Source organism: Cupriavidus sp. DF5525 (genome assembly GCF_040149425.2).
GTDB classification, from domain to species: domain Bacteria; phylum Pseudomonadota; class Gammaproteobacteria; order Burkholderiales; family Burkholderiaceae; genus Cupriavidus; species Cupriavidus pickettii_A.
This window is the reverse complement of sequence record NZ_CP168266.1, coordinates 170,651-226,663: the sequence shown is the minus strand read 5'-3', so window position 1 is coordinate 226,663 and position 56,013 is coordinate 170,651. Positions and strand designations below refer to the sequence as shown.

54 protein-coding genes (2 of these 54 only partly in view) are annotated in these 56,013 nt (G+C 66.5%); 22 read left to right on the top strand and 32 right to left on the bottom strand.

Translation table 11 applies throughout. From position 1 onward, the window contains the following. From fliL to ABNX08_RS22240, 8 genes are all read left to right on the top strand, one after another. Positions 1–4: the 3' portion of a flagellar basal body-associated protein FliL gene (fliL, locus tag ABNX08_RS22275; protein WP_022537865.1), read on the top strand. 491 nt of this gene lie to the left of the window's left edge; 4 of the gene's 495 nt are visible here — the last part of the coding sequence; its start codon lies beyond the left edge, outside the window; it ends in the stop codon at positions 2–4. Between the two features lie 59 nt (positions 5–63). Then, a complete protein-coding gene (gene fliM, locus ABNX08_RS22270) occupies positions 64–1,083 on the top strand; it encodes a flagellar motor switch protein FliM (RefSeq protein WP_022537864.1) in 1,020 nt (339 codons plus the stop codon). After that, entirely contained in the window at positions 1,076–1,525 is a 450-nt protein-coding gene (gene fliN / locus ABNX08_RS22265; RefSeq protein ID WP_022537863.1) for a flagellar motor switch protein FliN, read from the top strand. Before fliM ends, fliN begins: the two co-directional genes overlap by 8 nt. Next, a complete protein-coding gene (gene fliO, locus ABNX08_RS22260; protein WP_022537862.1) occupies positions 1,522–2,031 on the top strand; it encodes a flagellar biosynthetic protein FliO in 510 nt (169 codons plus the stop codon). The genes fliN and fliO overlap by 4 nt, the downstream gene beginning before the upstream one ends. Next, a complete protein-coding gene (gene fliP / locus ABNX08_RS22255) occupies positions 2,028–2,849 on the top strand; it encodes a flagellar type III secretion system pore protein FliP (RefSeq protein WP_022537861.1) in 822 nt (273 codons plus the stop codon). The genes fliO and fliP overlap by 4 nt, the downstream gene beginning before the upstream one ends. 35 nt (positions 2,850–2,884) lie before the next feature. Further along, positions 2,885–3,154: a flagellar biosynthesis protein FliQ gene (fliQ, locus tag ABNX08_RS22250; RefSeq protein ID WP_022537860.1), complete on the top strand. Its 270-nt coding sequence runs from the start codon at positions 2,885–2,887 to the stop codon at positions 3,152–3,154. 45 nt (positions 3,155–3,199) lie between these two features. Continuing rightward, the gene (fliR, locus tag ABNX08_RS22245; RefSeq protein ID WP_022537859.1) at positions 3,200–3,985 is read left to right on the top strand and encodes a flagellar biosynthetic protein FliR; all 786 of its coding nucleotides are present in this window, start codon (positions 3,200–3,202) and stop codon (positions 3,983–3,985) included. A gap of 316 nt (positions 3,986–4,301) precedes the next feature. Next, a complete protein-coding gene (locus ABNX08_RS22240) occupies positions 4,302–5,024 on the top strand; it encodes a hypothetical protein (protein ID WP_041681704.1) in 723 nt (240 codons plus the stop codon). A gap of 79 nt (positions 5,025–5,103) precedes the next feature. On the opposite strand, the gene ABNX08_RS22235 is transcribed toward ABNX08_RS22240, so the two are convergent. From ABNX08_RS22235 to ABNX08_RS22225, 3 genes are all read right to left on the bottom strand, one after another. Next, on the bottom strand, positions 5,104–6,333 hold the full coding sequence (locus ABNX08_RS22235) for an RtcB family protein (RefSeq protein ID WP_022537857.1): 1,230 nt from the start codon (positions 6,331–6,333) through the stop codon (positions 5,104–5,106). A 91-nt stretch (positions 6,334–6,424) separates the two neighbouring features. Continuing rightward, positions 6,425–7,390 carry a threo-3-hydroxy-L-aspartate ammonia-lyase gene (locus tag ABNX08_RS22230; protein WP_022537856.1) on the bottom strand — a complete coding sequence of 322 codons (966 nt, stop codon included), beginning with the start codon at positions 7,388–7,390 and terminating at the stop codon, positions 6,425–6,427. Positions 7,391–7,463: 73 nt separating this feature from the next. Then, positions 7,464–9,098 (bottom strand): methyl-accepting chemotaxis protein, encoded by a 1,635-nt coding sequence (locus ABNX08_RS22225; RefSeq protein WP_022537855.1) that lies wholly within the window; start codon positions 9,096–9,098, stop codon positions 7,464–7,466. A 378-nt stretch (positions 9,099–9,476) separates the two neighbouring features. On the opposite strand from ABNX08_RS22225, the gene ABNX08_RS22220 reads away from it, so the two are divergent. Both ABNX08_RS22220 and ABNX08_RS22215 read left to right on the top strand, forming a co-directional pair. Beyond that, positions 9,477–10,391, top strand: a complete 915-nt coding sequence (locus ABNX08_RS22220; protein WP_349608653.1) for a serine hydrolase domain-containing protein — start codon at positions 9,477–9,479, stop codon at positions 10,389–10,391. A 27-nt stretch (positions 10,392–10,418) separates the two neighbouring features. Beyond that, the gene (locus ABNX08_RS22215; RefSeq protein WP_022537852.1) at positions 10,419–11,009 is read left to right on the top strand and encodes a DUF3471 domain-containing protein; all 591 of its coding nucleotides are present in this window, start codon (positions 10,419–10,421) and stop codon (positions 11,007–11,009) included. 56 nt (positions 11,010–11,065) lie between these two features. Here the strand turns inward: ABNX08_RS22215 and ABNX08_RS22210 are convergent, their stop codons facing one another. The 11 genes from ABNX08_RS22210 to ABNX08_RS22160 all read right to left on the bottom strand — a co-directional run bounded on the left by ABNX08_RS22210 (position 11,066) and on the right by ABNX08_RS22160 (position 23,249). Continuing rightward, positions 11,066–11,599, bottom strand: coding sequence for a cytochrome b (locus tag ABNX08_RS22210; protein ID WP_022537851.1), 534 nt, complete (start codon positions 11,597–11,599; stop codon positions 11,066–11,068). Beyond that, positions 11,596–12,669, bottom strand: a complete 1,074-nt coding sequence (locus tag ABNX08_RS22205) for a catalase family peroxidase (protein WP_022537850.1) — start codon at positions 12,667–12,669, stop codon at positions 11,596–11,598. Before ABNX08_RS22205 ends, ABNX08_RS22210 begins: the two co-directional genes overlap by 4 nt. 107 nt (positions 12,670–12,776) lie before the next feature. Then, positions 12,777–14,180 carry a heavy metal sensor histidine kinase gene (locus tag ABNX08_RS22200; protein WP_022537849.1) on the bottom strand — a complete coding sequence of 468 codons (1,404 nt, stop codon included), beginning with the start codon at positions 14,178–14,180 and terminating at the stop codon, positions 12,777–12,779. After that, entirely contained in the window at positions 14,177–14,851 is a 675-nt protein-coding gene (locus ABNX08_RS22195; protein WP_022537848.1) for a heavy metal response regulator transcription factor, read from the bottom strand. Before ABNX08_RS22195 ends, ABNX08_RS22200 begins: the two co-directional genes overlap by 4 nt. A 327-nt stretch (positions 14,852–15,178) precedes the next feature. Beyond that, positions 15,179–16,504, bottom strand: a complete 1,326-nt coding sequence (locus tag ABNX08_RS22190) for an MFS transporter (protein WP_041681703.1) — start codon at positions 16,502–16,504, stop codon at positions 15,179–15,181. 176 nt (positions 16,505–16,680) lie between these two features. Further along, complete coding sequence (locus ABNX08_RS22185) at positions 16,681–18,003, bottom strand: amidase (RefSeq protein WP_349608649.1); 1,323 nt, start codon at positions 18,001–18,003, stop codon at positions 16,681–16,683. Beyond that, positions 18,000–18,677, bottom strand: coding sequence for a DUF2848 domain-containing protein (locus ABNX08_RS22180; RefSeq protein ID WP_022537845.1), 678 nt, complete (start codon positions 18,675–18,677; stop codon positions 18,000–18,002). The genes ABNX08_RS22185 and ABNX08_RS22180 overlap by 4 nt, the downstream gene beginning before the upstream one ends. 51 nt (positions 18,678–18,728) lie before the next feature. Beyond that, the gene (locus ABNX08_RS22175) at positions 18,729–19,427 is read right to left on the bottom strand and encodes an FCD domain-containing protein (protein ID WP_041681702.1); all 699 of its coding nucleotides are present in this window, start codon (positions 19,425–19,427) and stop codon (positions 18,729–18,731) included. A gap of 644 nt (positions 19,428–20,071) precedes the next feature. Further along, positions 20,072–21,574, bottom strand: coding sequence for a tripartite tricarboxylate transporter permease (locus ABNX08_RS22170; protein WP_022537842.1), 1,503 nt, complete (start codon positions 21,572–21,574; stop codon positions 20,072–20,074). A 10-nt stretch (positions 21,575–21,584) separates the two neighbouring features. Further along, positions 21,585–22,046, bottom strand: a complete 462-nt coding sequence (locus ABNX08_RS22165; RefSeq protein WP_022537841.1) for a tripartite tricarboxylate transporter TctB family protein — start codon at positions 22,044–22,046, stop codon at positions 21,585–21,587. Between the two features lie 273 nt (positions 22,047–22,319). Then, on the bottom strand, positions 22,320–23,249 hold the full coding sequence (locus ABNX08_RS22160; RefSeq protein WP_349608646.1) for an MBL fold metallo-hydrolase: 930 nt from the start codon (positions 23,247–23,249) through the stop codon (positions 22,320–22,322). Between the two features lie 349 nt (positions 23,250–23,598). Between ABNX08_RS22160 and ABNX08_RS22155 the strand changes: the two genes are divergently transcribed. Further along, the gene (locus tag ABNX08_RS22155) at positions 23,599–24,573 is read left to right on the top strand and encodes a tripartite tricarboxylate transporter substrate binding protein (RefSeq protein WP_022537839.1); all 975 of its coding nucleotides are present in this window, start codon (positions 23,599–23,601) and stop codon (positions 24,571–24,573) included. 17 nt (positions 24,574–24,590) lie between these two features. Further along, a complete protein-coding gene (locus ABNX08_RS22150) occupies positions 24,591–26,036 on the top strand; it encodes a D-aminoacylase (RefSeq protein WP_041681950.1) in 1,446 nt (481 codons plus the stop codon). A 3-nt stretch (positions 26,037–26,039) separates the two neighbouring features. Here ABNX08_RS22150 and ABNX08_RS22145 read toward each other — a convergent pair whose 3' ends face one another. After that, the gene (locus ABNX08_RS22145) at positions 26,040–26,948 is read right to left on the bottom strand and encodes a LysR substrate-binding domain-containing protein (protein WP_349608644.1); all 909 of its coding nucleotides are present in this window, start codon (positions 26,946–26,948) and stop codon (positions 26,040–26,042) included. A 153-nt stretch (positions 26,949–27,101) separates the two neighbouring features. On the opposite strand from ABNX08_RS22145, the gene ABNX08_RS22140 reads away from it, so the two are divergent. Both ABNX08_RS22140 and ABNX08_RS22135 read left to right on the top strand, forming a co-directional pair. Beyond that, the gene (locus ABNX08_RS22140; RefSeq protein ID WP_022537836.1) at positions 27,102–28,583 is read left to right on the top strand and encodes an amidase family protein; all 1,482 of its coding nucleotides are present in this window, start codon (positions 27,102–27,104) and stop codon (positions 28,581–28,583) included. A 73-nt stretch (positions 28,584–28,656) separates the two neighbouring features. Then, positions 28,657–29,586 carry a LysR family transcriptional regulator gene (locus ABNX08_RS22135; RefSeq protein ID WP_022537835.1) on the top strand — a complete coding sequence of 310 codons (930 nt, stop codon included), beginning with the start codon at positions 28,657–28,659 and terminating at the stop codon, positions 29,584–29,586. Between the two features lie 10 nt (positions 29,587–29,596). Here ABNX08_RS22135 and ABNX08_RS22130 read toward each other — a convergent pair whose 3' ends face one another. Then, on the bottom strand, positions 29,597–30,559 hold the full coding sequence (locus ABNX08_RS22130; protein WP_022537834.1) for an aliphatic sulfonate ABC transporter substrate-binding protein: 963 nt from the start codon (positions 30,557–30,559) through the stop codon (positions 29,597–29,599). Positions 30,560–30,721: 162 nt separating this feature from the next. On the opposite strand from ABNX08_RS22130, the gene ABNX08_RS22125 reads away from it, so the two are divergent. From ABNX08_RS22125 to ABNX08_RS22110, 4 genes are all read left to right on the top strand, one after another. Further along, positions 30,722–31,087 (top strand): glyoxalase superfamily protein, encoded by a 366-nt coding sequence (locus ABNX08_RS22125; protein WP_022537833.1) that lies wholly within the window; start codon positions 30,722–30,724, stop codon positions 31,085–31,087. Between the two features lie 307 nt (positions 31,088–31,394). Continuing rightward, on the top strand, positions 31,395–32,252 hold the full coding sequence (locus ABNX08_RS22120; RefSeq protein ID WP_349608641.1) for an adenylate/guanylate cyclase domain-containing protein: 858 nt from the start codon (positions 31,395–31,397) through the stop codon (positions 32,250–32,252). Between the two features lie 294 nt (positions 32,253–32,546). Continuing rightward, a complete protein-coding gene (locus tag ABNX08_RS22115; protein ID WP_022537831.1) occupies positions 32,547–33,749 on the top strand; it encodes an MFS transporter in 1,203 nt (400 codons plus the stop codon). Between the two features lie 162 nt (positions 33,750–33,911). Then, a complete protein-coding gene (locus ABNX08_RS22110; RefSeq protein ID WP_022537830.1) occupies positions 33,912–35,672 on the top strand; it encodes an FAD-dependent oxidoreductase in 1,761 nt (586 codons plus the stop codon). A 90-nt stretch (positions 35,673–35,762) separates the two neighbouring features. On the opposite strand, the gene ABNX08_RS22105 is transcribed toward ABNX08_RS22110, so the two are convergent. The 3 genes from ABNX08_RS22105 to ABNX08_RS22095 form a co-directional block, all read right to left on the bottom strand. Beyond that, on the bottom strand, positions 35,763–36,098 hold the full coding sequence (locus ABNX08_RS22105) for a hypothetical protein (protein ID WP_022537829.1): 336 nt from the start codon (positions 36,096–36,098) through the stop codon (positions 35,763–35,765). A gap of 263 nt (positions 36,099–36,361) precedes the next feature. Continuing rightward, positions 36,362–37,663, bottom strand: coding sequence for a HAMP domain-containing sensor histidine kinase (locus ABNX08_RS22100; protein WP_022537828.1), 1,302 nt, complete (start codon positions 37,661–37,663; stop codon positions 36,362–36,364). Continuing rightward, a complete protein-coding gene (locus ABNX08_RS22095) occupies positions 37,660–38,403 on the bottom strand; it encodes a response regulator (protein WP_022537827.1) in 744 nt (247 codons plus the stop codon). The genes ABNX08_RS22100 and ABNX08_RS22095 overlap by 4 nt, the downstream gene beginning before the upstream one ends. Before the next feature lie 228 nt (positions 38,404–38,631). Between ABNX08_RS22095 and ABNX08_RS22090 the strand changes: the two genes are divergently transcribed. From ABNX08_RS22090 to ABNX08_RS22080, 3 genes are all read left to right on the top strand, one after another. Continuing rightward, positions 38,632–40,425 carry a cytochrome c biogenesis protein DipZ gene (locus tag ABNX08_RS22090; RefSeq protein WP_022537826.1) on the top strand — a complete coding sequence of 598 codons (1,794 nt, stop codon included), beginning with the start codon at positions 38,632–38,634 and terminating at the stop codon, positions 40,423–40,425. 256 nt (positions 40,426–40,681) lie between these two features. Continuing rightward, a complete protein-coding gene (locus ABNX08_RS22085; protein ID WP_022537825.1) occupies positions 40,682–41,083 on the top strand; it encodes a cupin domain-containing protein in 402 nt (133 codons plus the stop codon). A 53-nt stretch (positions 41,084–41,136) separates the two neighbouring features. Continuing rightward, a complete protein-coding gene (locus ABNX08_RS22080; protein ID WP_041681698.1) occupies positions 41,137–42,465 on the top strand; it encodes an epoxide hydrolase family protein in 1,329 nt (442 codons plus the stop codon). A 9-nt stretch (positions 42,466–42,474) separates the two neighbouring features. Here ABNX08_RS22080 and ABNX08_RS22075 read toward each other — a convergent pair whose 3' ends face one another. Together ABNX08_RS22075 and ABNX08_RS22070 are read right to left on the bottom strand one after the other, a co-directional pair. Further along, positions 42,475–43,614, bottom strand: coding sequence for an acyl-CoA dehydrogenase family protein (locus ABNX08_RS22075; RefSeq protein WP_022537823.1), 1,140 nt, complete (start codon positions 43,612–43,614; stop codon positions 42,475–42,477). Then, complete coding sequence (locus ABNX08_RS22070; RefSeq protein ID WP_022537822.1) at positions 43,607–44,854, bottom strand: CaiB/BaiF CoA-transferase family protein; 1,248 nt, start codon at positions 44,852–44,854, stop codon at positions 43,607–43,609. The genes ABNX08_RS22075 and ABNX08_RS22070 overlap by 8 nt, the downstream gene beginning before the upstream one ends. Positions 44,855–44,997: 143 nt before the next feature. Between ABNX08_RS22070 and ABNX08_RS22065 the strand changes: the two genes are divergently transcribed. Further along, positions 44,998–45,942 (top strand): LysR family transcriptional regulator, encoded by a 945-nt coding sequence (locus tag ABNX08_RS22065; RefSeq protein ID WP_022537821.1) that lies wholly within the window; start codon positions 44,998–45,000, stop codon positions 45,940–45,942. A gap of 40 nt (positions 45,943–45,982) precedes the next feature. Here the strand turns inward: ABNX08_RS22065 and ABNX08_RS22060 are convergent, their stop codons facing one another. The 11 genes from ABNX08_RS22060 to ABNX08_RS22010 all read right to left on the bottom strand — a co-directional run. Continuing rightward, positions 45,983–46,351: a hypothetical protein gene (locus tag ABNX08_RS22060; RefSeq protein WP_349608635.1), complete on the bottom strand. Its 369-nt coding sequence runs from the start codon at positions 46,349–46,351 to the stop codon at positions 45,983–45,985. Between the two features lie 227 nt (positions 46,352–46,578). Then, positions 46,579–47,511, bottom strand: a complete 933-nt coding sequence (locus tag ABNX08_RS22055) for a LysR family transcriptional regulator (protein WP_022537819.1) — start codon at positions 47,509–47,511, stop codon at positions 46,579–46,581. A gap of 88 nt (positions 47,512–47,599) precedes the next feature. After that, entirely contained in the window at positions 47,600–48,583 is a 984-nt protein-coding gene (locus tag ABNX08_RS22050; RefSeq protein ID WP_022537818.1) for a tripartite tricarboxylate transporter substrate binding protein, read from the bottom strand. A gap of 69 nt (positions 48,584–48,652) precedes the next feature. Next, entirely contained in the window at positions 48,653–49,627 is a 975-nt protein-coding gene (gene trxB / locus ABNX08_RS22045) for a thioredoxin-disulfide reductase (protein ID WP_022537817.1), read from the bottom strand. A gap of 45 nt (positions 49,628–49,672) precedes the next feature. Continuing rightward, positions 49,673–50,902: a CaiB/BaiF CoA-transferase family protein gene (locus ABNX08_RS22040; protein WP_022537816.1), complete on the bottom strand. Its 1,230-nt coding sequence runs from the start codon at positions 50,900–50,902 to the stop codon at positions 49,673–49,675. 105 nt (positions 50,903–51,007) lie between these two features. After that, positions 51,008–51,346: a thioredoxin family protein gene (locus ABNX08_RS22035; protein ID WP_041681695.1), complete on the bottom strand. Its 339-nt coding sequence runs from the start codon at positions 51,344–51,346 to the stop codon at positions 51,008–51,010. Between the two features lie 2 nt (positions 51,347–51,348). Next, positions 51,349–51,930, bottom strand: coding sequence for a UGSC family (seleno)protein (locus tag ABNX08_RS22030; RefSeq protein WP_022537814.1), 582 nt, complete (start codon positions 51,928–51,930; stop codon positions 51,349–51,351). A gap of 44 nt (positions 51,931–51,974) precedes the next feature. Continuing rightward, positions 51,975–53,090: a hypothetical protein gene (locus ABNX08_RS22025; protein ID WP_022537813.1), complete on the bottom strand. Its 1,116-nt coding sequence runs from the start codon at positions 53,088–53,090 to the stop codon at positions 51,975–51,977. Positions 53,091–53,444: 354 nt separating this feature from the next. Next, positions 53,445–54,410 carry a tripartite tricarboxylate transporter substrate-binding protein gene (locus tag ABNX08_RS22020; protein WP_022537812.1) on the bottom strand — a complete coding sequence of 322 codons (966 nt, stop codon included), beginning with the start codon at positions 54,408–54,410 and terminating at the stop codon, positions 53,445–53,447. A 60-nt stretch (positions 54,411–54,470) separates the two neighbouring features. Beyond that, positions 54,471–55,898, bottom strand: a complete 1,428-nt coding sequence (gene gorA / locus ABNX08_RS22015) for a glutathione-disulfide reductase (protein WP_022537811.1) — start codon at positions 55,896–55,898, stop codon at positions 54,471–54,473. Positions 55,899–55,915: 17 nt separating this feature from the next. Then, positions 55,916–56,013 carry the 3' end of a CaiB/BaiF CoA-transferase family protein gene (locus tag ABNX08_RS22010; protein ID WP_022537810.1) on the bottom strand. It continues 1,189 nt past the right edge of the window, so only the last 98 of its 1,287 coding nucleotides appear in the window; the start codon falls outside the window, past its right edge — the gene reads right to left on this strand; it ends in the stop codon at positions 55,916–55,918.

The window sequence follows — 56,013 nt, the reverse complement described above, 5'->3', positions numbered from 1 at the left end:
GTAAGCGCAAGCCAGGGCAGCACCGGTTTCATCCATAACGCCGCACAAGGGGCAGGACACTAGATGGCCTACGACAAGTTCCTCTCGCAAGACGAGGTCGACGAGCTGCTCAAGGGCGTATCCGGCGAGGCCGATACACCCAAGGCCAGCGAGCCTGCGCTCGATGACAGCGGGGTGCGCCCCTACAACCTGGCGACGCAGGAACGCATCATCCGCGGCCGCCTGCATACGCTGGAAATCATCAACGAGCGCTTTGCGCGCTCGATGCGCACGGCGCTGTTCAATTTCATCCGCCGCGGCGCGGACATCACCGTGGGCAGCATCAGGATCGAGAAGTTCGGCGACTTCGCGCGCAACCTGCCGATGCCGACCAACCTGAACCTGGTCCACCTGAAGCCGCTGCGCGGCACGGCGCTGTTCGTGTACGACCCGAACCTGGTGTTCCTGGTCGTGGACAACCTGTTCGGCGGCGATGGCCGCTTCCACACCCGCGTGGAAGGCCGCGACTTCACCCAGACCGAGCAGCGCATCATCCAGCGCATGCTGGAGCTGACGCTGACCAGCTACGGCAACGCCTGGCGCACCGTGCACCCGATCGAGACCGAGTACATCCGCTCGGAGATGCATCCCAAGTTTGCCAACGTCGCCACGCACAACGAGGCCGTGGTGACTACCGCCTTCCATATCGAACTGGGCGCCGTCGGCGGGCAGCTTCATGTCTGCCTGCCCTACGCGATGATCGAGCCGCTCAAAGACCTGCTGATGAATCCGCTGCAGGACGAGAAGGAAGTCGACAAGGGCTGGGTCGACCAGCTCTCCACGCAGTTGCGCGCCGCCGAAGTGGAACTGGTGGCCGAGTTCGCCCACCTGCAGAGCACCGTGGCTGAAGTCCTGGCGATGCGCGCCGGCGACGTGCTGCCGATCGAGCTGCCGGAGAAGGTCTTCGGCAAGGTGGATGGCGTGCCCGTGATGCAATGCGGCTTCGGCACCATGAATGGCCAGTACGCGCTGCGGGTAGAACGAATGATCAATCACCAGGACAGCGATTCCCACCTGGACATTAAGGACACCGATTATGAGTGACGGCATCGAGGACAAGCCGGTCGATCCGATGGACGACTGGGCCAGCGCGCTGGCCGAACAGACCAGCGCCACAACTGCCGAGGTGCCCGCAGCAGCCGCACCCGCTGCCGCGCCCGCGGCCACCCCGGCCGCCGCCACCGTCTTCCAGCCCCTGGCTAAGGAAGCGCCGAGCGGCTTCCACAACGATATCGAGATGATCCTCGATATCCCGGTGCAACTGACGGTGGAACTGGGCCGCACCAAGGTGCCCATCAAGAACCTGCTGCAACTGGCGCAGGGTTCGGTGGTGGAACTGGACGGGCTGGCCGGCGAGCCGATGGACGTGCTGGTCAACGGCTACCTGATCGCTCAGGGCGAGGTGGTGGTGGTGAACGACAAGTTCGGCATCCGCCTGACGGACATCATCACGCCGTCCGAACGCATCCGCAAGCTGAACAAATGACCGTCCTGAAGCGCCCCGTGCGCGGCGCCGCCCTGACTGTCCGTCAGCGTGCGGCATGCGCGAGCCTGGCCGTGCCTGCGGCCTTGCCTGCCGCCGCCACGGCCGCCCCGGCCGCGGAAAGCACCCACGCGCCGGCGGTCAGCGGCGCGGCCAGCCTGGCGCAGGCCGGGCTGGGGCTGTTTGCCGTGATCGCGCTGATTCTCGGCATGGCGTGGGTGGCCCGGCGTGCCGGGCTGGTGCGCCAGGCCACCGGCGGCGTGATGAAGGTGGTCGGCAGCACCATGCTCGGCGCGCGCCAGCGGCTGGTGCTGGTGGAGGTGGGCGATACCTGGCTGGTACTGGGCGTGAGCCCGGGCGAAATCCGACCACTGCACAGCATGCCGGCCGGCAGCACCGGCGCCAACACGATCACCGCACCCGGCGCCACGGTAGCGTCGCAACAGCCGACCGGCGGCAGCTTTTCCGAAAGGTTGCTGCGCTCGATGCAAAACCAGTTCAAGTCATGAATTTCCCGCGTGCCGCGCTGCGGCGCCGCTCCCGGCCCGTGCGCGCAGCCGTGGCCGCGCGCTGTCTCCCGATGCTGTCCCTGCTGGCGCTGATGCTGGCCACCGCCGTGCTGGCTTTCGCTCCGCTGCCGGCCTGGGCGCAGTCCCTGCCGGGCGTGATCAGCAAGCCCGCGCCGGGCGGCGGCCAGATCTGGTCGTTGCCGATACAGACGCTGGTGCTGCTGACCTCGCTGTCGTTCCTGCCGGCGGCGATGCTGATGATGACCGGCTTCACCCGCATCATCATCGTGCTGGGCCTGCTGCGCAGCGCGCTGGGCACGGCCACCTCGCCGCCCAACCAGGTGCTGGTGGGCCTGTCGCTGTTCCTGACCTTCTTCGTGATGGCACCAGTGCTGGACCGCGTCTACAACGACGCCTACAAGCCGCTGTCGGAGAACAAGATCAGCCTGGAGGCGGCCGCCGCCAAGGCCGCCGAGCCGCTCAAGGCCTTCATGCTGCGCCAGACCCGCGAGAAGGACCTGGCGATGTTCGCGCAGATGGCCAAGGCGCCCGAGATGCAGGGCCCGGAAGAAGTCCCCCTCAGTATCCTGGTGCCGGCCTTCGTCACCAGCGAACTGAAGACCGCGTTCCAGATCGGCTTCACCATCTTTATCCCGTTCCTGATCATCGACCTGGTGGTTGCCAGCGTGCTGATGGCGATGGGCATGATGATGGTGCCGCCGGCCACCATCTCGCTGCCGTTCAAGCTGATGCTGTTCGTGCTGGTGGATGGCTGGCAGCTGCTGCTGGGATCGCTGGCGCAGAGCTTCATGAACTGAGAGGCGCCCCGCCTCACCTCTCCAGAACCCGAGCCATGACCCCGGAAACCGTAATGACCATCGCCACCCAGGCGATGAAGATGACGCTGCTGCTGGCCGCCCCGCTGCTGCTGGTGGCACTGGCCGCCGGCCTGGTGGTGAGCCTGTTCCAGGCCGCGACCCAGATCAACGAAATGACGCTGACCTTCATCCCCAAGCTGATCGCGCTATTCGTCACCATGGTGCTGGCCGGCCCGTGGATGATCAACACCATGGTCGACTATATGCGCGAGGTGTTCCAGAGCATTCCCGCGCTGGCGCACTGACGCCCGCCGCGCGCCTTTCCATTTCCGGCTCCCCGACTGCCCGCCGTGATCGAAGTCACCTCAGCCCAGCTCTACAGCTGGCTCGCGGCGTTCCTGTGGCCATTCTTCCGCATCCTGGCGCTGGTCGGCACCGCACCGCTGTTCGGTGAATCCACCATCCCGCGGCGCGCCAAGATCGCGCTGTCCGCCATGATCGCGATGGTGGTGTCCCCCACCATCGCGCAGGTGCCGGTGGTGTCGGTGTACTCCTATGGCGGGCTGGTGGTCATCCTCAATGAGGTCGGCATCGGCCTGGCCACGGGCTTTGTCATGCGGCTGGTCTTTGCCACCGTGCAGCAGGCCGGCGAGATCATCGGCCTGCAGATGGGCCTGTCGTTCGCCTCGTTCTTCGATCGCGCCGCCGGCGGCCAGACCATGGTGCTGTCGCGCTTCCTGAACATCATCGCGATGCTGCTGTTCCTGTCGCTGGACGGCCACCTGCTGATGCTGGGCGCGTTGGTCGACAGCTTCAATGGCTTGCCAATCGGCGGCACGCCGCTGTCCGCCGGCGGCGCCATGGCCGTGGCCCGCGCCGGCGGCATGGTGTTCGCCTCCGGGCTGCTGCTGGCGCTGCCGATGATCGCCGCGCTGCTGACGCTGAACCTGGCGATGGGCATCCTGAACCGTGCCTCGCCGCAACTGTCGATCTTCGCGGTGGGCTTCCCGGTGACGCTGTCCGGCGGCCTGCTGGTGCTGATGCTGGTGATGCCGCAGATGGGCACCTATATGCAGCATATGATCGAAGCCGGGCTTGAGGCGGTGACTACGGTGCTTGGGCAGTTTGCGCGCTGAAGGCGGGTGGCTACGGTCATTCGACCGGTTGCCTCTGGCACATGTATCAGGAACGGAACCGAAGGCTCCGTTTCACCGGTATGCCGAACATACGGGTTCGCAAAATCGTAGAGAAAACAAGCCCAATGGCGCCGGTGGCATATTTTTTGCGCATCGGCTCCCGCGACGCCCTCGCGAGCCAGACCTGCCCGACAGGAGGGTAATTTGAAGGGTAGCGGGGATGGGAAGCTTGCGCCTTACGCCAGGATTTCCTCTTTCTCAGAGTCGCATCCAAATACATGTTTCGAATCCGGGGCACTTCCGCCAGGAGCCGGCGATGTCCAAGAGATTCCTATTGTTGCTTGCTTGTGCATTCATCCTTGGTAGCTGCGGCGGCGGTGACGATGACGGCGGCAACGGCGGCCAGGCCAGCGCGCCTGCACAAACGCTGGCCGTGCCCCTCCCCACGGCCATGGCAAGCCTGGCGGCCAATGGCCTGACCGCCGATTTCTCGATTTCCGGCACGGCAGAGAATGTGCCGGTAACAGGCTCCGGCACCCTGCAAGCCACGCCTTTCGTTGCCGCCATGCTGAATGGCGCCACCGTGCTCAAGACCACCGAGACCGTCACCGGCACACTCATGGCGAACGGGAACTCCACGCCGTTCTCGGGCACCAGGACCATCTTCCGCAACGCATCCACCTATGTCCTGGTCGCGATCGATGAGGGAACTGCCTTTGCGGTGTTTGCAGACTACACATTCCCGCTCACCGTCAAGGCGGGCGACTCGGGACCGTTGGCAACGGCCACGATTTTCTCGGACAGCACGCAGGCCACGAAGCTGGGTTCGCTCACCCAGTCATATGCCGTGATTGCCGATACCGGGAGCAGCCTCCTTGTGACCTTCCTCGACAAGGCGTTCGATAACGGCAATGCCAGGGTTGGGGAGGAGGAAACAACGTTCCGCATCGACACAAGCGGAAACATCAGCTTCGTCTCGTCCAAGTCCACTGCATTCAATGCAAGCGGACAAGCGCTGGGCACGCTGATCTTCCAATAGAGCAGCCGGCTTCAACGCCCCTGCGCAGGAAGGTTCCGGGCCGGATGTCCTGCCAGGGGCGCTGACGACAATCCCCCCCTCACCCCTTCACGCACACCACCTGCCTGAGCGTGTGCACGACCTCCACCAGGTCTGACTGCGCCGCCATCACCGCGTCGATGTCCTTGTAGGCCATCGGGATCTCGTCGATCACGGCGGCGTCCTTGCGGCATTCCACGCCTTCGGTCGCATGCACCTGGTCGGCCACGGTAAAGCGGCGCTTGGCCTCGCTGCGGCTCATGGTGCGGCCGGCGCCGTGGCTGCACGAGCAGAACGACTCCGGGTTGCCCTTGCCCCGCACGATAAACGAGCGCGCGCCCATCGACCCCGGGATGATGCCCAGTACGCCCTTGCGCGCACTGACCGCGCCCTTGCGCGTCACCAGCACGTCCTTGCCGAAATGATGTTCCTTCTGCACGTAGTTGTGATGGCAGTTGACCGCCTCCAGCTCCGCCTGGAACGGCTTGCGCAGCACGCGCTGCGCCGCGGCCAGCACGGCCTCCATCATCAGCTCGCGGTTGCGGCGCGCGTACGCCTGGGCCCACGACACCGCGAACACGTAGTCCTCATAGTGCATGGAGCCCTCCACCAGGTAGGCCAGGTCGCGGTCCGGCAGGTTGGCCAGGTGGTGGCGCATATCCTGCTGCGCCAGCGAGATAAAGGTGGTGCCGATGGCATTGCCCACACCGCGCGAGCCGGAATGCAGCATGAACCAGACCGACTGCGCCTCGTCCAGGCAGACCTCGATAAAGTGGTTGCCGGTCCCGAGGGTGCCGAGATGGTTGCGGTGGTTGGTGCGCGCCAGGTGCGGGTATTTGTCGGTAATGCGCCGGAAGCCGCCCGCCATCTCGGCCCATGCCGCGTCGACCTGTGCCGGGATCGACCCCCAGGCGCCCTGGTCGCGCCGCCCGCCCTGCGCGCTGCGGCCGTGCGGCACGGCGTGCTCGATTGCGCTGCGCAGCGGGCCGAGGTTGTCGGGCAGGTCGCCGGCGGTGAGCGACGTCTTCACGGCCATCATGCCGCAGCCGATATCGACGCCCACCGCCGCCGGGATCACCGCGCCCACGGTGGGAATCACCGAGCCGATGGTCGACCCCTTGCCCAGGTGTACATCCGGCATCACCGCGAGGTGGCGGAAGATAAACGGCATCCGCGCGGTATTGACCAGTTGCGCGCGGGCAGCGTCCTCCAGCGGGACGCCCCGCGTCCACAGCTTGACCGGCTTGCCGGCGCCGGTGTCGAGTACGTCGTAGTGGTGCTTGGCCGTCATGGTCGCCCCTGGCCTTGTCGTCGCGGATGCAGGTTAGACGGCCAGGGCCGGCCCGGGATTCCCCGGCCGGATGCCCGGATGCCCGGATGTCTTATGCCAGCAAGAAGCTGGCAAAGGCGCCCAGGTCGACATTGCCCCCGGACACGATGATGCCCACGCGCTTGCCCTTCACATCGAGCTTGCCATGCAGCACCGCGGCGGCAGCCAGGCAGCCAGTGGGCTCGGCCACGATCTTCATGCGGCCGGCGAAGAACTTCATGGTTTCGACCAGCTCCGCATCCGACACCGTGACGATATCCGTCACCAGTTCGCGGATCACCGCAAAGGTGTGCTGGCCCAGGAACGGCGTCTGCGCGCCGTCGGCAATGGTGCGGGGCGTGTCGATGCGGACGATCTCGCCGCTGCGCAGGCTTTGCTGGCCGTCGTTGCCTGCCTCGGGCTCCACCCCGTAGACCGCGCAGCCGGGCGACATGGCCTGTGCGGCCACGGCGCAGCCTGACAGCAGCCCGCCGCCGCCCAGGCACACCACCAGCATGTCCAGCGGCCCGGTTTCCTCCAGTAGCTCCTTGGCCGCCGTGCCCTGCCCGGCCATCACGTGCGGATGGTCGTACGGCGGGATCAGCGTCATGCCGCGCTCGGCGGCGATGCGCCGTCCCAACGCCTCGCGGTCGTCCTGGTAGCGGTCATACAGCACCACCTCGGCGCCGTAGCCGCGCGTGGCTTCGATCTTGATCGCGGGTGCGTCCTGCGGCATCACGATCACCGCCTGTACGCCCAGCAGCCGCGCCGACAGCGCGATCGCCTGTGCATGGTTGCCTGACGAGAACGCCAGCACGCCACCCGCCTTTTGCTGCGGCGTGAACTGCGCGATGGCGTTGTAGGCGCCGCGAAACTTGAAGGCCCCGATGCGCTGGAAGTTCTCGCACTTGAAGAACAGCTGCGCCCCGGTGGCCGCGTCGGCGGTCGAGGAAGTCAGCACCGGGGTGCGGTGGGCCGCTGCGCGGATGCGTTCGTGGGCGGCGGCTACGTCGTCGAAGGAAATAGGCAGGGCGGTCATGGCAGTGGCGTTGGCAGGGAAGCGGGGACAGGCCAGTTTACCTGTCCCGCGCCCGGCGCGCAGCCACCCAACACTAGGCCGCGGCCAGCTTTCCGGCCGTGCGGACCGGTGCACCCCCTGCCACCATTGCAGGGCGGGCTGCGCCGTTCTCGCCTGGCAGGCGGAAGAACGCCACCACTTCACTCAGCTCGCGCCCCTGCTCTTCCAGCGCACGCGACGCCATCGCGGCCTCGTTCACCAGCGAGGCGTTCTGCTGCGTAACCTCGTCGATCTGCACGATGGCCTGGTTGACCTGCTCGATGCCGCGGCTCTGCTCGGCCGACGCCGTGGCGATCTCTTCGACGATGCCGGTCACGCGCGCCACCGCCTGCGTCACCTCGGCCATGGTCTGCCCCGCTTCGCTCGCCAGCGCCGAGCCGTCCTGCACCTGGCGCCCGGAGGCTTCGATCAGCTCCTTGATCTCCTTGGCCGCGCTGGACGAACGTTGCGCCAACCCGCGCACCTCGCTGGCCACCACCGCAAAGCCGCGCCCCTGCTCGCCGGCGCGCGCCGCCTCGACCGCCGCGTTCAGCGCCAGGATATTGGTCTGGAAGGCAATGCCCTCGATGATGCCGGTAATGTCGGCGATCTTGGACGAACTGGCGCTGATGTCCTGCATGGTGCCCACCACGCGCTGCACCGTGGTGCTGCCGCGTTGCGCCACGTCGGCCGCGGTGCGCGCCAGCTCGCTGGCCTGGCGCGCGTTCTCGGTGTTCTGGCGCACGGTCTCGGTCAGTTCTTCCATGCTGGCCGCGGTTTGTTCCAGCGACGCCGCCTGCTCCTCGGTGCGGCTGCTCAGATCAGCATTGCCGCGCGCGATCTCGCTGGTGCTCAGGGCGATGTTGCCGCTGCTGGCGCGCACCTGCGTGACGGTGGCGGTGAGCCGCTCGTTCATCTCACGCAGCGCCCCCAGCAGGCGGCCGGTCTCGTCATGCCGGTCCACTTCGATGCGCGCGCCCAGGTCGCCGCCGGCCACGGTATCGGCCACCTCCACGGCCCGCTGGATCGGCCGCGTGATCGCACGTGTGATCAGCACCCCGCCGGCCGCCGCCACCACCGCGGCCACCAGGGAAACCAGGATCAGCAGGTTGCGCTGTTGCTGGTAGTCCGCCTCCAGCTTCTTCTCCATCTCCTTCTGCCGCGCCTTGGTGAAGTCGGCATAGGCGTCGGTCGCCTTGATCAGCGCGGCCAGCAGCGGGCGGCACTGCTTGTCGATGCGGGACACGGCTTCCTCGAGCTTGCGCTCCACCGCCAGGCCGACGATGCCGGTGGCCACCGGGCCGTATTCCGCCTCAATCTTCGCCACCGCTTCCACCAGCTTGCGTGCCTCTTCGCCGACGCCGGGCTGGCGCACCATTTCATTGAGCCGCGCCAGCCGAGTCTGCACATCCTGGTGCGCGCTCAGGGCCTCGGCCTTCTCGCGCTCGAGTTCGGCCGCATCGGTCACCAGCACCAGGTTGCGCGCCGCGATCGCGCGCCGGTCCACGGCGCTGCGCACCTGCGCGGCCATATCCGCGCGTGCGTTCAGCCCGTTGAGATAGTCGTTGAAACCGTCGGTGGCATCGCCCAGCGCATGCAGCGAATACCCCGACACCACCAGCACCACACCCGCCAGCGTCCCGAACCCGGCCAGCATCCGCGTGCGAATAGACAGATTCTTGAAATCCATGATCCCTCCCCCTTGCCGTCCGGTCGGACGTTTGCGCATGACTGCTTGAAATTACCCGCTGCATGCCGAATCGCGGCCTGCCACACTGCGCGCCCGTTCCCTGCTGGTCGGCTCGGCGTCCGCGCTTCCGGCAGGGGTGCGTTGCCCCGGCGACTTGCGCGTATCCGTGCTCTGTGTTGCGGTGGCTAACGGCCTCGCTGCGGTGAACTGTTCCCCACGAGAGGGGGGACATAGGTAGACAAAGCCGGTGGGGGGGGGGCGAGGATGAGTGCGGTAGCGGTCACAGCCCCATGACCAGTGCGATCGCCATGGCCATCGCACCGGCCACCCCCACAAGGGGGACGACTGCGCCGCCAGGACGTGGCAGCATACGTGCCCGTGACCTGCCAGGGAGGCACCATGCTGAGCGGATTCGATGCGCTGGTCGAGAAGTCGATGGCCGAATGGAAGATCCCCGGACTTGCCCTGGCCGTGATCCGCGACGGCGAACCCATCCTGCTGCGGGGCTACGGCGTGCGCGACAGCGCCGCGCCGGCGCCCGTGACCACCACCACGCAGTTCCTGCTGTGCTCGATCACCAAGTCATTTACCGCCGCCGGACTTGGCCTGCTGGTCGACGAGCGCAAGCTCGACTGGACCACGCAGGTGCGCGACATCATTCCCGGCTTCCGGCTGCATGATGCCGTCGCCACGCAACGCATCACGGTGCGCGACCTGCTCAGCCATCACAGCGGCCTGCCGCGCCATGACTGGATCCACACGCCGGGCGATCTCGACACCAGCCAGATGCTCGAACGGCTGCCGCACCTCGCGCCAAGCCGCGAGCTGCGCGAAAGCTGGCAGTACCAGAACCTTGGCTACGTGATCGCCGGCCACTTGGCCGAGCGCATCAGCGGGCAGCGCTGGGAGGACTTCACCACGCAACGGCTGCTGCAGCCGCTGGGTTTTACGCGCTTCGGCTTTTCGGTCGAAGCGCTGGCGGCCGATCCCGACCATGCACACCCGCACGCGATGGACGGCGACGAGCGCCTGCGCGCCAGTTGGTCGCCGATCCGCGCGACGCCGGCCGGCGGCCTCAACGCATCGGTGGAAGACCTGGCCCGATGGATGCGTTGCCTGCTGGACGAAGGCAAGGTGGACGGACATGCGCTGCTTGCGCCTGGCATCGTGCGCGACATGATGACGCCGCGCGTCCACGTTTTCCGTGCAGAATTCCCGGAGGTCGGCGATGTGCACTACGGACTGGGACTCACGGCCGAGCACTACCGCGGCGAGCGGACGGTCTCGCACTAGGGCAGCTGGCTGGGTTGGGCAACCCTGATGACGATGATGCCGGCACGGCGCCTGGGCATCGCCGTACTGACCAACCGGGCTCCCGGCGCGGTGACCGCCTTGCTGACCTACGCCGCGCTGGACCAGCTCTGCGGGCACTCCCCCATCGACTGGTTCAGCCGCCTGCGCGCCAGGCGGCACGAGATGCTGGCGCAGCTGCAGATCGACAAGGCTGCACGGCTGGCACGGCAGCACGCCGGCACTAATCCCAGCCACGCGCTGCACGATTACTCGGGCACGTACTCGCATCCCGCCTACGGCGACATCACCATCGAAACCGATGGCGATGCGCTGTCGTGGCACTGGCGCGGCATGTGCGGGCGGCTCGAGCACCGCCACTACGACGTCTTTACCACGGCGGAAAAGCCCGCCGAGATCCATCCGGACAACCTCGCCCTCACCTTCCTCTACGACCGCGACGGCACCATCGACCGCATTGCCGCGCCGCTGGAACCGCTTGTCGACGACATCGTCTTCCATCGCATGGCGGCGGACGAGGCAACCAACGCCGCCTTCCGCGCACGTCGCCGGAAAAACCTCGACGGTGCCGACGTATGCCGGACTGATCAAGAGCCTTGAGTTGTGAACACGCGAGGCAGAAGGCAAGGGCTATCTGGCGCACGCCCCCCGCCCGCTCACGGCGCCATACTGGCAAACACCCGATCCCGCCGCACCCACCAGTGGAACAGCGCGGCCGCCACATGCAGCAATACCACTGCCAGAAAAGCATAGGCCAGCCACGTATGCGCGCTGCGCAGGAACGCAAACGCCACGACATCGGGATTCATTAGCGGGGGCAGCGCCCATGCGCCGGACATCGTCACCGGATACCCGCCCGCCGACAGCATCGCCCAGCCGACCAGCGGCTGCAGGCCCATCAGGGCATAGAGCGCCAGGTGGCTGGCGTGCGCGGCGCCGCGCTGCCAGCCGGGCAGGTCGGCCGGCGGCGGCGGCGCGCCGCGCACCAGGCGCGTGACCAGCCGCACCGCCCACAGCGCCAGCAGCAACGCGCCCAGCGGCCGGTGGATCGCGACCAGCGTCAGGTGCAGGTTTGATACGGTGGCCACCATGCCGATGCCGATGAACAGCATGGCGAAGATGCCGGCGGCCATGGTCCAGTGCAGCCATCGCGCCAGGCCGCTGTACCGGTTCGGGGATGTGCTTGTCATTGTCCGGCTCCCGCGTGAAGTTCCTGTTGCGCGTTTTCCATGCTGCGGCGGCGGTATGACTCGGCATAGGCCGATGAACGTGCGGCCAGCAGCGGATCGTCGGAGGGCCTCAGGCCACGCGGCAGGATGGTGGGGTCATAGTTGATATCGCGGCAGCTGCCGTCCTGCTGCGCACTTTTCCGCTCCAGCACCAGCGTGCCGGCATCGATCTGCTGCCGCTCCGCGGGCCACGCCTGCGTGGCATCGGCGGTGGGATCGCCGGGCTGCGCCACGGTCACGACCAGGTGCCATCGCAACGGTCCTTGTGCGAGCCGGCTGGCGAGGTCGCGCGCGAGGAAATCGGCCGATGCGCCGGTAGCGGATGCGGCGCTGGCCGGGGTCTCGGGATCGAGCCGCCATCGGACAGCCCGCTGCAAGCCCGCGCCATCGGTGGCGACGAAGGCGTTGATGCCGTAGTACGCGGTGGTGGCGAAACTGCCGCTCAGCGGATGGTCCTTGACCCATTGCCGGAACGGTTGCGTCTCCGGGTACTTGCCGAAGAACGCTGCCAGCCGCCTCGGATCCGGCTTGCCGGTAGCGGGATCGGGCCGCGCTGCCACCAGTTGCTCATAGAACTGCTGCGGCGTGCGCACGCCGAACACCGGCGTTGAGTTCATGGCGGTGCGCCATTGCTCGCCGTCTGCCAGCCGGAATTCCAGTGCCAGGCTGCGCACCGGGGCGCCGGCATCGGGCGCGGCCGGGTTGCCGCCGGGGATGGCAAGGCGGCCGGTCACCGGCGTGCGCACCGTTCCGAACACCACCGCGCGCGATACCGCCAACGCCTTGCCATTGCCTTCGAAGTACCCTTCGACGCAGACACCCTTGGCATGGTTGCGGCGATATCCGGCGTGGATGCCGGCGTTGGCCTCGAAGGCATCGATGATCCTGAATGCCGACAGGCGCGCCGGCGTCACCCAGCCAGCCGCCCAGGCAAAGCCGGCGCCGATCGTCCCCACTACCGCGGCAATGGCGGCCAGCCTGCATGGCAGGCAGGCTGGACGGCCGGGCGGCGCTGCTTGGTGTCGTGTCATGGGCTTTTTCCATTACTGGTTGCGCGCGCCTCGTCCGGGCGCGCTGAGCCCAATGTAGCCCGCTAGCGGGGCCGCAAACGATGACGGCTTGATTACCGATCCGTAATTCAGGCCGCGCCGCCGCGCAATGGAAAGCTGAGCCGGAAACGCGTCATCGCCGCCGGCACCGACTCCGCCCCCACCGTGCCCTGGTGCAGGTCCATGATGGTCTTGACGATCGCCAGCCCGATGCCGGAAGACGCGCCCGAGTTGGCGCGCGCCGGATCGCAGCGGAAGAAGCGGTCGAACAGCTTGGGCAGGTGCTCGGCGGCGATACCGGGCCCTGGGTTGCTGACCTCGATATGGGTGTAGCCGTCCGCCTGCCGCGCCGTCAGCACGATCTGCTCGCCTGCCGGCGTATAGCGCACCGCATTGGAAACCAGATTGCTGAGCGCGCGCCGCAGCAGGCCGGCATCGGCAAACACCCTGCCCGCGGCCTGCACGCGGATCGATACCTGCTTGGCGTCGGCCAGCAGGCCGAAGTAGTCCGCCACCCGATGCAGTTCCGATTCCAGGTCCAGCTCGGCCACACGCATGGCCACGCGCGCATTGTCGGCACGCGCCAGGAACAGCATGTTCTCGATCATGCGCGACAGGCGCTCATACTCCTCCACGTTCGAGGCCAGCAGCGCCTGGTACTCCTCGGTGCCGCGCTCGGCGGACAGCGCCACCTGGGTCTGCCCCAGCAGGTTGCCCAGCGGCGTGCGGAAGTCATGGGCCAGGTCGGCGGAGAACTGCGACAGCCGGTGATAGCTCTCGTGCAGCCGCTCGATCATCTGCTGCAGCGCATGCGCCAGCTCCTTGAGCTCGACCGGCAGCCGCGCCGGATCGATCGGCAGCGCCACGCTGGAGAACGTGACCGTGCGCGTGCCGGTGGCGATGCGGCGCAGCGGCGACATGCCCGCCCGCACCGCGGCGTAGCCGAGCAAGCCGACCGACAGCGAGCCCAGCAGCGTCGCCCACACCAGCTTCCAGCGGTACTCGCGCATCAGCGCAAAGCGCGAGCGCGCCACCTGCGACACCGTCACCTTCACCGGCGCGCCGTTGTCCTGCGGCCGCGCCAGCAGCACCACGCCGCGGATCTGATAGCCCGCGGGCGTGCGCCAGGCGCGGATCGATTCCGGCCCCAGCGCGGCGCCTTCGGCCAGCGGCGGGCCATCCGGCACAGACTCGCCATGGAAGTTCGCCTCGGTAAGCAGGCTGCCGCTGGCGGACTGCACCCTCAGCGCATACTCCTCATTGCCCGACACCACGCGGCCGATCTCGCGCCAGCGGTCGGCATCGCTGTCAAAGCGCTCGGCGAGCTCGTCGCGCACGCGCGCGGCCTTGCGCAGCAGTTCGGCATCGTCGCGCGCCACCACCTGCATGGTCAGCGCCTTGTAGAGGTAGGTGCCGACGCCGGCAAACGCCACGCCGGCCACCAGCGCAAAGGCCAGCGCCAGCTGGACGGTCAGGGACAGGCGCGATCTCACGGACGCCGGCTCTCGAGCACGTAGCCGATACCGCGCACACTGTGGATCAGCTTGTTGCCGAAGCTGTCGTCCATCTTGGCGCGCAGCCGGCGCACCGCCACGTCGACGACATTGGTATCGCTGTCGAAGTTCATGTCCCACACATGCGAGGCGATCTGTGTGCGGCTGAGCACCTCGCCATTGCGCCGCGCCAGGAAGTGCAACAGCGCAAACTCGCGCGGGGTCAGGTCGATACGCTGCCCGGCGCGCGCGACGCGATGCCGGATCAGGTCGATTTCCAGGTCGTCGACCTCGATGCGCTCGGCCTCGCGCGGCGGACCGCGGCGCAACAGCGTACGCACTCGCGCCAGCAGCTCGACAAAGGCGAACGGCTTGGCGAGGTAGTCATCGGCGCCCAGTTCCAGGCCGCGGACGCGGTCCTCGACCTCGTCGCGGGCGGTCAGGAACAGCACCGGGGTCTGCTTGCGCTCGCGCAACTGGCGCAGCACCTCCCACCCGTCCATGCCGGGCAGCATCACGTCGAGGATGATGAGGTCATACTGATGCTCCGTGGCGCAATGCAGGCCGTCCGCGCCGGTGACGGCCAGGTCCACCACGAACGCGGATTCGGTCAGGCCTTTGCGCAGGTATTCGGCAGTCTTGGGCTCGTCTTCGATTACCAGGATCTTCATTGTCTTTCGGGTTCGGTTCTGTCCGGCCCGCGTCGCGCATGGCCCCGAAAAGCATAACCCCTGACCTCCGGGCCAGGAATGACAAAACCGTAATCGAAACGTCAGCATCCCGACGCAGGACGGCTGCAAGGGACGGCGAAGCCGCATGCAAGGGCCACGGCGTGCCCAAGACTTCACACCGCATCTGGCTGCTTCGCACCCGTCGCCCGCCGGAGGTCTTCCCACCTGTGACTTCATGCCGCGGGATGGCCGCATTGCGCAGTTCGCGATCGAGCAGCATTAAGCGCGGCGCGCGTGCCGGGTACGCCGCGCCGCGCCCGGCCGCGCTCAGCGGTTGCGGCGCACGCCGGCCAGGATCAGGACCGTGGCGCAGGCTTCGAGGAAGGCCACGAAGTACAGGCCCGAGGACAGCTGCCCGGTGTTGGTCTTGAACCAGCCGATCACATAGGGCGCGACGAAGCCCGCCAGGTTGCCGACTGAATTGATCAGCGCGATGCCGCCCGCGGCGGCGGTGCCGGCCAGGAATGCCGACGGCAGCGACCAGAACACCGGGAACGCGGCCAGGATGCCGACCGAGGCCACAGTCAGCGCGGCCAGCGCCAGCAGCGCGCTGTGCAGCCACAAGCCGGTCAATGTCAGCCCCACGGCGGCCAGCAGCGTCGCCATCGCGCAGTGCATGCGGCGCTCGCCCGAGCGGTCCGAGTGGATACCGTTGAGCACCATGGCGATGGTGCCGGCGATAAACGGGATCGCCGATACCAGGCCGATCCGCAGGTTGCCCTGCACGCCCAGCTCCTTGATGATCGACGGCGACCAGAACGCGATGGTGGCGTTGCCGCTGACCACGCAGAAGTAGATCGCGGCGCAGATCCAGACGCGCGCATTGGTAAAGGCGTCACGCAGCGCCGAATGCTTGGCCGGGTCGCGTGCCTCGGCTTCCACGGCCTGCGTCACCAGCTGCTGCTCTTCAGCCGTGAGCCAGCGCGCGCTGGCCGGCCGCTCGGGCAGGTACATCAGCACGGCAATGCCGGCCAGCACCGACGGAATGCCCTCCAGCACGAACAGCCATTGCCAGTTGGCGAGCCCGTCCACGCCGTCCATGGTGGTCATGATCAAGCCCGCGAGCGGGCCGCCGATCACGCCGGCAATGGCGAACGAGGTCATGAACAATCCGTTGATGCGCGCGCGGCGCGCCGCCGGGAACCAGTACGTCAGGTAGAGCACCACGCCGGGAAAGAAGCCGGCCTCGAAGATACCCAGCAGGAAACGCAGCGCGTAGAACTGCGTAGGGGTCTTGACGAAGATCATCGCCATCGACGCCAGGCCCCACAGGATGGTGATCCGCGCCAGCGTCTTGCGCGCGCCGATCTTCTCCAGCAGCAGGTTGCTCGGCACCTCAAACAGGAAGTAGCCGAGGAAGAAGATGCCCGCGCCCAGGCCGTAGACGGCCTCGCTGAACTGCAGGTCCTGCAGCATCTGCAGCTTGGCGAAGCCCACGTTGACGCGGTCGATCCAGGCGAGGATGAACAACAGGACCAGGAACGGGATCAGGCGCACGGTGATCTTTCGGTACGCCACGTTGCATTGCTGGGCAACTTCTGCCGGTGGCAGGTTCTCCAGGGCGCCGGAGGCGCCAGTCATCACGGAAGACATCGGTGATTCTCCTTGGGTAGGTTGGGCGGGGCCCCGCTGCATTGGCGGGGCCCTCTGGCTTGCGCTGTGCCGGAGTGGGATGGTTGAGCGAGGCCGCTGCGCTTGGACCGATACGGGACCGGCGCAGCCTGCCCCGGGGCAGGCCGTTCGCTAACGCCCGCGCGACCGCATGGCCTTTACATCAGGCTGCGCTCGATCGCACCAGCCACCTGCAGCACGCGCGCGTCCTGGCCGTGCAGCGCGCAGACGCCCAGGCCGATTCCCTGTGCAACGGGCAGCGTGACCGCGCATCCGTCCAGGAAATTGATTACGCTCGGATTGCGCAGCACCAGCCCGTTGAGGGCGAAGAAATCTTCGTCGCGCGCCAGCGCGTCCAGGCGCGGGGGCCGCACGGCCACGGTCGGCATCAGCCAGGCATCGGCGTCGCGCAGGCGCTCGCCGGCGCGGTGCTGCATCGCGCGGCGCTGGGCCAGCAGGTCGATATAGTCGGCCGCGCTCTGCTGCTGGCCGCGCCGGATACGCTGGGCCACGCGCTGGTCGTAGCGCTCGCCCTGCTCCGCCAGCAGTTGGCGGTGCCAGGCCCAGGCTTCGGCAGCGGTGAGGCCGCCGCCGCCGTTGATCTCGGGCAGCCGGCGCAGTTCCGGGAAATCGAACGGCACGATGCGCGCGCCGCGTTCCGACAGCCGCGACAGGGTGTCCTCAAACGCTTGCGCGACCGCGGCGTCGAGCCCGTCGCAGACGAAATCGCGGGTCACGTAGAACCGCATGCCCGCCAGCTCGGCGGGGCGCGTATCGAGGGTCTCGCCACTCAGCACGGCGTCCATCGCCGCGCAGCACGCGACCGAGCGTGCCAGCGGCCCGGCGGAGTCGAGCGAGGTCGACAGCGGCACCGCGCCGGCCAGCGGCACGCGGCGCGCCGTCGGCTTGAAGCCGGTCAGCCCGCAGAAGGCCGAGGGGATGCGGATGGAGCCGCCAGTGTCGGTACCCAGCGCGGCCACTGCCATGTCTTCGGCCACGCTGACCGCGCCGCCGGAGGTCGAGCCGCCCGCGATCCGGTCCGCGTCGAAGGGCGTGCGCGGCGTGCCATAGTGCGGATTCAGGCCGAGGCCCGAGAACGCAAACTCGCTCATATTGGTGCGTCCCAGCAGCACTGCGCCGGCCGCGCGCAGGCGCGCGACCGCGGGTGCATCGGCCTGCGCTGGCGCGGCGCCATCGAGCGCCTTCGAGCCGGCGCGGGTCACCTGGCCGCGTACGTCGAACAGGTCCTTGACCGAGATCGGCAGCCCCGCCAGCGGCGACGCCACCAGGCCCGCGGCACGCGCCTGGTCGGCCGCGCGCGCCGCGGCCAGCGCGCCGGCCGCGTCGACTTCCATGAAGGCGGTGCCGCCGGTGCGGGCATGGCTGTCGATGCGGGCCAGTGCCTGCTCGGTCAGCGCCACGCTGGTGGTGCGGCCCGCCGCCAGGGATGCCGCCAGCGCGGCAATGGTCGGCGCGCTCATTCGGCCACCGCCAGGCTCTGCACGCGGTACGCATGGCGCAGCGTGCGATTGCGCACGGGGTCGTGCAGCTCCACTTCAAAGGCATCGCCGTGGCCCAGCTCGCCAATCACCGCCTGCGTGCCGCAGAACATCGCGGTGCCGGGCGGCAGCGTGGCTTCGCCGGTCAGCCGCTCGACCAGGTCGCGCGGATCGAGCAGGCGCGTGACCTTGCCTTCCTGGTACAGCGCGCGCTGGCCGTCGCGCACGCGCCAGCAGCGCATCTCCAGGCTGTCCCAGTGATCGGCCACCTCGTCGAAGCGCCACACCTGGCGACCGAGAGGCTTGCCGCACATCTGCTTGGACACGGTGACGTCGTAGGCCTCGACCTTGCGGTCGGTATGGTCCGAGCCGATGCCGATATACAGCGCGTCCTCTGCCTGCAGCAGGACAAACTCTGTTTCGCCGGAAGAATCGGCGCGTGGCACCTCCAGCTCGTCGGCCGTGGTCAGCAGCGACGCGGCCAGCGGATAGAAGCACGGCACCGTGGCGGGCGGCTTCACGCCGATCGCCTGGAGCTCGTCGATATGGTGCTGGACGGCGTCCTTGTCGCGGCCGGTCCATCCGGCAATGATGAGGCGCTGGATATCGAGGGCGAGTTCACCCCCGCCGGCGACCTGGAAATGCAGTGTCGGCATTGCGTACTACCTTGTTACAGGGAAAAAGCGGGTCAGGCCGGATGCAGAAGGTCAGAGCGTCCTGATGATGTTCTTGCGGAACTCGTCGATATGCTGGCGCACGGCCTTGCTCACGGCCGGCACGTCGCGGCGTTCCAGCGCGTCGACGATCTCGAGGTGTTCCTGGTACACGTTCTCGAGATGCTGCGGGTCGGACAGCGACAGGAACCAGAAGCGCGCCTGCTTCTCATGCAGGCCGCGCAGCAGCTCGGCCAGCACGCGGTTGCGCGAGGCGGCCGACATCGCCGTATGGAACTTCAGGTCCAGCGACGCCAGTGCGGGGATGTCGCGCCGCGCGATCAGCGGGGGCGAGCGGTCGACGATTTCGCGCATGGCCTTGAAATCGCTCTCGTGGCCGCGCTCGCAGGCGAGCGTGGCGCACAGGACCTCGTTGGTCGCGCGCACCTCGATCATGTCGAGCACCTCGTTGAGCGACAGCGGCGTCACCAGCACGCCCTTGCGCGGCAGGATCGACACCAGGCCCTCCACTTCCAGCCGGTGCAGCGCCTGGTGTACCGGCGTGCGGCCCAGGCCAAGCATGTTCGCCACCTGGGCTTCGTTCAGCGGCTCGCCGGGGCGGAACTCGCACGAGATGATGCGGCGCTTGATCTCGACATAGGCGAGGTCGCGCATGGCCGCCCCGCTCTGGGTTGCGGTCTGCGCGGGGCTACGCATGCCATCTGTTTCTACCAGCCGAATGGATTTAGCCACGGGTCATTCCGAAAAGCATCTGAAGTAGTAGTGATAGTAGTGTGATATTTCACAGGCTGCAAGCGCCGCCATTCTCGGGGCAAACGAGAATGACGCGTTCGGATTCGTTAAGTCAGGGGAGATTGCGCAGGGTCATGTGCAGACTAGCCCACCCCCGACAGCGCGCAGCGTCATCGGGCGGCGGCCCCGCAGCAGCATGTGCCGGACCGCCGTGACACCGCCATCCGTTTCCTACGCCAGCATCCGCACCTGCGGCTCCCGCTCCCACTGCCGCGTCTTCGCCGCCGCGATAAAGCGCTTGGTATCGCTGGCCGGCACCACCCCGTTGTGGCGGGCGGGGCGACGCTGGCCGATGGCTCGAAACTGCCTGCGGACGGGTTTTTTGACGATAACAAGGACACACCACTGACAGCAATTGCCGGGCCTGCTCGTCTGGAAGACCGTTCTGCGGCATTCGGGGGGGTTTGCGGGACGCATGGAGACCGGCAAGGATGCGGTCAGCGGTCCGGCGACAGGAGTGATGCGATGGCTTGCGCGCAGGCTGGTCGTCCTGCGTGAAGTCGGGCTGTTTCGTCCATGGCGGGCGAAACAACCCAGGCGCGCGGCATTGCGCCGCTGCGCGACTGCTGCGTGCGACTGCGGCGTTATTCCTCCTGGAACGCCTCCTCACGCTTGGCCTTGATCGACGGCAACGCCACCACCGCCACCAGCGCCGCGGCAGCCACCAGCAGGCCCAGCGATAGCGGACGGGAGGTGAAGACCGAGAAATCCCCGCGCGACAGCAACAAGGTGCGGCGGAAGTTCTCTTCCATCATCGGCCCCAGCACAAAGCCCAGCAGCAGCGGCGCCGGCTCGCAGCGGAGCTTGAGGAACACGTAGCCGATCAGGCCGCAACTGGCCGCCGCGAACACGTCGAACACCGTGTTGTTGACCGAGTAGACGCCGATGCTGCAGAACACCAGGATGGCCGGGTACAGGAAGCGGTAAGGCACGGTCAGCAGCTTCACCCACACGCCGATCAGCGGCAGGTTCAGCACCACCAGCACCAGGTTGCCGATCCACATCGACGCGATCAGCCCCCAGAACAGCGCCGGGTTGCTGGTCATCACCTGCGGGCCGGGCTGGATATTGTGGATGGTCATGGCGCCAACCATCAGCGCCATCACGGCATTGGGCGGGATGCCCAGCGTCAGCAGCGGGATGAACGAGGTCTGTGCCGCGGCATTGTTGGCCGACTCCGGCCCCGCCACGCCTTCGATCGCGCCCTTGCCGAACTCCTCCGGATACTTTGAGGCCTTCTTCTCCAGCGAATACGCGGCGAACGACGCCAGCGAAGCCCCGCCGCCCGGCAGGATGCCCAGCGACGAACCCAGCAGCGTCCCGCGCAGCACGGCGGGGATCATGCGCCGGAAGTCTTCGCGGGTGGGGAACAGGTTGGTGACGCGGTCGGTGAAGGTCTCGCGATGTTCCTTCTGCTCCAGGTTGGCAATGATCTCCGCGAAGCCAAACAGCCCCATGGCGAGCGCGGTGATGCTGATGCCGTCGGTCAGCTCCGGCACGTCGAACGAGAAGCGCGCCGCGCCCGAGTTCACATCGGTGCCGACCAGCCCGAGCAGCAGCCCCAGCACGATCATCGCCACCGCCTTGACCAGCGATCCCGAAGCCAGCACCACGGCGCCGATCAGTCCCAGCACCATCAGCGAGAAGTATTCGGCGGGACCAAACTTGAACGCCAGCTCCGACAGCGGCGTGGCAAACGCGGCCAGGATCAGCGTGGCCACGCTGCCCGCAAAGAACGAACCCAGGCCAGCGGTGGCCAGCGCCACGCCCGCCCGCCCGCGGCGCGCCATCTGGTAGCCGTCGAGCGTGGTCACCACCGCCGACGACTCGCCGGGCAGGTTGACCAAGATCGCGGTGGTGGACCCGCCGTACTGGGCGCCGTAGTAGATGCCGGCCAGCATGATCAGCGCCGCCACCGGCGGCAGCGTGTAGGTGATCGGCAGCAGCATGGCGATGGTGGCCAACGGGCCGAGGCCCGGCAGCACGCCGATCAGCGTCCCCAGCACGCAGCCAAGGAAGGCATAAGCCAGGTTCTGCAGCGAAAGCGCGGTAGAAAACCCCAGCGCAAGATGACTTAGCAGCTCCATCCGATGTCTCCTAGTTGGTGAGGATCGCAGGCCAGACCGGCATCTGCAGGTTGATGCCGTACACGAACGCCACCGTGCTGATCAGCACCAGGATCGCGGCATTGAGCATGGCGCCCTTCCAGGTGAACTCATGGCTGGCCATCGACGACACCAGCACCAGCGCCAGCACCGACAACACCATGCCGAGCGGCTTGAGCAGCAGGCCGAACAGCACCACCGATCCGAGGATCCACAAGAGTGTCTTGATGTCCCAGCGGGCCATCCGGTCCGCATCGCCTTCACGCGACATCGAACCCAGCGCCACCACGGCGCCAAGCAGCGCCAGCACGATGCCGAGCCAGAATGGGAAATAGCCCGGGCCCATCTTTGCGGCGGTGCCCATGGAATAGCCACGGGCGACGAATGAAAAGCTGAGGCCGACCATGACGAACATCAGGCCGGAGAGAAGATCGGTTTGCTTGCGTATGCGCATGCGGGGGCTCCTTGTGGCGCGCGCAGCGGGCGCTGCCGGCGTGGGGCAGTCGCCAGCGCTGTCGCGTCTGTTTCGGGAGTCCCGAACAATACATCATGTTGTGATATATTTTTATGAAGGCAAGGGTTATTCCCTACAAATTCGCCGGTGCGTCAGGATCCTTGCGTCACGTGAGCGGCGAGACTTGGCAGTTGTATGCATACATGAAGGCCTGCGCTGTCATCCTGCAGTCATCGTCGCCGTCCACTCGATTCGCTGCGCCAGGCTCGGGTGTCAGTGCGACGCGCCCGCCGCCGCCTTTTCTCGTCCCATGCTGTACTCGGCCGGCACCCATGCGTAGCCCTTGCCCTGGCGCCGAACATGCCCGAGGCCCGGGAACGAGATATGCGCCGCGCCCACCCAATAGCCCTTGGCCGCGGCGTCAGCCATGGCCCGCTTGCGCATCTTCACCGCGGCGGTGGCATCGACATCGAAATCGATCGCGACGCCCGGCTCCGGAAACTGCACCTGCTGCGCATGGATGGTGTCGCCCCACAGTTGCAGGCGCTGTCCCTCGCTGCTGATCTCATAGAACGCGTGACCCGGGGTATGGCCCGGCATGCGCACCGGACGGATGCCGGGGAACAGCTCCTGCTCGCCGTCGAAGGGCCGGACCTTGCCGGCCTTCAGGTAGGGCGCGAATACCGCCTCCGATTGCGCGAAGTTATGCCGCTGGCCTGATGCCGCCTTCGCGGCATTGACGGGGTTCAGCCAGAAATCGGCATCGCGGCGGTCGACGTAGACCACGGCGTTCGGGAACACGGCATTGCCGTCGACGGCCAACCCACCGGAGTGGTCGACGTGTATATGCGTCAGCAGCACCGCATCGATCTGCTGCGGCTGGTAGCCGGCCGCGCGGATATTGTCCGGCAGCTTGCCGCCGACGCCGGGACCGAACAGGCTGCCCGCGCCGGTATCGACCAGCACCAGCTGCTGGCCGGTGTTGATCAGGAAAGCGTTGATCGAGGTCTCGGGCTCGGTGGACTGGTAGCTGCGCGCCTGCAGCGACGCAATGTGCTCGTGCGACGCATGCTTGAGCAGCTTGCCGATCGGCACGTTGACGGTACCGTCTGACAGCGCCGTGATCTCGAACTTGCCGAGCTTCATCCGGTAGTAGCCGGGCGCCTGGGTCCCGACCTGCGGCGCCGCGGCATGGACCGGCATGGCAATCACCGACCAGAGCAAGGTACCAACCAGCAGTGCACGTCGCCACAGGGAAGGCTTTAACGGGGAATGGTGAGTGTTCATTGTGCTTGCCTCGAAAGAACCGCGAACGACAGGCTGTCGCGTGTTGTGAGGATTCTGGTGGCCGAAGCGGACTCGCACAAATCGATTGGAATGATCGCCGGCATCGCCGCCGGCGATACCGCACTCCGGGACCGCGCGGCGTGTGGCCCGCGCGGCATTCATTCCGCCACGGAAACTATCCGAGCATAAAACTTCACTAGGCCGGCGCCGGGCCGTCGCTGATACTCAATTCCACAGTTACACCACGATGACGAGGGGAGTCAGCATGAGGAAGTCAGCAATACAAGTCCTGGCCGCGGGGATCTTCGGCGCGCTGCTGTGGGCGCCGGCGACGGCGCAGGCAGCGTGGCCGGAGAAGCCGGTGCGCCTGATCGTACCCACCGCGCCGGGCGGCGCACCGGACATCGTTGCGCGCCTGTTCGGCGACGCGTTGTCGAAGCGGCTAGGCCAGGCCGTGATCGTCGAAAACCGGCCCGGCGCGGGCGGCAATATCGGCATGCAGGCGCTGCTGGCCGCGCCGGCGGACGGCTACACCATCGGCTACGGCAACAACGCGACGCTGTCGACCAACCGTTTCCTTTACAGCAAGCTGCCCTACGACCCCGACAAGCTGGTGCCCATCGTCGGCCTGGTCACGACCTTCAATATCCTTGCCGTCAACCCATCGCTGCCGGTCAGGACCACGCAGGAACTGGTGGCCTACGCGCGCGCCAACCCGGGCAAGCTGTCGATGGGCTCGGCCGGCAACGGCACCACCAGCCACCTGGGCGGCGAGCTGTTCAAGGTCATGGCCAACCTGAACATCGCCCACGTGCCCTACAAGGGCAGCATTCCGGCGCTGCAGGATCTCGTCGGCAACAACGTGCAGTTGATGTTCGACAACGTGCCGTCGATCGGGCCCTACGTGGTTTCCAACCGCGTGCGCGCGCTGGCGGTGACGTCGAGCAAGCGCTCGCCGCACTTCCCGGACCTGCCGACCATGGCGGAGGCCGGCCTGAAGGGCTACGAGCTGACCGCGTGGGCGGGACTGGTGGCCGCGCCGGGCACGCCTGCCGAGGTCATCGAGCGCCTGAACCGCGAAGTCAACGCCGTCATCAAGGATCCGGCTTTCCGGGCGCACCTGGACAAGCTCTCGTTCGATCCGCTGGGCGGCACTGCCCACGACTTCCAGCAACTGATCGCGACGGAGACCGTCAAGTTCGGCGAGCTGGTGCGCAAGAGCGGCGCCAGGGTCGATTGAGGGAGCACGCCATGCAAATGCACTATGACCTGATCATCCGCAACGGCGACCTCATCGACGGCACCGGCGCGCCGCGTCGCGCCGCCGACATTGGTGTGGTGGACGGCGAGATCGCCGCGATCGGCAACCTCGCGGCAGCGCGGGCGGACACCGAAGTCGATGCCGCCGGCCTGATCGTGGCGCCGGGCTTTATCGACACCCACACGCATGACGACTGGATGGTGTTCCAGTCCCCGGAGATGCTGCCCAAGGTCACGCAGGGCGTCACCACCATCATCGCCGGCAACTGCGGCATCAGCCTGTTTCCGCTGGTGACCGACAGCATCCCGCCCGCCCCGCTCGACATCATGCGCGGCGGCTACCGCTTCGATTCCGTGCGGGCCTACCGTGAATCGTTCGTGGCGCAGCCGGCCGCGGTCAATGTCGCGGTGCTGGTAGGCCAGTCCACGCTGCGCGCCAGGCATATGCGCCAGCTTGGCCTGCCCGCCAGCGATGCGGAGATCGAAGGCATGCGGCAAGACGTCGAGGAAGCGCTGCGCCAGGGGGCAATCGGAGTGTCCACCGGCACGTTCTATCCGCCATCGGCCGCGGCGCCCGAGGATGAGATCGTGCGCATGTGCGAGCCGATGAAGCGGCTCGGCGGCGTGCTGGTCTCCCATATGCGCGATGAAAGCGACAACATCGGCGCGTCGATCGACGAGACCGCGCGCATCGGCAAGGCACTGGGGGTATCGACGGTGATCTCGCACCACAAGCTGGTGGGCAAGCAGAACCACGGCCGCAGCCGCCACACGCTGGCGCAGGTGCGCGGGCTGGCCGAAACCATGCCGCTGTGCCTGGACTGCTATCCGTATGCGGCGTCGTCGACCATGCTGCGGCCCGAGCGCGTGCATCAGTGCGACCGCATCCTGATCACCTGGTCGGCCCCGCACCCTGAAGCCGCCGGGCGCTACCTCGAAGACCTCGCGCGGGAATGGGGCCGCTCACGCCATGAAGTCGCACAGGCGCTGGTGCCGGGCGGTGCCGTGTACTTCATCATGGACGAGACCGACGTGCGCGACATCCTGTCCTATCCCGACACGATGGTCGGCTCCGACGGCATCCCTTCCGACGAAACGCCGCACCCGCGGCTGTGGGGAACGTTCCCGCGCGTGCTCGGCTTGTACTCGCGCGACCTGGGGCTGTTCCCGCTGGAGCGCGCGGTCCACAAGATGACCGGCTTGCCGGCACAGCGCTTCGGGCTGGAGCGGCGCGGGGAGCTCAGGACGGGCCATGTCGCGGACATCACCGTCTTCGATCCGGCGACGATCCAGGATCGCGCCACCTTCGACGATCCGCAGCAGCCCTCCGTCGGTGTGCGGCATGTGTTCGTCGCCGGGCAGGCGACCCTTCGCGACGGGCAACCGGCCAGCAGCCGTCCCGGACGCTTCGTCACCTCCACCCTGGTGAAGGCACAGCCGTAGCGCCTAGCGCCGGTTTGCGTCGGCGCTCTGCTCCAGCAGCCACGCGATGAAGGTCTGCATCGCGGGGCTGTCGCGCTTGTCCTCGCGGCAGATGAAGTAGTAGGCCTTGGGCGAGACGTAGGGCTCGTCGGACAGGCGCAGCAGCCGGCCCGCCCTGATGTCGTCGCCGGCAACGTACTCCGGCAGCAGCGCCAGGCCCATGCCGCCGAGGGCAGCCTGCAAACCCATGGTCAGCAGGCCATAGCGCGAGCCGTCATCCGGGTGCGCGAGCTTGATGCCGGTCTGCCCGAGATAGGCGGGCCACGCTTCCAGCGCGGCGTTCTGGTGCAGCAAGGGCAGACGCTTCACCGCCCTGGCCAGCGTAGCGCCGGCCGGCAGCAGCTCAGGGGCGCACACCGGATACAGTACCAGCGGCATGACCTTCAGGCTGAAATGGCGCGGCGGCGGCCCCGCGCAATACATGATGGCCGCATCGAGCCCGGTGCTTTCGAGGTCGACGGGGCCTACCTTGGTGGTGACGTTGAGCTGGATATGCGGCTGTTCGCGCGCGAACCTGAGCATGCGCGGCAACAGCCAGATATTGCCCAGCGACACAGGCACCGACACGTTCAGGCGCCCGCCCGAGGCGCGCCCCGACTGCACCTCCATCGTGGCTTCCTCCAGCATGGCCAGGGCCTTGCGCACGCTCTTGAGGTATTCCTCGCCGGCAGGCGTCGTCGCCACGGCGCCTTTGCGGCGGTTCAGCATGCGCTCACCGAGGAAGGATTCCAGCTCGGTGATCTGTTTGCTGACCGCGCTTTGCGTCAGGCACAGCTCCTCGGCCGCGCCGGTGACGCTGCCCGTGCGCGCCGTGGTCTCGAATGCAATCAGGTTTGCCAGCGCGGGCAGGTGGCGGCCGTTGGTACTTTTCATGTCGGTAGGCGTGGCGGGAAGCCGACTCCGGTTGCGGGGGCGCGTGCCGGCATTGTCGTGCATTCATTCCGGGATGGAAAGCTGGACGGATAAAACATCCATTGCCTGCGCGCACCGGCGGGCCAATACTGCATGCATACCGAACGATCGCCGATGACATCCAATTCTTCTGCTGCCCCGACTGACGGCTTCGACCCGTTCGAAGCCTCCCTCCGGGAACTCGCCGATGCCATGCGCGCCGGCACCATTTCCGCGGCCGGCCTGGTCGACTGCTACCTCGCCCGTATCGCCGCCTTCGACAAGTCCGGCCCGCTGATCAACGCGATCAGTTGCGTCAATCCCGCCGCCTTGCACGAGGCGCGTGCGCTGGACCAGGAACTGCGCGCAAGCGGTCCGCGCGGGCCGCTGCATGGCATTCCCATGGTGGTCAAGGACAATATCGATACCGTCGGCATGCCGACCACTGCCGGGTGTGCGGCGTTGCGCGAGGCTTATCCGAACGCGGACGCGCCGTGCGTGGCGCGCCTGCGCGAAGCCGGCGCCATCGTGCTGGCCAAGGCCAATATGTCGGAGCTGGCCGCCTCCAACGGCCGCTTCGGCTACAGCTCCGCCAACGGCCTGACGCGCAATCCCTATCGCCTGTCGCGTAATGCCAGCGGTTCCAGCAGCGGCACCGGCGCGGCGGTGGCGGCCAACTTCGCGGCCTTCGGACTCGGCACCGACTCATTCGGTTCCGTGCGCGGTCCGGCCTGCGTGCATGCGTTGGCCGGCATGCGGCCGACCCATGGGTTGCTGGAGGCGGAAGGCGTGCTGCCGCTGGCGGCATCGTTCGATACCGTGGGTCCGGTGGCGCGCAGTGCGGCCGATGCGGCCATCGTTTTGGACGCGCTGGTGCCCGGCGCAGGTTTCAGCGAGATGGCAGCGTCGTTGCGCGGCCGCAGGCTGGGCATCGTGGCCAACTTCGCGGGCGGCAACGACGAGATCGATCAGCTCTTCCTGGCGGCGACCGAGACCATGCGTGCGGCGGGCGCCGAGACCATACCCGTGCGCCTGCCGGCCGGCGCGCGCACGCTCTACGCCGACCTGCTGGGCGATATCGCCCGCGCTGAATGGGTGCGCGGGCTCGACGCCTGGCTGGGGCAGTTGCCTGCCGGCGTGCCGGCCAATACGTCTGCGTTGCTTGCGCGCATGGCCGCAACGGATGGCTGCCATCCTGTGAACCCGCTTACCCTTGCCGCGCTAAGGCAAGCGTACGAGACGCAAGACCTGCCGCCGCAAGGCGATGGTGTGGCGGCAAGCCACTTCGGCGCCCTGCTCGACGATATCTTCCGTGCCGACGGCGTGGAGGCGCTGCTGTTCCCCACGCTGGCATGCCCTGGATCGCCGCGCTTCGACATGGCCGATGCCACCTACCACTGCCGCGCCGAGCAGCCCCTGGCGGCGATGCATATGGCAAGCGCTGCCGGCTTTCCCGAGGTCAGCGTGCCGATGGGATTCACGTCGGCCGGCGTTCCCGCTGGCGTGTCGTGGCTGGGCCGGGCAGGCAGCGATGCCGTGCTGCTGCCCCTGGCGTCGGCCTTCGAGCAACTGACCCGGCACCGCCGCCCGCCCGCCAGTACGCCGGCGCTGCGATGACGAGGACGGCTTGCCTTGCCGCAGGCATCGCGCGATAGTTCAGTGCCGCAAAATCCGACGGAAGGTAGCCAAGGTGAGCATCAAGGAAAGCCATTTTCGCGGCGTCGACCTGAACCTGCTGGTCACGCTGGCCGTGCTGCTGCGCGAGCGCAGCGTCTCGCGCGCGGCGGCGCACCTGCACCTGGGGCAGCCGGCCGTCAGCGGCGCGCTGGCGCGGCTGCGGGAGCTGTTCGACGATCCACTGCTGGTCAGGACCGCGCGCGGCATGGAGCCGACCGAACGCGCCCTGGAACTCGAGCGGCGGCTGATGCCGGCACTCGGGGACATCGAGGCCGCCCTCCTCGAACGGCGTGAATTCGACCCGCCGACGTCCGACCGGACTTTTGTCGTGGGCATGCCCGATTGGGTGGAACTGTGGCTTGCGCCAGCATTACTGACGCGGCTCGATGCGCTGGCCCCGCGCGTGCGGCTGGCCATCGTGCCGACCGACCCGTTCCGTGGCACGGACATGCTGGAGCGCAACGAGATGGACCTCGGCATCGGCCCCTTCGCCAAGGGGCCGGCATGGCGGCGCGAGCGCGCACTGCGGACCATGGGCTTTCGCTGTGTCTATGGCGCGGCGCCGCTACGCGCCGGCCAGGGCCTGTCGCTGCGCGACTACCTGCGGTTTCCCCATGTGCTGGTGTCCTATCGCGGCGCCTTCGACAGCGCGGCCGACGCCTGGCTGGCGGAACGGGGCCAGGCACGGGACGTTCGCTACAGCAGCGCACGCTTCGCCAGCGTGCCGGCCATCCTCAGGGGAGCCCCCGCGCTGGCGACGGTGCCGGCGGTGCTCGCCGACCAATGGTGCAACAGCGCGGGCCTGCGCGATGCGCCCTCCCCGGTGCCGATGCCGGACTTCACCGTGATGTCGGTCTGGACGGCTGCGCGGGACAGCGATGCCGGCCTGATGTGGCTGATGGACCTGATCGCGGCACTGGCACAGGGGGATGCGGCGACCTAGCCGGCTTCCCTCACGCCTTGCGCCACACCGGCGACGCCGGGATCGCCACCTTGCGCGGCAGGATCTGCTGCGCGGTGAAGGCATCGGCAATGCGCTGCTGTTCGGCCAGCGCAGCGGCGTCGACCGTGCGCACCGCATAGCTGCGCCGCGCGTTCGCGGCCTCGACCGTGGCCGCGTCCAGCCCGATCAGCGGCGCATGCCAGCGTGCCGCCTCGGCGGGATTCTGCTTGACCCACTCGCCGGCCTCGCGCAGCGCGTCGAAGGCCACGTTGAGCACCTCCGCGTGTGCGCGTGCAAAGGGCGTGGCGGCGAGGTAGAAGCGGCGATAGCTGGCCAGCCCCTCGCCGTCGCGCAGCACGCGCGCATTGGCCTGGCGCTGCACCGCGGCCAGGAACGGATCCCAGATCGCCCACGCGGCCACGCTGCCGCGCTCGAAGGCGGCGCGCGCATCGGCCGGGCTCAGGTACACCGGCTCGATATCGCGGATCGACAAACCCGCGCGCGCCAGTGCCTCCAGCATGAGGTAGTGCGCGCCGGCACCCTTGGCAAAGGCCACCCGCTGGCCCTTGAGCTGCGCTACCTCGCGGATGCGGGAATCGCCGCGCACGACAATGGCCTGCGCCTGCGGCGACGGTGTCTCGCTGGCGTAATAGGTAAGCTCGGCACCCGCGGCCAGCGCGAACGGCGGCACGGCATCGGCCACGTCGGCGCTCAGGTCGAGGTTGCCCAGGTTCAGCGCTTCCAGCAGCGGCAGCCCCGAGGTGAACTCATACCACTGCACCGCAACCCCTTTGGGCGCGAGCGGCTTCTCCAGCGTCTGCCGCGACTTCAGCAGGATCATCAGCGTGGAAGACTTCTGGAAGCCGATGCGCAGCACGGGCTGGCCTTGTCCCCAGGACACGCCGGGCAACGCGCAGGCTGCGGCGGCGGCTTGCAGCAACAGGCGGCGGCGCGGGTTGTGGGTCGGGGTCATGGCACTGGGCTCCGGGAAATCTGGGACGGAGCGCCAGCATAGTCAGGCGCGGCGATGAAGCCAACGAAGATTGTCGCGGATGCTTATGCGCGCGGCGTCACCTCGCGACAAATCCGCGGGTATCATCGCGACATCCGCTCCCCCGCCTTCGCACGGAACACCATGCACCTCTCCGCCGCCATCCCCATCCTCCGGATCTTCTCCGTTGACAAGGCCAAGGAGTTCTATCTCGACTACCTCGGTTTCACCCTCGACTGGGAGCACCGGTTTGAAGAGGGGTTTCCGTTGTATGCGCAGGTCAGGCGCAGCGGCCTGACGCTGCACCTGAGCGAACACCATGGCGATGCCACGCCGGGGTCGACGGTGTTCGTGCCAGTGCAGGATATCGATGCGCTGCATCGCGAGCTGGCCGCCAAGCCATATCCGTACGCCAGGCCTGGCGTTGAGGCGCTCGGCTGGGGGCGGCAGCTGCAAGTGGCGGATCCCTTCGGAAATCGACTGCGCTTTTGCGAGCTCGCCCCGGATTAAGCCGTCATTCGACGCGGTACGCGACCAGCTCCAGCGTTTCATTCACACGCTCGCTCCTGCAGCGTCGAGCGCGGACCGCCGCTAGTGGAACGAGGTTCTATCATGCAAACGGAGCGCCCCCGAGTTTGCCGGGCGCGCCCGACATGGCCCCCAACCGACGCGAGTGCATGGTGTGCGAGCATCATTCGTCACGGCACCAGGGGGACCACGCTTCCAGCAGGCGGGATCGGCCCGCCGGGTACAGACGGAACGGCCGGTGATGCACAAGGACCCAGAATCCCTACGAGACGCGTCTGACGGATCGGTGATGTTCGCGGATATCTGCGACAGCACGAGGCTCTATGAGACAGCCGGGGATACGGTTGCGCTCGGCGCAATCCGCCAGTGCCTCGCGCTGATGAAAGCGCGCTCCGCGGACGTGCAAGGCCGGGTCGTCAAGACGATCGGCGACGAGATCATGGTGCTGTTCCCTGCCGCGGAGAACGCGATGCAGGCCGCACTCGGCATGCAGGAGGGTGTCGCCGGGCTTCCTCCGGTCGCCGGAACGCCCCTGGCGATCCATATCGGCTTCCACCATGGGCCGATCCTGTCGGACGAATCCGGCGATGTGTTCGGCGACACGGTCAACCTTGCCGCCCGCCTGGTCAAACTCGCGTCGCGCGGCCAGATCATCACCAGCAAGAACGCCGTGGAGCAGCTGTCCGCCAGCCTGCGCCAGATGACACGCCACTTGTATCCGATCCAAGTGCGGGGCAAGAACCAGATGATCGAACTGTACGAGGCGCTCTGGCAGCAGAACATCGATATGACCGTGGTGGCCCCGCTGGATCAGGCATTGCGCCGCTCCGTGTTGCTTTCGCTGCGGTATCGGGGCGCCCACTTCGAAATGGACTCCGCCTCGGCGCCGCTGACCATCGGCCGCGACACCACCATGAGCGTCGTGGTCACGGATCGGCAGGTATCGAGATTCCAGGCCACGGTCGAGCCTCGCGGCGGCCGCTTCGTGCTGATCGACAGGAGTTCCAATGGCACCCACGTCAGGATCGATGGCGAAGAGGCGCTGATCCTGCGTCGTGACGAAATCACGCTCAGGGGCCATGGCTGGATAACGTTTGGCCAGCCGAACGAATACGCGCAGGAGGGAATTGAGTTCTTTGTGGGCTGATGCCCGCCGGCGGCGCCGCCAGGAGTGCCGTGCCCGACGCCGCATCCTACGATCCAGGCGACGTTTGCAAGCCAGGGAAGCAGCAGCCAGATCGATCCAGCCCCACGGCTGGTCCGTAGCCCGTGCCGCTTGCCTTTGACGCCGTGCCGCAGCGCCGCGACTGCGCGCCCCGCGCGGCGCGTCACCCACACTGCAGGCGCTGCCCTATCCTTGCAACTGGAAGCTCCGGCGCGCGGCACGCCTGCGCCGGGCATAAGAACAAACCAGTTGGCTATTCCAGGCAGGGTGGGCGGCATGCGCGCATTGATCTTCTGCTCCGTGCAGTTCCTGCTGGCGGTGACGTGGACCCTCTACGTGGCCTTCCTGCCGCAGCTGGCCGCGCAGGCAGGCATCGCGCGCGCGCACGTCGCCTGGATCCTGCTGATGGACCAGGTGATCTTTGTCGCCATGGACTGCGCGCTGGGCATCGCGGCCGACCGTGTCGCCAACGCCATGCGCAGGCTGGGAGGCTGGATCCTGGCGCTGTCCGTGGTTTCTGCCCTGGCCTTCGTGCTGCTGCCCCGGGTCACGTCGCCCTGGCTGCTGCTGGGCCTGACCGCGGTCTGGGCGGCCACCTCGTCCGCATTGCGCGCGCCGCCCATGGTGATCATTGCCCGGCGCATGCAAGCGACCGCGTCGTCGTTCCTGGTGGGATCTTCGCTGCTCGGCATCGGCCTTGCCGGGGCCGTGGCGCCGCTGCTGACAGCGCGACTGCGGGAGGTCTCACCCCTGCTGCCGTTCATCGCAGCCAGCGCGGCGCTGGTGCTGGCCGTGGTCGCGCTGCAATGGAGCGAGCCCGCCGCGGCGCGCCATGACGCCGACGCGGCGCCCGCCCCGGCAGCCGGCGTGGCGCTCAAGCGCATCTGGCTGCTCTTTGCCGCGGTCTGGCTGCTCGCCCTCGGATTCCAGGTCCACACCACCGTCAACTCCGCACCGGCCTACCTGCGCTTCGTTCCCGCTGCCGGGCTCGTGCGCGTGATGCCGGCGTTCTGGATCGGCTTTGCGCTGTGCGTGCTGCTGCCCGGGGCGCCGGTGCTGCGGCGCTATCCGGCCTATGTGCTGCTGCTGGCCGCCGCGAGCCTCGGCGCGCTTTCGTTGTTCGGTTTCGCCGCGGCCACCTCGCTCGAGGCCGTCCTCGCGGTGCAATGTCTCGCCGGCGGCCTGTGGGGCATCATGTTCGCCTCGGCGGCCAATGCGGCGCTCGACGCCGGCTACGTCGGCCGCGAAGGGATGTTCACCGGACTCGTATTTGCCGTGCTGGCGGTCGCCGCTTTCATGCGCATTGCCATGGTGTCGTCAGGCGCCATCAAGACCGCCATGCTGGCGAGCCTGCTGCCGTGGCTTCCTGCCGTGGCATGGAGTGCCGGGGCGTTGCTGCTGGCGGTCTTCGTGTCGGCGAACCTGCCCTACCTGTCCGGGCGGACCCACGACCTGCGCCAGCAGGCACGTTCGGGCTAGCGGCGACGCCAAAGCGCGAATGCAAGACTACTTGGCTGGCCGCCTCAACTTGAATACTCTCGTTTTATCAGGCGGCCACAGCGCACAGTCATTTCCGTGGACACCGGTGACTACGCGATAGCGGCGCCGATTCACCCCAATTGGCGCCGAGGAGAATCGGCGATGAGCAACGAGTCAAGCCCGGGCGGCGGCAAGCTCACCCCTGAGCCAGCCGTGGATGCGAGCGGTATCGACGACAGCGCGCTGGTCGAAGACCCGAGCGTGCGCGAACATCCGCGCTACTTCCAGATGTTCCCGGTCCTCACCGAGACCGAAATCGACCGCGTGCGCCGCTTCGGCAGCCAGTGCCACTACACCAGGGGTGAATTCCTCTATCAATCCGGCAGCCTCTGCCCGGGCATGTTCCTGCTGCTGTCGGGCAAAGTGCGGATCGTCATTCGCGAGGGCATGGGTCACCACATTGTCCACACCTATACCCAGCGCGGCGAGTTCACCTCGGATATCACCCAGCTGTCGAACAAGCCAGCGATCGTCGACGCGCACGTCGTCGAAGACGTCGAGGCGGTGCTGCTGCGGCCGGATGCGCTCAGCGCCCTGGTGATCAGCGAAGCCGATCTTGGCGAGAAGATCATGCGCGCCCTGATCCTCAGGCGTGTGCTGGCCATCGAACGCGGCCGGGGTGCCGTCCTGGTCGGCGCCCCCGGCGATGGGCGACTGGTCGCGTTGCAGGACTTCCTGCGCCGCAATGCATTTCCAAACATGGTGCTCGATGCGGAGCAGGACGCGGAAGCCATCGCCTTCCTCGAACGCGTGACGCCACAGCCCGATGACTTCCCGCTCGTTATTTGCCCGAACGGCACCGTGCTGCGCAACCCCGATGTGGGACAGCTCGCGTCGTGCCTGGGACTGATCCCGGAGTTTGATCCGACGCACGTCTACGATGTGGCGATCGTCGGCGCCGGCCCGGCGGGGCTGGCGACGGCCGTCTACGCGGCGTCCGAAGGGCTGTCGGTCGTGGTATTCGACTGCCGCGCGCCCGGCGGCCAGGCCGGCACCAGTGCGCGCATCGAGAACTACCTGGGCTTTCCCACGGGCATCACGGGGCAGGCACTGGCGGGCCGCGCGTTCGTGCAGGCGCAGAAGTTCGGTGCGCATATCGGCATCCCGTGCGAAGTCAAGGCGATGTATTGCGACAGGCAGCCGCTGGTGGTGGAGCTTGCCGATGCCCGCCGCATCCTTGCGCGCACCGTGGTCGTCGCCAGCGGCGCCGAGTACCGGCGTCCTGCCGTGGACGGGCTGGCGCGTTTCGAACGCTGCGGCGTCTATTACTGGGCGACGCCGATCGAGGCGCGGCTATGCCGCAAGGAACCGGTGCTGCTGGTCGGCGGCGGCAACTCGGCGGGGCAGGCGGTGGTCTTCCTGGCCGCGCATGCCGAGCATGTGCACATGTTTATCCGCGGGGCGAGCCTGGCGCACAGCATGTCGCACTACCTGATCGAACGGATCGGCGCGCTGCCGAACGTGACGCTGCATACACGGGTGGAACTGACCGCGCTGGAGGGGGATGCGCGTCTCGAACGCGTGCGCTATCGCGGTGCCGGCGGCATGGAAGGCAGCCTGACGACACATCACCTGTTCGTATTCATCGGCGCCGAGCCGAATACCAACTGGCTCAGGAACTGCGGCGTGTCGCTGGACAGCAAGGGCTTCGTCCTGACCGGCACCGACGTGGCCGATGCGCCCTTGCAGACACTGCCCTTGCAGACGAGCGTGGAGGGTGTCTTCGCCATCGGCGACGTTCGCTCCGGATCCACCAAGCGTGTCGCGTCGGCGGTGGGCGAAGGCGCGGCCGTGGTGGCGCAGATTCACCGCTTTATTGCCCGGGGTCTGGTGGACGCACCCGCGGGGCGAGGGCTGAGCTAGCAAAAAAATCTGCGGTGTGAAGAAGCGCGCGCATGTCCCGGGCCCGGACGAGATGCTGGTCACGCTCCTTGTGTTCCGCAGTCCGGTGCATCAGGCGTAGGCGCCGTCGAGATAGGGATCGACATGGCGCGCCGGATCCGCCGAGACCCCCGTGCGATCCATGCCGGCCAGCGTGCGGGCGCCGTCGGTGAACGGATCCACGTTGCGTGCGCCGTCGGTGAACGGGTCCACGTTGCGCGCACCGTCGGTGTAGGGATCGACAGCCCGCGCGCCATCGGTAAATGTGCTGCGCTCCGAGTGGACCGAACGGGCACCGTCGGTGAACGGGTCGCGGGCGCTGGAGATTCCGGCGGCCTGCGCGCCGGCAGCGGCGGCAACCAGGGCAACGGCGAACACAAAACGCTTGGCGATGTTGGTGGTGGTCATGATCGGCTTCCTTAAAGTTTGCGGTGGCTGGTGCAGCCCCGGATCGCTGGTTTGCGATGCGCCGGCTGGCTACGGAACGTATTTAAGGAGACCGATGTATCGCGCCAGTAGCGAGTTATGGCCGTTACTGTGCATGTGCGTATCGTTGTGGGGTCTTGATACAGAAGCGTACAAATCTGCGGAGGACGGGCGGCCAGCGAGTGCGCAGGTGACGCGCATGATGCACTTCCCTTCCCCCTCGGAAGCGGCTGCGGGATGGCCAGTCAGCCCAGCCTGACTTCCGCCACCAGGCCGCCGCCTTCACGATTGCGCAGCCTGAGCGAGCCGCCGATGGCCACCGCAAGCTGCTGGGCGATCGCCAGCCCGAGCCCGGTACCACCGGTTTCCCGGTTGCGCGAACCCTCCAGCCGCACAAACGGCTGCAGCACGGCTTCGAGCTGGTCTTCCGGGATGCCGGCGCCGCGGTCGAGTACCTCGATGACCACGGCATCGCCCTCGCGGCGCACGCTCAGCTCCGCCGCCCCGCCGAACTTGATGGCGTTGTCGACCAGGTTGGTCAGGATCCGCCGCAAGGCATTGGGGCGCGTCACGACGGTTCCGCCGATGTTCTGCAGCACCGTCACCGCCTTGCCGGTGTCCTGGTAGTCAAATGCCAGGCTTTCGACAAACGAGCCGAGGTCGAGCCGCGACGCCTTTTCGCCATCGCCATGGGTGGTGCGCGCATACGCCAGCCCTTCCCGCACCAGCGCTTCGATCTCGGCCAGGTCTTGCGCCATCTTGCGCTTGTCGTCGGAGTCTTCCGCCATCTCGGCGCGCAGCTTCATGCGCGTGATCGGCGTCTGCAGGTCGTGGGAGATCGCCGCCAGCAGCCGTACGCGTTCCTCGACAAACCCGGCGATGCGCTCACGCATGGCATTGAATGCGTGTGCCGCGCGCACCAGTTCGGTGGGACCGGTCTCGGCAAGCGGCGCCGTCTTCGCATTCGGGTTGAGCGCGTCGGCGGCATCGGCCAGCGCCACCAGCGGGCGGATCGACAGCCGCACAGCGAACCAGCAGCACAGCACCAGCAGCAGCAACTGGAGCACCAGCACATAAGGCAGCCACTGCGCGATCGGCGTCGGGCGCGGGTGCACGTCGATGGTCAGCGGGCTGCCGTCGCTGAGCGTCAGGTGTGCCTGCATGCGCTTGCCCTGACCGGGGATCGATTCCACCCGGACCGCAAAGCGGCCGCCGCTCGCCTCCATGATCCGGTCGGCAATCTCCTTGGCCTGCGGCGTCATCTGGGGCACGCCCGGCATACCCGGACCCAGCATGTACTGATAAGCGCCACGGTTCACGCGCGGCAACCACTGCGGGCGCTCGGCGGCAGGCACGCGGTCCAGGATCGCGAGCGAGGTGGACACGTCGTTTTCCAGCGTGCCGAGCATCACCCTGCGCGCAGTGATGTAGCGTTCCGCGAACAGCACCCCGAAGGACAGCCCATGGGCGACGATCAGGCCTGCCAGCAGGATCAGGAACAGGCGCGATCCCAGCGTGCGCGGCCAGGGCCAGTGCCGCGCACTCACTCCCGTGCCTCCTTGATCTCCACGGGCATGGCGAACACATAGCCCTCGCTGCGCACGGTCTTGATATAACTGGGCTCGCGCGCATCGTCATTGAGGCGCTGGCGCAGGCGGCTGACCAGCAGGTCAACCGAGCGCTCGAACATCTCCGCCTCGCGGCCCTGCGTCAGGCTGAGCAGCTGGTCGCGGTTGAGCACGCGCTGGGGATGGTCGACAAAGACGCGCAGCAGCCGGTACTCCGCGCCGCTGAGCGCGACGATGGTGCCTTCGCGGTCGACCAGCTGGCGCGCGGTGGTATCCAGTTGCCAGTCGCCGAACGCGAGCACCTGCCCGGCCACGCTGATCTGCAGGTTGGGCGGCAGCATCCTGGTGCGGCGCAGCACGGCCTTGATGCGGGCCAGCAGCTCGCGCGCCGCGAACGGCTTGGCCAGGTAATCGTCGGCGCCCATTTCCAGGCCAACGATGCGATCCGTCTCGTCGTCGCGCGCGGTCAGCATCAGCACTGGGGTGGCCTTGTGCTTGCCGGCGCGCAGTTCCCGGCACAGCACCAGGCCGTCATCGCCGGGCAGCATCAGGTCGAGCACGATCAGGTCGACGGCATTGGTCTCCAGGAACGCGCGCATGTGCCGGCCATCCGGCACGACGGTCGTGCGCAGGCCGTTCCTGGTGAGGTAGGCCGAAACCAGTTCACGGATCTCCCGGTCGTCATCGACGATCAGGATATGGTCGACATGGGAATCCATCGATGTCCTCTTTGCGCTGAATAGGAACGGCCCGTCCGCATCGCCATGCGGTGGGGCGCATGGGGGGAGGCGATGAGGCGCAACAGGCGCGATTTTTCTTGTACCGCAATGTATCAGGCGGCGGCGCCTCAACAATCGTACACATTATCCGCCGATGGCGACACATTGCAGCGACGCCGGCGGTGTCTGATCGATGGCAAGCCAAACCATTGCGAAAGGACCTCGATCATGGCCCTGCTGATCCTCGCCTACCTCGGGGGTGTACTGACTATCCTGAGCCCGTGCATCCTGCCCGTCCTGCCTTTTGTGCTGAGCCGCACCGGCCAGCCGTTCCTGCGCGGCAGGCTGCCGATGCTGGCCGGCATGGCCCTGACCTTTGCCGGGGTGGCCACGCTGGCGTCCGCTGGCGGCGCGTGGGCCGTGCGTGCCAACGAAGCCGGGCGCCTTGCTGCCCTGGTGCTGCTGGGCGTGTTCGGGCTGTCCCTGCTCTGGCCGAAACTGGCGGATATCCTCGCACGGCCTGTGGTGGCGCTGGGCAACCGGCTGGCCAACAACGGTCCGGCCAACGCCGCTGCGTCAGCCCAGGCTTCGCCGTGGGGTTCGCTGGTGCTTGGCATCGCCACCGGCATGCTGTGGGCGCCCTGCGCCGGCCCGATCCTCGGTCTGGTCCTGACGGGCACCGCCCTTGAAGGTGCCAGCGTGTCGACATCGGTGGCGCTGGCGGCCTATGCGGCCGGCGCGGCCACCTCGCTGGCGGCGGCGCTGGGCCTGGGCAACCGCGTCTTTGCGGCGATGAAGCGGTCGATGGGTGCAAGCGAATGGCTGCGCCGCGGCTTGGGGGCGGGCGTGCTGGGCGGCGTGGTCCTCATCGGCAGTGGTGCCGACACCAGCCTGCTGGTGCACTTTCCGTTCAGCGGGCCGACCGGCATCGAGCAGGCGCTGGTCGACGGGCTGCGCAAGGAACAACAGCCCGCGCCGCAAGCCACCAACGCCGCCAGCGGTGGCGGCGGCATCTTGCTGGCCGCCAATGACACCCAGGCGGGTTTCCCGGGCCCGTTGCCCGTGGAAGGCCGCCTGCCTGCGCTCGACGGAGCCGTGCAATGGTTCAACTCCCCGCCGCTGTCGCGCGAGCAGCTGCACGGCAAGGTCACGCTGGTCTACTTCTGGACCTACTCCTGCATCAACTGCATCCGCACCCTGCCCTACCTGCGCGCCTGGGCGGAGAAGTACAAGGATCAGGGCCTGACGGTGGTTGGCGTGCACACGCCCGAGTTCGCCTTCGAGAAGAGCCCGGAAAACGTGCGCCGCGCGATCGCCAACTTCCGCATCGGCTTCCCGGTGGCCGTGGACAGCGATTACCGCATCTGGCGCGCGTTCCATAACAGCTACTGGCCGGCCGCCTACTTTGTCGACGCCAGCGGCAATATCCGCCACCACCAGTTCGGCGAGGGCGACTATGCCAAGTCCGAGCGCGTGATCCAGTCGCTGCTGGCGGAAGCGGGCAACCGGTCGGTGGCGCGCGATGTGGTCGTTCCCGAGGCGGGTGGCGCGCTAGCGGCACCGGACCTGTCGAACCTGCGCTCGAACGAGACCTATCTCGGCTATACGCAGGCGTCCAATTTCGCCTCGCCGGGCGGCATTCGGCAGGACGCGCCGAGCCAGTACACCGTTGCCAGGCTTCGCCTCAACCAGTGGGGCCTGTCCGGGCAGTGGACGGTCGGCGTCGAGCAGGCCACGCTCAATCGTGCCGATGGCAGCATCGCCTATCGCTTCCACGCGCGCGACCTGCACCTGGTGCTGGGACCGGCGGCCGACGGCCGGGCGGTGCGCTTCGTGGTCACCATCGACGGCAAGCCCCCGGGCGCCAGCCACGGCGCCGACATCGATGCGGCCGGCAACGGCGCGGTCACGCAGACGCGGCTCTACCAGCTGGTACGCCAGGCCGGCGAGGTCGGAGAACACACTTTCGAGATCCGCTTCCTGGATCCCGGTGCCCAGGCTTATGCCTTCACCTTCGGCTAGGAAAAAAAATGAGGCGGGCACTGCCTTCGCGGTGCCCGCTTTGTATCGCAGTGTGTCAGCCGTTACCGCGAACACACGCGCTTACGAAAACCCCGCCCGGCCGATACATCCCCAATACGTCACGCTGCTCAAATGGTGTCACTGGCTTCGAAACGCGGCGTTGACACCGCGCTTTCCGGATACCGGATGGCGGTCATCGCCATCTCACGCATCAGTTCACTTAACACGCATGCCCCGGGCATGAAAGGACCTCCAAATGAAAACGACTCGACTCATTGCGACTGCGTTGCTGGTCGTCGGTAGCAGCATGGCGATGCAAGCGGCCCAGGCGCAGGCCGTGGGCATCCATCGCACGGACCTGCTGAAGCAGGATATCAGCGTGCCCGGACGCGAGGCCGTCCAGGTGCGAGTCGATTTCGACCCGGGCGCGTTTGCCCCGAAGCATTCTCATCCGGGCGAAGAAGTCGCCTTTGTCCTCGAAGGCACGCTGGAGTACCAGCTCGGGGACCAGCCGCCGGTCACGCTCAAGGCCGGCGAGAGCTTGTTCATCCCCTCGGGAACGGCCCACTCGGCACGGAATGTCGGCACCGGCAAGGCGGCGGAGCTCGCTACCTACATTGTCAAGAAAGGCGCTCCGCTGGCCGTACCGGGCAAGTGAGCGTGACCTGAATGCACCGCGATACTGAAGACCAGAGTCCAGGAAGTGCGACCATGAATGCATCGGAATCTCCCAACGCTACCGTCCTGTCCCGCCGGGCTCTGTTGCTGAGCGGCGCGGCGGCGGCAGCCCTTGCGGCATTTCGTCCGGTAACGGCCGCCACCCCGTCCGATACGGCACAGGCCGCCGGGGCGCGGGCCGCAGCCACAGACGCCATCCGCCCTTTTCGCGTCAACGTTCCGCAAGCGGCGCTCACCGACCTGCGCCGCCGCCTGGCCGCGACGCGGTGGCCCGACGCCGAGCCGGTCAGTGACCGCGCGCAGGGCGTGCAGCTCAACAAGCTTCAGCCGCTGGTGCGCTACTGGCAGACCGGCTACGACTGGCGCAAGGCCGAGGCGAAACTCAATGCCTTGCCGCAGTTCCTGACCAATATCGACGGTCTGGACACTCATTTCATCCACGTCCGCTCCCGCCATCCGAACGCATTGCCGCTGATCATGACCCACGGCTGGCCCGGGTCGGTCTTCGAGTTGCTGAAGGTGATCGGTCCGCTGACCGATCCCACGGCGCACGGCGGCTCTGCCGACGATGCCTTCCACCTGGTGCTGCCGTCCCTGCCTGGCTTCGGCTTTTCGGAGAAGCCCAAGGGCACCGGCTGGAATCCGGACCGCATCGGCCGCGCCTGGGACGTCCTGATGAAGCGCCTGGGATACACGCGCTACGTCTCGCAAGGCGGCGACTGGGGCGCCATCATTTCCGATGCGATGGGCCGCCAGGCGCCTGCCGGTCTGCTCGGCATCCACGTCAACCGGATCGAGCGCGCGACGACGCTCCCGCCGGAAATTGCCAGGGCACTGAAGAGCGGCGACCCTGCCCCGGAGGGCCTGACTGCCGAGGAGCAGGCGGTATTCGACCAGGCCAGGGAGTTCCTCAACAAGGGCTTGGGCTACGCCGCGATCATGGGAACGCGTCCGCAAACGCTGGGCTACAGCCTCGCCGACTCGCCCGTGGGACTGGCGGCGTGGATCTATGACAAGATCGCCGACTGGGTCTACACCCGCGGCGACCCGGAGCGCGCGCTGACCCGCGACGAGCTGCTCGACAACATCACGCTCTACTGGCTGACCAACACCGGGCCGTCGAGCGGGCGCATCTACGCGGAGAGCAATCCGGGCGCGGCCAGCGGGACCGGCATCTCGATCCCGGCGGCAGTGACGATCTTCCCCGGAGAGGTCTACAGGCCGCCGAAGCACTGGGCGGCACGGACCTATCGGAACCTGGTCTACTACAACCGCGTAGACAAGGGCGGCCACTTCGCGGCCTGGGAAGAGCCGGCGCTGTTCAGCGCCGAGGTGCGCGCCGCGTTCCGCTCCCTGCGCTGAGCGCGGCGCTCAGCCCAGCACGGCGCGCGCGATCACGGTGCGCTGGATCTCGGACGAGCCCTCGTAGATGCGCAGGATGCGGGCATCGCGCACCAGCCGCTCCAGCGGCATCTCGCGCGTAAAGCCGTAGCCGCCGTGGATCTGCAGCGCGGTATCGGTGACGAAGGCGACGGTCTCCGAGGCATAGAGCTTGGCCATCGAGGCGTGCTCGGTAAAGGGCTCGCCGTCCCGGCGCCGGACCGTTGCCTGCAGCGTCAGCAGCCATGCCGCCTCCAGCCGCGTGCGCATGTCGGCGAACATCCATTGCAGGCCTTGCTTGCGCGCCAGCGGCTCGCCGCCGACCTGGCGCTGCCGGGCCCAGTCCACCGCGCAGGCCAGCGCCGCCTCGGCGATGCCCAGGCTGGTCGCGGCCACGTCCAGGCGGCTGTTGTCGAGCACCTTCATTGCCGTGCGGAAGCCGCTGCCTTCTGGCCCCAGCCGGTTGGCGGCCGGCACGAAGCAGTCCAGCGCCACCTCGTGGGCCGGCGCGCCGCGGATGCCCATCAGCTTCTCGGCGGGCGCGACCTCGACGCCGGCGCTGCGGCGATCGACCACGAAGGCGCTGATGCCGCGCGTGCCGGCGCCCGGATCGGTCTTGGCGTAGACCACGATGAAGTCCGCCGCGTCCGCGTTGGAGATAAAGTGCTTGACGCCGCGCAGGCGGTAGCCGTCGCCCTCCGGCGTGGCGCGCGTGGCCATGTCGGCCGGGTTGGACCCTGCGCGCGGCTCGGTCAGCGCGAAGGCGCCCAGCTTCGTGCCCGCCGCCGCATCCGGCAGGTAGCGCTCGCGCAGGCTGTCGTCGCCGCCGATCAGGATGGAATCGGTGGCCAGGTAGTGCGCGCCAATCATCGAAGAGGTCGAGGCGCAGGCCCTGGCGACCTCGGCCAGCGACAGGATCAGGGCGACCGGCGAGGTTTCGGTGCCGCCCCAACGCTCAGGCAGGTTCATGCCCATCAGGCCGAGTTCGGCTAGCTGGGGAACATAGCGGGTGGTGGAGGTTTCGTCGCGATCCACTTCGGCCGCCTTCGGCGCCAGTTCGCTCTGCGTGAAGCGGCTGATCGCGTCCGCGATTTCCAGATCGCCCGGCTCGACACCCAAGCGCTTATGCATGTTGCTTCTCCGTGTTGAACATATGCGTTTCCCCGCTATCGGCGGACATCGCCGCGGCACCCAGCGCGCCGCTGGCCCACAACCTGGCAGAGGCGATGCCCAGCCCGCCCAGGATGGCCTCGGTGTGCTGCCCCAGCGTCGGCGCAGGCGTCACGCGGTTGGCGCCATAGCCTGAGAACTTCACCGGCTGCGATGGCAGCCGCACGGTGCCGCCGTCCGGCTCGGGCACTTCGGTCAGCAGGCCGCGATGGGCGGCATGCTCGCTTTCCAGTGCCTCCTTCACATTGCGGATGGGCGCAACCGGAATGCCCGCCGCGCCCAGCAGCCGGTTCACCTCGGCCACCGAACGGGTGGCCGACCAGGCTTCGAGACCGGCGCGCAGCTCGGCCTCGAAGCGGCAGCGCGTCTGGTCGTCGGCAAAGCGCGGGTCCTGCGCCATCTCGGGCCGGCCGATCGCCGTGGCGAGCGCCTCGAACAGCTTGTTGTTCAGCACCGCCACCACGTAGAAACCATCCGCCGCGCGGTACGCGCCGAACGGCGCGGACGACGGATGGCGGTTGCCGACCCGCTGCGGCGCCAGGCCGGTCGCGGCATAGCGCGCGACCAGGGTGGCGCTGAGGCTCAGCGTGGCGTCGAACATCGAGACGTCGACATGGGTGCCCCGGCCGCTCTTCTGCCGCGCCAGCAGCGCGGCCAGCACGCCCCAGGAGGCAAACAGGCCACTGACGGCATCGGAGACCGCTTCACCAAGCAAGGTAGGCGTGCCGTCCGGCGCGCCGGTGGCGTCCATCAGCCCGCACATCGCCTGCAGGATGATGTCGTAGGCCGGCCGGTGCGATTCCGGGCCGGTCTGGCCGAAGCCCGAAACGCTGGCGTAGACCAGCGACGGATTCAGTGCGTGCAGCGCCTGGTAGCCGATGCCGAGCTTGTCCGCCACGCCCGGGCGGAAGTTCTCCACCACCACGTCGGCCCGGGCGCAGAGCGAGCGCGCCAGTTCCAGCCCCGCTTGCGCCTTCAGGTCGATCACGATGCTTTGCTTGTTGCGGTTCATCGCGGCGAACAGACCGCTCTTGCCGTCGACAAAGGGGCCGACCGCGCGGTAGTCATCGCCACCCGGCGGCTCGATCTTGATCACCTCGGCGCCGAGATCGCCGAGCAGCGCCGTGCAGTAAGGGCCAGCCAGCACGCGCGAGAAATCGATGATGCGAATGCCGGCCAGCGGCAGGTCGGATTGGGTCACCTCTTGCTCCTCCAAAGCTTGCAGGCCTGGCGGCGCCCTGCCCTGCAGGGGGGCGGCCGGCTTGCGTTGCGGTGACACGATTCTGTGCGGCGGAGGCTATCAAGTAAAATATTGAAATCAACTAGCACCTATAGGATTTTCTAATGCGCACCTCGCTGCGGCTGTTGCGCTACTTCGTCGCCACCGCGGAATCGGGCAGCACCACGGCGGCGGCGCGGCAGTTGAACGTCTCCCAACCCTCCATCTCCGTCGCCATCCGCGAACTGGAGACGCTGTTCGAGGAAGCGCTGTTTGCACGCGACGCGGGCGCGAAGATGACCCTGACCCGCTTCGGCGTGCGCAAGCTCGCCGAAGCGCGCCACATCCTTGGCGCCGCCACGGCCTTCGAAATCGACAAGAGCGGCGATGCCACCGCCGGCGAGGTCCGGCTCGGCGTCTTCCGCACGCTGGCGCCGGCCTACCTGCCGGTGGTGCTGCGCATCGCGCGCGAGCGCTATCCCAGGCTGTCGGTGCGCTTCGTCGAGGGCGACCTGGCCCAGCTTGAAGACTGGCTACACGGCGGGCAGATCGAGCTGGCGCTGACCTACGACGTGGGCCTGCCCAATGAAATCGACCGCGAAGTGCTGGCGGAACTCAGGCCCTACGGGCTGGTGCCTGCCGCCTCCCGGCTGGCGCGGCGCAAGGGTGGGATATCGCTGCACGAACTGGCGCGGGAGCCGCTGATCCTGATCGATCTGCCGCACAGCCGCGAATTCCTGATGGCGCCGTTCTGGCAATTCGGGCTGCAGCCCGAGGTGCGCTACCGCGCGACTTCGCTGGAGCTGGCGCGGAGCATGGTGGCGAATGGGTTGGGGGTGGCGCTTCTGATTACGCAGGCGCCTGCGTCAAGCCAGAGCGCAAGCGTGGCGGAGCGGCCGATTCTGGAGGAGACGGTGCGGCAGCCGCTGGTGATTGCGCGGCCGAGTGCCACAACCCGGACGCGGGCTTCGGAGTTGCTGGCGGCATGCGTGCGGGACGCGGTGGGAGAGGCGATGGCGGCGCGGGCAAGGCCCGTTCAACGCAAGCGTGCGGCTGGCGGGGAACGGTGATGGCTGGGCGGATGAAGCCGGGGTCTATTCGGCCCAGGTTCTAGATGACGAAGCGGCGGCGATCTTCTCCTGCTCTCGCGCACCGATGCCGCACAGCCCACAATGCACCAACCAATGTAGACTTTCCGGCAGCACGGACCGCCGAAGTGCACTGCTCCAATATGGTCTCTTCCGGATACAGGGACAATTCTGCCGCACAGCCGAGCGTCACGACAATATCAAGCGCGGATGAACTGTCGATCGCGTGCCTCAAGAGCGTTGCCAGGTGCCGTTCGATACTTTGATCATGGACGCGGTGAGGTTCGGTTGCGGCGGCGCGAAGTCTTCTTACCATTGCCCGAATGTAGTGAAGAAGATCAGCGGATTTCGGATCGGCGCAGGTTCCCAGTTGCTTTGCGGGCTGGTCCATCGTTCTAGTCCACGATCGGAGTTATGAGAGTCGAGCATTTGAGTCCTGCCGCCAATGAAGACGACCGATTCCTGCAGCCCTAGCACGTACTTGATATCCGTGGCCTCGGGCATCGCTTCCATCAGTGCAAGCTCAGTGGTTCCGGGATCTCCGTCATCGCATCCGCATCGCGCGAAATTGGACGAGGATTGATTCAGACCGCTTGCGCGTTGAATCGGCATAAATATCTATGGGGCCTTCCTGGTTCCAGGACGAGTCATCCAATGCTCCTTGAGCTGCGACAGGAAGCCTTCGGCGCTAGGCGTGAGACTGCGGCCCTGCAATACGACAACTCCAATGCTCCGCGTCAACGCGGGCTGGGCCAGCGGCTTCAGTATCAGGCCAGGCCCCAGGGCGGCAGGGACTGCGCCGCCTGGAACGATCGCCAGGCCAACACCGGCGTGCACGAACTGCATCACCGTCGCGAACTGATTCACCGTGACTGCATGTTTCAGATTCAGGCCAGCGGCTGCGGCGGCACCGTCCAGCATTCGGCGCGTTTGAGCCTCCTTCGGTAGCGACACCATGGCGTAGTTGGCAACTTCGACAAGCGTCAGCGTCTTGCGGCCAGCGAGGGGGTGGCTCGTGGGCATGACCACGTGGAATCCCTCACGACCCAGTGCAATGCTGGAAAACTCGCCGGGGATATCGTCGACATAGGTGAGCCCCAGGTCGGCGACACCGCTGCGGACGTCGTCCAGTACCGTGCCGTGAACGCCCTCCCTGACCTGGATCTCAATGCGCGGCCTTGACTCTCTATAGCTTGCAACAACGGTCGGGAGGTGGGTATATGCCACCGACATCACAGCGGAGATGATGACCTGACCCCGCTGCTCATCGGCGATCTCCCGCATTCCCTCGAATGAAATCCGGAGGTCCGCCAGGATCCGGTTTGCCAGCGCGACAAATTCTTGTCCTGCGGGCGTTATCTCGACCTTTCTGGTGGAGCGACGAAACAGCTCGACGCCAATTGCAGCTTCGACTCGCTGCACCGTGCGCGTCAGTGCCGGCTGCGAAAGATCCAACGCAATGGAAGCCGCGAGAAAGCTTCCTTCGTCGGCGATGGCGCAGACCGCCTGCAGTTCACGGGAACTCAGGTCAGGTACGAGGTTCTTGTTCATGGCGGCAGGCAGGTGACGTTTCGATGGCTACCCGATTATGCCGCAAGCCAACGCATGTCTTGCGCCCGTTGTGGGCATGATTCGGCAGTTACGCCAGTCGAATGCCCGCAGCCTTGATGATCTTTGCGTAGCGATCCGCTTCCTCCTTGCAGAAAGCAGCAAATCGTTCGGGCGATTCCCCGAGCGGCTCGGCCGACAGATCTGCCAATCGCGCGCGCACCTCCTGATTGGCAAGCGCCTTGACCGTGGCCGCTTGAAGTGCCGCGACAATTTCCTGTGGTGTCTTTGCGGGAGCCCAAAGTCCGTACCAGGTCGTCATCGTCATCTCTGGATAGCCGCTCTCCACCAAGGTCGGGGTGTCCGGCAAACTCTTCGAGCGGCGATTGCCCGTCACGGCCAACGCGCGGAGCTTTCCGGCCTTGACCAGCGGCAACGACGCCGGCATGGAATCAAACATGAATGTCACCTGCCCGCCGATAAGATCGGTCAATGCGGGCGCGCTCCCCTTATAGGGGGCGTGCACTGCCGAAATTCCCGTGAGCATCTTGAACAATTCGCCTGCCAGATGGCCGGGCGTCCCGTTGCTGGATGACGCAAAGCTGCAGCCTGTTGGGCGGGACTTGACGTACCGCACCAACTCACTGACGCTATGAATCGGCAGGTCGGACGCCACCAGAAGCTGAATCGGCGTGGATGCCAGGCTCGTGATCGGCGTGAAATCCTTGATGGGATCGTGGGGAAGCTTCGGGTACAGGAACGGATTGATGACCTGCGCCGAGACATTGATCAGCAACGTCTGCCCATTGGGCGGCGCCTTGGCTACCATGTCTGCACCGATCGTGCCGCTCGCGCCGCCGCGGTTGTCCACGACAAACGATTGCTTGAGAACCTCCGACATCTGGTGCGCCACAATCCTGCCAACGACATCGGTGGGACCGCCGGCCGGGAAGGGTATGACCACGCGAACCGGACCAATGGGATATGGAGTTGCCGACGCGAGCGTCGGAAGTCCAATAAGCTGGGCTGTGCCAAATGCGGCAACTCCGGCCCTCAAGAACTGGCGCCTATCCATCTTTGTCTCCTGGATGTCATCATTGTTTTAACTTCCGACCGGAACACTTGCTTCCGTTGTTACCGAGGACTATCTCGTTACGCTTCCCTCTTCCTGGAGGTAGCGCTGCGCGTCCAGCGCAGCCATGCAGCCACTTCCTGCCGAGGTGATGGCCTGCCGATAGATGGCGTCCTGAACGTCTCCGGCCGCAAAGACGCCGGCAATGCTTGTCATCGTCGACATGCCGCCCAGCCCGCTGCGAGTCAGGATGTAACCATCCCGCATCTCGAGTTTCCCCTTGAAGATGTCCGTATTCGGTTTGTGCCCGATCGCAATGAAGCAGCCGGTCACCAACAGCTCGACTTCCCCGCCTTGCCTGATGTCGCGCAGTCGCACGCCGGTGACGCCGGACGCGTCGCCAGTCACCTCCTCGAGTTCGTGCCAAAGATGAAGATGAATCTTTCCGGTAGCGACCTTCTCCATCAGGTGGGAGACGAGGATCGGCTCGGCGCGGAAGCTATCCCTGCGGTGAATCAGATGCACGGTCGCGGCGATGTTCGACAGGTAAAGCGCTTCCTCCACCGCCGTATTGCCACCACCGACAACGCAAACATCCTGGTTTCGATAGAAGAAGCCGTCGCACGTCGCGCACCCGCTCACGCCCCGGCCCCGGAACGCTTCTTCGGAAGGGAGGCCGAGATACTTTGCAGAAGCACCTGTCGCGACAATCAGTGCGTCGCACGTGGTCGTCCCAGACTCACCGCGCAGCGTAAAAGGACGCTTGCTCAAATCGACCTCCTCGATCTGATCGAAAACGATCCTCGCATCGAAGCGCTCCGCATGGAGCTGGAATCGTTCCATCAAGTCGGGGCCGGTGACCCCATCGACATCGGCGGGCCAGTTGTCGACGTCGGTCGTGGTCATGAGTTGCCCGCCTTGCGCGGCACCGGTAACCAGAACGGGCGAGAGATTGGCTCGTGCCGCATACAAGGCGGCGGTATAGCCGGCGGGGCCAGAGCCAAGGATCAGCACGCGCACGTGGGCATTCGCTTCATTAGAACTCATGGTGACTCTCGAAAAATGGATACGTAACTGACTACTGCAAACAGATCAGGTCTGAATAATGTTGTCCTTGGCGAGCAGCTCGATTTCCGCGTCGTCAGTCCTGAGCACGCTCTTGAGCACAGCGGCAGTACTCGATCCAAGACGGGGTGGCGGGCTCCTGTACTCGACTGGTGTGCCGGACAGGCGTATCGGGCTTGCGACGACGCAGACGCTGCTCCCCTCCTCGGATGCCATGTCGACCTTCATGCCACGATGCATGACATGCGGATCGGAGAAGACGTCATTGAGATTGTTGATAGGGCCGCACGGAACCCCGTTCGCCTCAAGTTGCGTCAGCCAGTCCTGCGTCGTCCTGGTCCTTACGACCGACTCGATCAGAGGCACCAGGACGTGGCGATTCTCGATGCGACGGCTGTTCGAGGTGAAACGAGGATCATAGCGCCACTGCGGCTCACCCAGGACCTCGCAGAGCCGGGAGAATTGCCCCTCATTGCCTACCGTGATAATGATGTGACCATCCGAGGTACCGAAATCCTGGTAGGGAACGATGTTCGGATGACCATTTCCCAGACGCGGCGGCTGATCTCCGCTCGCCAGGAAATTCATGGCCTGGTTTGCCAGGCACGCGATCTGCACGTCCAGCAATGCTGCATCCACCCACTGGCCGATCCCCGATTTCTCCCGGTGTGCAAGTGCCGCCAGAATACCGATGGTGGCGTAGAGCCCCGTCATGATGTCGGTAAGCGCAACACCAACTTTCAGGGGCCCTTCTCCCGGCTCACCATCGGGCCTGCCGGTAATGCTCATGAGTCCACCCATCCCCTGCACGAGGAAATCGTATCCGGGCCGATGGGAATAGGGCCCGGTCTGGCCGAATCCAGTGATCGAGCAGTACACGATCCTTGGATTGATCTCGCGAAGTGACTCGTAATCGAGGCCGTATTGCTTCAAGCCACCCACCTTGAAGTTTTCAACAACGACATCGCAGTGCTCGGCTAAGGCACGAACCAGTGCCTGGCCGCGCGGATGACTGAGATCGATGGCTACCGATTGCTTGTTCCGATTCGCGCCGGCAAAGTATGCGGACTGACGCGCATCGTCGCGCCAATCCACGGGATTGACCCATGGCGGGCCCCATGAGCGGGTGTCGTCACCCGCTTCCGGCCGCTCGATCTTGATGACCTCCGCGCCAAGATCGGCGAGTATCTGGCTCGCCCATGGTCCCGCAAGTACCCGGGATAAATCCAACACGCGCAGATGAGACAATGCCCCCATGACTTCATGGCCTCCATTTGGAATGCAGCCAGACCAGTCATCCACGCCCAAAGGTTTGGGCGTGGATGTCGTGCGTCCCTTCACAGGTATTGACGCCCTCGGGATTCAACGGGTGGCGATCCGCTGCGCCGCAAGCCACGTAACCAGTTGGGTACGTGTGGCCGCGCCGGTGCGCGTGGCTTGCAACTTTCCGCCCTGGAACAGCAACAGCGTTGGTACGCCACGCACACCAAACCGGGAGGCCACGTCCGGGTTCGCTACCACGTCCACTTTCTCGACGACCATGCGGCCGTCCATCGCACCCGCCACCTCGTCAAGCACCGGCGCCAGGGCAGCACAGGGCTTGCAATCGGGGCTGAAGCAATCGATGAGAACTGGCATTTCGCTTTGCGCGAGCAATGCATCGATGTCCTGCATGCCGGAACTTTGGGCGGTCGTGTTCATGATCACTGGAGCTCGACTTTGGTCTTCAGCGGCTCCTTCGTGCCAAGCCACACTTGCTGAGCCTGTTCCTTGATCTGCCCTACGCGATGCGCCACTTCTTCAGGCGTGATGGAGCTCACGGGGTGCGAGATGACCACAGGCTCGAGGGACTTCATGCCGACCGCCTGGCGGGTCAGTTCCGTCTCGCGAACGAATTCGGTGGTGATAATCGCGGCGCTCGGGATACCCAGTTTTTCCAGGGCGATCGAGTCGCGAATGCAGGCCGAGCAGCACGAGCCGCAATCCCCGATGGCAGTCAGCACGACGTCGTTCTCTGCCGCAATTTGCGCGATCAGCTCAGGCGTAGCGTCCTTTGAGAAGCTGTGCTTGACGTAGTAGTTCACCGCAGCGAAGTCGATGTCCTCACCCAGCGCTGCCGCTGCACCGCGGAGCAGCTTGTTGGCATTCCACTTCGAGTTGTCCAGGATGCCGAGGCGCAGCTGTTTCAGCGACGTCTTTCGCTCGGAAACCGGCGCATCCTCAAAACGCAGCGCGCCGCGCGGGTCGAACACTTCAACAGTGGATTCTTCGCTCTTCATCAACATGGCAATCTCCTAATGTTCTTTGTTACGGGTTCGGTACGACAACATCAGAGGGCGCACGCACCGCCAACACACTCCGCGCCGTTGTCACCGGCCCCACTGCCCTCGACCGCGCGCAGCACCGGCGTGCTCATGTGGCCCCAGCCGGGGATCAGCACCGAGAAACGCCCCGCCTCACCACCCATCACAAACAGGTGGATGTTGTCCGGGCTATGGATGATGGGAATGCGCGTGTCATCTTCGCGCTTGTAGTACTTCGGCAGGTTGCGGTTGTAGACCTTGCCATAGCGATGGCCATACGCCAGGTCGATGAAGCGATTGCCGTGGTTGTGGAAGAGGTAGTTGCGCACGTCCGCGCGGGACCAGCCGTATTTGCCGATGGTTTGCGCATGCTCCAGGCCTAGCACCACCGCAATGTGCCCACCCAGCACGGCGCTGTTCGAAGCAATGGTGCTCATGGCCGAGCACATCGTGTCCAGGATGCCTTCTGGGTCGTTCGAGATGTGGTTGGTCACACTGTGCGGTGCTTCAGCGGCCATCACGAACACGGTCGAGTCTTCCGGCTTGTAGCCATGTTCGACGTGATACGGGGCCAGCGGGCTTTGCGCCTCGTTCTCGGCCACGCAATAGGTGTACTTCCCCGGATGGCCCAGCGTGCTCTTGTCCAGATCGCCGGGCCAGCCACCGCCGACGTTGAGCATGATCAGGCGAATCGCCCGGCCGATGGTCGCGTTCGCACGGTTGCCCGAGCCAAAGGCATTGCAGCCGCCGTTCATCCCGATCTCGCGGGCAATCGGGCCATTGACGATCAGCAGCGGCGAGGCGACGTGCGTGGTTGCCTGCACCCCGTTCAGGTTGAACGCCTGGTCCGTCAGCGCCTTGACGGCGGCCAGGACAACCGGGGTGTACTCGGGCTTGCAGCCGGCCATCACCATATTGACCGCAAGCACTTCGCGACTCAGTTCGCCCCAACGCGGGGCAATGCGGGCCTCAACGAACTTCGGATCACCGCCCAGCCGCGCAACGATTTCGTCGACCTTTTCCTGCGTGGGCGGCACCACCGGCAAGCCATCGCTGAACCCGCGCTCGTAGTAGTACTCGACCAGGTCGACCCCAGCCGGAACACAGCTCACCACCGCACCTTCCTGCATCACAGCGCTCATTGTCCTGACTCCTGTCTAACGTTGTCGTGTTGGTAGAGAGGAGAATAGAGGCTGTGGCCGATTAATTACAACAATAAACTATTTACCGATTTGATTGCGTTTTATGCATATATTGCGGGGAGCGGTGGCACATCAACCCCCGCGCCCTCGAGGGCCGCAGCGGGACAGTTCGCCCCCCTCGTCACGACAGGGCTCGTTGTCGCAAAAGCCTGCCAAGGGCCGCATCGGCTCGCCGCAACCTGCGTTCCTTCGCCGACCTGGAACCGCCGGAGGCAGCATCCGGCGGATGCGCCCCCTCCACGTCATTCGCTCCGACTTGTGGAACCGAGGCATCGAGATCGGCCGCGTCTGCGGTCAGTCCAGGTAGGCTCGCGCGTTCGTGATCACTGGGGTCCATTTGGCAATCTCCTTTCGCAGTTGGTCCTCCAGCCCCTCCGGCGTTGCTTTGTTGCCGTCTACCGGGACGGCACCAAGCTTGGCCATCGAAGCCTTGAACGCCGGCTCCGCCAGCGCGGCCCGCAAGGCGGCAGAGAGCTTGTCGATCACTGGCCTGGGCGTACGTTTCGGCGCATACAGTCCGTGCCAGACAGTCACCTCGAAGCGATCCAGTCCCTGCTCCTGAAGTGTCCGAACCTCCGGCAAGTTTGAAAGGCGGACCGCCGTGGTCGTGCCGTAGGCCTTGACCCGGTGCGTCAGAATCGGCTGTGTCGTCGTCGTTACCTGGTCGCACATCAAGTCCACCTGTCCGCCCATCAGGTCGGTCATCGCTGGCCCCGCTCCTTTGTAAGGCACCGATGTCATCGATACGCCCAGCCGGTTCATCAGCAGCAGCCCACACAGATGCGACGCCGTACCGACGCCTGCATTAGAGATGTTGATCTGCTTCTGCCGCGCCGTTATCCAGGGTACGAGTTCCGCGAATCCCTCTGGCTTCATGTCTTTCCGCCCGATCAGGGTCATCGGCACGTCGACCACCTGGCCGATGTACGAGAAGTCCTTCAGGGGATCGAAGCGGAGGCTGCGCGACAAGGCTGGCAGGGTCGCAAAGCCAATGTTGTGGATCAGAAGCGTATAGCCGTCCGGCTCGGCCCGGGTTACGACTTCGCTGCCGACAATGCCGCTGGAGCTCGCTCGATTCTCGACCACCACAGGTTGCCCGAGCGCACGGCCCATCGCTACCGCCAAGGATCTCGCGACCACGTCCGTTGGGCCGCCTGCGCTGAAGGGAACCACCAGCGTCACCGGCTTGGATGGAAATGAATCCGCATAGGCCGGACACGAAAGGATCGCGCCTGCCAGAAGGTAGAGGTACTGCTTCATTGCTTGTCTCCATTTATCTTTTGGTCTGTGCTGTGTCGGAGCCGTGGCCGGCCGCAGCATTCACGAAACTGCCAGCGCCCCGGTCAACGGGCTCGCGATGCCTTGTGGTGAATGGTCAGAAACCGGGTCGGGAAGTGGCTCTCGCAGCGTGACCAGTTCCTCGGCAGCCGTTGGATGCAGCGCGATGGTGCTGTCGAACTGCGCCTTGGTCGCCCCGGCTTCGAGCGCGACCGCAACGAGTTGCACCATCTCTGCCGCGCCGGCGCCTGCGATATGCACGCCGACGACCTTGTCGGTGACCGCATCGACCACGATCTTCATAAGTACGCGTTCGGCGCTCCCGGAAAGCGTTGCGGACAGCGGGCGGAAGTCTGTACGAAACACCCGCACGGGCCCGCCGCCTGCTCGCGCTGCCGCTTCGGACAGGCCCACGGTAGCGATCTCCGGCGTCGAGAAGACAGCGGTAGGAATCCTTCCGTAGTTCATCCTGCGCGTCTTGCCATCGCCAAACAGCAATTCCGCGACGGCTTGCCCCTCCAGGATTGCCGCGGGTGTCAGGTTGGCACGATTGGTCACGTCACCTACCGCAAAGATTGATGGCACGCTCGTTCGTGAGTCGGCGTCGACCTGGATGGACCCGGACGAATCCATGGCCACGCCGTTTTCCTTGAGCCCAATCTCCGATGTAAGAGGCCGACGCCCCACGGCAAACAGCACTGTGTCGACTCGCATTCCGGTACCGTCGGAAAGGTTTGCATCCAACCCTCCGCCCTCCCCTTGTTCGATGCTGGTAACCGTTGTGCGCAGCCGCAGATCGACGCCCCGCTGTACGTAGGCAGTTTCGAGGCGCGACTGCAGGTCGGCATCGAATCCTCGGAGCAGATGGCTCCCTCGGTGGACCAGTGTTGTGGCGACACCCATCCCACGGAAGATGCCGGCAAACTCCACCGCGACATAGCCGCCGCCGACGATCAGGATGCGATCGGGCAAGGCCTCGAGGCCGAACGCCTCATCCGAGGTGATCCCGTGGCAAGCTCCGGCGATATGCGTGGGCATGACTGGGGATCCACCTGTCGCCACCAGTATGTAGCGCGAACGGAGGGACCTTCCAGACGCCAACCGGACGGTGTGCGCGTCCTCGATCACGGCACGCTCTCGATAGAGGGTGACGCCGTCTGCATCCAGGCCGTTGGAATACGCTTGCTCCAGCCGCGCGAGTTCGCGATCCTTTGCGGCGAGGAGTCGGGACCAATCGAAGTGCCGGTTGTCTACGCGCCAGCCAAATCCCGGGGCGTCGGCAAAGCTATCGGAGAACCGGCTTGCCAGGACCAGCAACTTCTTTGGTACACATCCTCGCATGACGCATGTGCCACCAACCCGGTCGGCTTCCGCGATCGCCACACGGGCCCCGGCGCGCGCCCCAATGCGCGCAGCCCGAACGCCGCCAGAGCCCGCGCCGATGACGAACAGATCCAGCTCATAGGACATGAAAGCTCCTGGTGGGCCTACTCGGCCATAGCATGGGTTGCGTCGCGCTCACGACGAGAGAGCTTGTCGATGCTGGGGTCGCGGACCAGCACGCCCTCGGCATAGAGACCAGCGA

Excerpts from the sequence above, each read along its gene's own strand:
- fliO (WP_022537862.1), top strand. The coding sequence starts at position 1,522 with ATGACCGTCCTGAAGCGCCCCGTGCGCGGCGCCGCCCTGACTGTCCGT.
- ABNX08_RS22210 (WP_022537851.1), bottom strand. The coding sequence starts at position 11,599 with ATGACAAGCACATCCCCGAACCGGTACAGCGGCCTGGCGCGATGGCTG.
- fliQ (WP_022537860.1), top strand. The coding sequence starts at position 2,885 with ATGACCCCGGAAACCGTAATGACCATCGCCACCCAGGCGATGAAGATG.
- ABNX08_RS22050 (WP_022537818.1), bottom strand. The coding sequence starts at position 48,583 with ATGGATAGGCGCCAGTTCTTGAGGGCCGGAGTTGCCGCATTTGGCACA.
- ABNX08_RS22165 (WP_022537841.1), bottom strand. The coding sequence starts at position 22,046 with ATGCGCATACGCAAGCAAACCGATCTTCTCTCCGGCCTGATGTTCGTC.
- ABNX08_RS22065 (WP_022537821.1), top strand. The coding sequence starts at position 44,998 with ATGCGCACCTCGCTGCGGCTGTTGCGCTACTTCGTCGCCACCGCGGAA.
- ABNX08_RS22155 (WP_022537839.1), top strand. The coding sequence starts at position 23,599 with ATGAGGAAGTCAGCAATACAAGTCCTGGCCGCGGGGATCTTCGGCGCG.
- ABNX08_RS22075 (WP_022537823.1), bottom strand. The coding sequence starts at position 43,614 with ATGCATAAGCGCTTGGGTGTCGAGCCGGGCGATCTGGAAATCGCGGAC.
- ABNX08_RS22035 (WP_041681695.1), bottom strand. The coding sequence starts at position 51,346 with ATGAACACGACCGCCCAAAGTTCCGGCATGCAGGACATCGATGCATTG.
- ABNX08_RS22025 (WP_022537813.1), bottom strand. The coding sequence starts at position 53,090 with ATGAGCGCTGTGATGCAGGAAGGTGCGGTGGTGAGCTGTGTTCCGGCT.
- fliP (WP_022537861.1), top strand. The coding sequence starts at position 2,028 with ATGAATTTCCCGCGTGCCGCGCTGCGGCGCCGCTCCCGGCCCGTGCGC.
- ABNX08_RS22205 (WP_022537850.1), bottom strand. The coding sequence starts at position 12,669 with ATGACACGACACCAAGCAGCGCCGCCCGGCCGTCCAGCCTGCCTGCCA.
- ABNX08_RS22145 (WP_349608644.1), bottom strand. The coding sequence starts at position 26,948 with ATGAAAAGTACCAACGGCCGCCACCTGCCCGCGCTGGCAAACCTGATT.
- ABNX08_RS22160 (WP_349608646.1), bottom strand. The coding sequence starts at position 23,249 with ATGCCGGTCCATGCCGCGGCGCCGCAGGTCGGGACCCAGGCGCCCGGC.
- ABNX08_RS22105 (WP_022537829.1), bottom strand. The coding sequence starts at position 36,098 with ATGACCACCACCAACATCGCCAAGCGTTTTGTGTTCGCCGTTGCCCTG.
- ABNX08_RS22225 (WP_022537855.1), bottom strand. The coding sequence starts at position 9,098 with ATGGATTTCAAGAATCTGTCTATTCGCACGCGGATGCTGGCCGGGTTC.
- ABNX08_RS22030 (WP_022537814.1), bottom strand. The coding sequence starts at position 51,930 with ATGTTGATGAAGAGCGAAGAATCCACTGTTGAAGTGTTCGACCCGCGC.
- ABNX08_RS22090 (WP_022537826.1), top strand. The coding sequence starts at position 38,632 with ATGGCCCTGCTGATCCTCGCCTACCTCGGGGGTGTACTGACTATCCTG.
- ABNX08_RS22240 (WP_041681704.1), top strand. The coding sequence starts at position 4,302 with ATGTCCAAGAGATTCCTATTGTTGCTTGCTTGTGCATTCATCCTTGGT.
- trxB (WP_022537817.1), bottom strand. The coding sequence starts at position 49,627 with ATGAGTTCTAATGAAGCGAATGCCCACGTGCGCGTGCTGATCCTTGGC.
- ABNX08_RS22110 (WP_022537830.1), top strand. The coding sequence starts at position 33,912 with ATGAGCAACGAGTCAAGCCCGGGCGGCGGCAAGCTCACCCCTGAGCCA.
- ABNX08_RS22170 (WP_022537842.1), bottom strand. The coding sequence starts at position 21,574 with ATGGAGCTGCTAAGTCATCTTGCGCTGGGGTTTTCTACCGCGCTTTCG.
- fliM (WP_022537864.1), top strand. The coding sequence starts at position 64 with ATGGCCTACGACAAGTTCCTCTCGCAAGACGAGGTCGACGAGCTGCTC.
- ABNX08_RS22195 (WP_022537848.1), bottom strand. The coding sequence starts at position 14,851 with ATGAAGATCCTGGTAATCGAAGACGAGCCCAAGACTGCCGAATACCTG.
- ABNX08_RS22095 (WP_022537827.1), bottom strand. The coding sequence starts at position 38,403 with ATGGATTCCCATGTCGACCATATCCTGATCGTCGATGACGACCGGGAG.
- ABNX08_RS22080 (WP_041681698.1), top strand. The coding sequence starts at position 41,137 with ATGAATGCATCGGAATCTCCCAACGCTACCGTCCTGTCCCGCCGGGCT.
- ABNX08_RS22020 (WP_022537812.1), bottom strand. The coding sequence starts at position 54,410 with ATGAAGCAGTACCTCTACCTTCTGGCAGGCGCGATCCTTTCGTGTCCG.
- fliN (WP_022537863.1), top strand. The coding sequence starts at position 1,076 with ATGAGTGACGGCATCGAGGACAAGCCGGTCGATCCGATGGACGACTGG.
- ABNX08_RS22130 (WP_022537834.1), bottom strand. The coding sequence starts at position 30,559 with ATGACCCCGACCCACAACCCGCGCCGCCGCCTGTTGCTGCAAGCCGCC.
- ABNX08_RS22185 (WP_349608649.1), bottom strand. The coding sequence starts at position 18,003 with ATGAGCGCGCCGACCATTGCCGCGCTGGCGGCATCCCTGGCGGCGGGC.
- ABNX08_RS22180 (WP_022537845.1), bottom strand. The coding sequence starts at position 18,677 with ATGCCGACACTGCATTTCCAGGTCGCCGGCGGGGGTGAACTCGCCCTC.
- ABNX08_RS22120 (WP_349608641.1), top strand. The coding sequence starts at position 31,395 with ATGTTCGCGGATATCTGCGACAGCACGAGGCTCTATGAGACAGCCGGG.
- ABNX08_RS22235 (WP_022537857.1), bottom strand. The coding sequence starts at position 6,333 with ATGACGGCCAAGCACCACTACGACGTACTCGACACCGGCGCCGGCAAG.
- ABNX08_RS22115 (WP_022537831.1), top strand. The coding sequence starts at position 32,547 with ATGCGCGCATTGATCTTCTGCTCCGTGCAGTTCCTGCTGGCGGTGACG.
- ABNX08_RS22140 (WP_022537836.1), top strand. The coding sequence starts at position 27,102 with ATGACATCCAATTCTTCTGCTGCCCCGACTGACGGCTTCGACCCGTTC.
- ABNX08_RS22055 (WP_022537819.1), bottom strand. The coding sequence starts at position 47,511 with ATGAACAAGAACCTCGTACCTGACCTGAGTTCCCGTGAACTGCAGGCG.
- gorA (WP_022537811.1), bottom strand. The coding sequence starts at position 55,898 with ATGTCCTATGAGCTGGATCTGTTCGTCATCGGCGCGGGCTCTGGCGGC.
- ABNX08_RS22085 (WP_022537825.1), top strand. The coding sequence starts at position 40,682 with ATGAAAACGACTCGACTCATTGCGACTGCGTTGCTGGTCGTCGGTAGC.
- ABNX08_RS22230 (WP_022537856.1), bottom strand. The coding sequence starts at position 7,390 with ATGACCGCCCTGCCTATTTCCTTCGACGACGTAGCCGCCGCCCACGAA.
- ABNX08_RS22190 (WP_041681703.1), bottom strand. The coding sequence starts at position 16,504 with ATGTCTTCCGTGATGACTGGCGCCTCCGGCGCCCTGGAGAACCTGCCA.
- ABNX08_RS22150 (WP_041681950.1), top strand. The coding sequence starts at position 24,591 with ATGCACTATGACCTGATCATCCGCAACGGCGACCTCATCGACGGCACC.
- ABNX08_RS22125 (WP_022537833.1), top strand. The coding sequence starts at position 30,722 with ATGCACCTCTCCGCCGCCATCCCCATCCTCCGGATCTTCTCCGTTGAC.
- ABNX08_RS22040 (WP_022537816.1), bottom strand. The coding sequence starts at position 50,902 with ATGGGGGCATTGTCTCATCTGCGCGTGTTGGATTTATCCCGGGTACTT.
- ABNX08_RS22215 (WP_022537852.1), top strand. The coding sequence starts at position 10,419 with ATGACGATGATGCCGGCACGGCGCCTGGGCATCGCCGTACTGACCAAC.
- ABNX08_RS22060 (WP_349608635.1), bottom strand. The coding sequence starts at position 46,351 with ATGGACCAGCCCGCAAAGCAACTGGGAACCTGCGCCGATCCGAAATCC.